This window comes from Sediminimonas sp. (genome assembly GCF_024637375.1).
Lineage (GTDB): Bacteria > Pseudomonadota > Alphaproteobacteria > Rhodobacterales > Rhodobacteraceae > Sediminimonas.
Window position 1 is genome coordinate 1 of record NZ_JAGXFK010000039.1, and the last position, 57,671, is coordinate 57,671.

Genomic DNA, 57,671 nt, shown 5'->3' on the forward strand with positions numbered 1-57,671 from the left:
CCCGAGGACTGGGCGGACAAGCCCGCCAAGCGCAGCCAGAAGGATGTGGATGCGCGCTGGACCAAGAAGCACGGCAAGAGCCATTACGGCTACAAAAACCACGTCAACGTGGACCGCAAGCACAAGCTGGTCCGGCGCTACCATGTCAGCGATGCGGCCGTGCACGACAGCAAGGCGGTCGATCACCTGCTGATGTGGGGCAATACCGGCTCGGGCGTGTGGGCGGATGCCGCCTATCGCTCCGAGGAGATGGAGGCCAAGCTGGACGCGCAAAAGCTGAAAAGCCACATCCACCGCAAGGGGAAGCGGGACAAGTCCCTGACCAAACAGGCGAAGGGCAGCAACCGGACCAAATCCCGCACGCGGGTCCGGGTCGAGCATGTCTTTGGCGCGCAGACCAACGACATGGGCGGCACGTTGGTGCGCAGCATCGGTCTGGCTCGGGCCAAGGCCAGGATCGGGATGAAAAACCTCACCTACAACATGCGCCGCCTGGGGCAGTTACGTCGTATCAACCCGAACCCTGCGTGACCGTCGCATGAACCACGAACTAATCAGGCCGTGAGGCCGAAAACACCAAGCATGAAAGCCCCAGCCACACGACCCTTCGGGCACTGCAGGCCGCCAATCGACGATCTCTCTCCCGCTTCACGCCGCACGCGGCACCGTGCGGCCCAGAAAACGGTTAAAAATCGAGGTGCCCTACAAAAAGATGGACAATAAAGGCCGCAAATATCAACTCGATAATCTGACTGCTGCCAAGGCAGGAGGTGATACAAGATACGAATGGCGCGCGAAACGGCCTTTCGGTGGCGAATGGATCACTGATCGTGACGACGAGTACGTCAACCCAAAAGAGAATTGGGAATATAAGGGCACCACTCCGTACTCAGGACGTATCTGGGCTTACAACAAAGAGAAAATGCTTCGGCTCGATGCTGAAGGACGCATCGGTTATACTTCGACCGGCACACCCAGATATAAGCGATTTCTGGATGAAATGCCCGGAATTCCTGTCCAGAATGATTGGTCTGACATTACTCAAGCTGGAAAAACGGAACGTCTCGGCTACCCCACCCAGAAACCTGTGGCGCTCTTGGAACGCATCGTCGCGGCCTCGTCCAACCCCGGCGACGTAGTGCTCGACCCGTTCTGCGGCTGCGGCACCACCGTCCACGCGGCGGAAAAGCTCGGGCGCAACTGGATCGGCATCGACGTGACGCACCTTGCCATCGGGCTGATCGAGAAGCGCCTGCGCGACGCCTTCCCCAAGGTCGCCTTCACCACCCACGGCGTGCCGCAGGACATTGCCGGCGCGCGCGACCTCGCCAACCGGGGCCGCGAGGACAAGAATTACTATTTCGAGTTCGAGAAATGGGCGCTGTCGCTCATCGCCGCCCAGCCCGGCAACATGGGCAAGAAGGGCGCCGACCGGGGGATCGACGGCAACATCTATTTCGGCAAGACGCATCGCGCCATCGTCAGCGTCAAGGCAGGCGACAATATCGGCGTCGGCATGATCCGCGACCTGCGCGGCGTGATCGAGCGCGAACGCGCGGAAATCGGCATTTTCCTCACCCTGACAGAGCCCAAGAAAACCATGGTGGCCGAGGCCGCGGCGGCCGGCCAGTTCGAGATGGAAGGGTTCGAGCCGGTACCGCGCATCCAGATCGTCACCATCGAGGACGCGCTGCACCTGCGCGACCGCGCCGTGCGCCTGCCCGCGCGGCGCGACGACGCTTTCAAACGCGCCGCCCGCGAAGAAGACACGCGCGCCCAGGGGCAGTTGGATATTTGACATTGCCCGGGTGATCGGGACATTTTCTTGCGGCAAATCCCCAAGGCATCTGCTAATGTGTCGTCAAAACCGTAGCGAAGCGATTTCGAGGCGACCATGAGCAGCAAGCCAGCGATGACCGACCAACTGCGCGAAAAGATCATGTCGCAGCCGGATGTCATCCTCGAAGATCAGGATCTGATGCGCGCGCTGATCGCGGCGAACGAACGCAGTATGGGCGGCAATATCGTCGATCTGCGCGGTATCGCGATGGAGCGGCTGGAAGCGCGGCTGGAACGGCTCGAAGACACCCATCGCAACGTCATCGCCGCCGCCTACGAGAACTTGTCCGGCACCAACCTGGTGCATCGCGCGATCCTGCGGATGCTGGACGCGACCGAGTTCGAAACCTTCCTGCGCGACCTCGACGGCGAGGTGGCCGACATCCTGCGTGTCGACAGCATCCGCCTGGTGCTGGAATCGGGGCAGGACGACGGCGACCCGGCGATCGAACGGCTGGGTAACGTCCTGACGGTCAGGCAGCAGGGGTTCATCGACGCCTATCTCACCGGCGGCCGCGATGCGCCGGTGCGCCAGATCACCCTGCGCCAGGTGCCCGAGGGCCGCGCCGAACTGCACGGCGACGTGTCGGACTGGATTCGCTCGGAGGCGTGTCTGAAACTGGATTTCGGGCCCGGGCGCCTGCCGGGGATGCTGACGCTGGGCGCCGAGGACCCGCACCAGTTCAACCAGAGCCAGGGCACCGACCTGCTGGCGTTTTTCGCGGGCGTTTTCGAGAGGACGATGCGCCGCTGGCTGTCATGACAACCGTGTCCGACGGGGCCGCCGATGCGCTGGCGCGCTGGCTCGACACGATGATGGCATTGCGCGGGGCATCGGAAAACACCCTCGATGCCTACCGCCGCGACGTGTCGGGGTTTTTGTCCTTCATGACCGGCCACCATGGCGGCACGCAGGGGTTGGCGGCGCTGTCGCGGATCACGATATCGGACATGCGTGCCTGGATGGCGCAGGTGCGCGGCACCGGCGCATCGCCGCGCACGCTGGCGCGCAAGCTGTCGGCGGTCAAGAGCTTCTTCCACTGGCTGGCCGAGCGCGAAGGCATCGACGCCACGGCGGTGCTGGCCACCCGCGCGCCGCGCTTCCAGGCCCGCCTGCCGCGCCCGGTGGACGAGGACGGCGCGCGCGCGGTGCTCGACACCGTGGAAAGCCAGGCCCGGCACCCATGGGTGGCAGCGCGCGACCTGGCGGTTGTGACGCTGCTTTACGGCTGCGGGTTGCGGATATCCGAGGCGCTGGCGATCGACGCCGGCGCGCTGCCGCTGGGCGACAGCCTGCGCATTGTCGGCAAGGGCGGGCGCGAGCGCGTGGTGCCGGTGCTGCCGGTGGCGCGCGCGGCGGTGGCCGACTACGCCCGTGCCTGCCCGCATGACCTGAGCCCCGGCAGGCCGTTGTTTCGCGGTGTGCGTGGCGGCGCCCTGGGCCCGCGCGCGGTGCAGAAGGCGACGCAACAGGCACGCATGCAGCTTGGCCTGCCCGCCAGCGTGACGCCGCACGCGATGCGCCACAGCTTCGCCACGCACCTGCTCAACGCGGGCGGCGATCTGCGCGCCATCCAGGATCTGCTGGGCCACGCGTCGCTGTCGACCACGCAGGCCTACACCGCCGTCGATACCGCCCGCCTGACGGAGGTCTACCGAAAGACCCACCCGCGGCAGACCGCCAGCCCGCCCGAGGGCCACGGCCATGACCAGTAAAGCCAAGGCGCTATCGGTTCACCTGCTGACCGCCACCGGCGCGGTCTTCGCGATTCTGGCAATGCTGGCCGCGGTCGAAGGGAAGTGGGACCTGATGTTCCTGTGGCTGGTCGTGGCCTTCGCGGTGGATGGGATCGACGGGCCACTGGCACGCCGCTACGACGTGAGGCGCAACGCGGCGCGGTTCGACGGGGTGTTGATGGACCTCATCATCGACTACCTGACTTACGTGTTCATCCCCGCCTTCGCGCTGTTCCGGTCCGACCTGCTGCCGGGCTGGACGGGCTGGCTGGCGATCATCATGATCACCTATGCCAGCGCCATGTATTTCGCCGACACCAGCATGAAGACGCGGGACAATTCCTTTCACGGCTTTCCCGGCTGTTTCAACATGCTGGTGCTGGTGCTGTTCGCCGTGACGCCGCCCACATGGGTGATCTTGCTGTTGGTGACGGTGCTCTCGGTGGCGATGTTCCTGCCGCTGAAGTTCGTTCACCCCGTGCGCACGGAACGGTGGCGGCTGGTTTCCCTGCCCATGGCACTGGCCTGGACGGGGTTTGCCGGCTGGGCGGCCTGGGTGGATTTCCATCCCCAAAGCTGGGCGCTTTGGGGCTTGGTGACGACCAGCATCTACCTGGTTTTCGCAGGCATCGCGCAGCAGGTCATTCCCGCCCGCGAGGACTGAGCGGCGCACTGGTGCGCCTCCCCCCGCGGGCGCACCGGTCCGCATGCCCGCGGCTACCCCGGACGCTCAGCCCAGCGCCGCGTCGCAGCGCGCGCAGGTGCCGGGGTGGGAATGCGTGCCGACATCGGGAAGGATTTTCCAGCAGCGTTCGCATTTGCCCCCCTCGGCGCGCGCAAACACCACGCCGATCCCGTCCACATCTGGCAGGCGGAAGGCCTCGTCGGGGCGCGGGTCGGCGGTCAGCACGATGTCGGAGGTGATGCATACATCGGCGAAATCCACCGAGCGCAACGCGTCCAGCATCGCCGCCTCGCGCACATGCACCACCGGCGCGGCCTCGAGCGAGGCGCCGATCACCTTGTCGGTGCGGCTCACTTCCAGCGCGGCGGTCACCACGCGGCGGGCCTGCCGCACCCTGGCCCATTTCGCCGCCAGCGGCTCGTTGAGCCAGTCGGCGGGCGTGTCGGGGATATCCACCAGATGCACGCTGCTTTCCTCGCCGGGGAAACGTTCAAGCCAGACCTCTTCCATCGTGAACACCAGCACCGGAGCCAACCAGGTGGTCAGCCGATGGAACAGGATATCCATCACCGTGCGCGCGGCCCGGCGGCGGGCGGTGTCACCGTCGCAATAAAGCGCGTCCTTGCGAATGTCGAAATAGAACGCCGAAAGGTCCACGGTGGCGAAGTTGAACACCGCCTGGAACACGCCCTGGAAATCGTAAGCCGCATACCCGGTGCGCACCTTGTGGTCCAGCTCGGCCAAGCGGTGCAGCACCCATTGTTCCAGCTCGGGCATCTCGGCGGGATCGACGCGGTCGGCCTCATGGAAATGCGCCAGCGCGCCCAGCATGAAGCGCATCGTGTTGCGCAGCCGGCGATAGCCATCGGCCACGCCTTTCAGGATTTCCGGCCCGATGCGCAGATCGCCGGTGTAGTCCGATTGCGCCACCCACAGCCGCAGGATATCGGCGCCGTACTGGTTGGTCACATCCTCGGGCGCGATGGTATTGCCCAGCGACTTGGACATCTTGTTGCCCTTCTCGTCGAGGGTGAAGCCATGCGTCAGCACCCCGCGATAGGGGGCGCGCCCGATGGTGCCGCAGGCCTGCAGCATCGACGAATGGAACCAGCCGCGGTGCTGGTCGGTGCCTTCGAGGTAGAGATCGGCAATGCCGTCCTCGGACCCGTCTTCGCGGTCACGCAGCACGAAGGCGTGGGTCGAGCCGCTGTCGAACCACACGTCGAGGATGTCATCGACCTTGTCCCATTCATCGGGGTCAACGACCCCGTCAAGGAACCGTTCCCTGGCGCCATCCTTGTACCAGGCGTCGGCGCCTTCGGCCTCGAACGCGGCGGTGATGCGGGCGTTGACCGCGTCGTCGCGCAGCAGGAAATCGGGGTCGGTGGGTTTGGCGCCCTTCTTCGTGAAACATGTCAGCGGCACGCCCCATGCGCGCTGGCGCGACAGCACCCAGTCGGGGCGCGCCTCGATCATCGAGTAGAGGCGGTTGCGCCCCGAGGGCGGCGTCCATTGCACCAGCTTGTCGATCGAGGTCAGCGCGCGGCCCCGGATCGTGCCTTGCCCCGTCGCCTCGTCCAGCCCGTCGTCGAGCGGTTTGTCGATGGCGGCGAACCATTGCGGCCGGTTGAGGCGGATCACCGGCGCCTTGGAGCGCCAGCTATGCGCGTCGGAAATGGTGATGCGTTGGCGCGCCAGCAGCGCGCCAAGCGCGGTCAGCTTGTCGATCACCGCCTTGTTGGCGTCGCCGGGCTTGCCGTTTTCGCGGATGACCCGCTCGCCGCCGAAGAACGGCAGATCATCGCGGAACGAGGAATCGTCGCGGATGTTGTGCGTCATCGGCAGGCCGTGTTTCAGGCCGATCTGGTAGTCGTCATCGCCGTGGCTGGGCGCAGTGTGCACGAACCCGGTGCCGGCGTCATCGGTGACGTGATCGCCGGGGTAAAGCGGCACGTCGAAATCCCATACGGCCTGTGCGCCGTCGGCCCCGCGCAGGGGATGGGCGCAAGTCAGCGCCGACAGCTCGTCGGCGGTCACGTCGCGCAGGCGGGTAACCATGCCATCCTCCAGCCGCGCGCGGGTGAAGGTTTCCCCGGCCAGCGCATCGGCAATCAGGTAGGTGTCGCCCACCCTGGCCCAGCATTCGCCGGGCGTGTCCACGACCTTGTAGAGCCCGTAGGAGATATCGGTGCCGAAACAGATCGCGCGGTTCTGCGGGATGGTCCACGGCGTGGTCGTCCAGATGAGGACGTTCACACCTTCGAAACGCTGCCTTAGGCTATTCGCATCTTCACGCAACTGATCTGTTGGCCCCGTGTCCACGGTAGCGGAATCCAAGCTTGCATCTTTAAGAGGAGCGGCTCTTACATATGCGTTTTGGTCAAGTAGCCGTTCAATCGAGGCGTCAACGTCGACCGGGAACTTCACCCACACCGCGTCGGTTTGGCGGTTGTGGTACTCGACCTCGGCCTCGGCCAATGCGGTTTTTTCAACCGGCGACCACATAACTGGTTTCGAGCCCTGGTAGAGCGTGCCATTCATCAGGAACTTCTGGAATTCAGACGCGATCACAGCTTCGGCATGGAAGTCCATGGTAAGATAAGGCTTTTCCCACTTGCCGGTAATGCCGATGCGCTTGAACTCGTCGCGCTGCACGTCGATCCAGCCTTCGGCGAAGCGGCGGCACTCTTGTCGAAAATCAACTATGGGCACCTGATCCTTGTCGCGGCCCTTGGCGCGGTACTGCTCCTCGATCTTCCATTCGATGGGCAGGCCGTGGCAATCCCAGCCGGGGATATAACGCGCATCAAAGCCCATCATCTGCTGGCTGCGCACGACCATGTCCTTGAGGATCTTGTTGAGCGCGTGGCCGATATGCAGGTGCCCGTTGGCGTAGGGAGGCCCGTCATGCAGGGTGAAGGATGTCCGTCCACCCTTCTCGCGCAGGCGGTCGTAGATGCCGATGCGCTCCCACCGCTCCAGCCAGCCGGGTTCGCGTTTCGGCAGGCCGGCGCGCATCGGGAAATCGGTTTGCGGCAGGTTCAGGGTGGCTTTGTAGTCGGGCGTGTCGGTGGACATGGGCGGGGCCCCTTCGTCGGATGTGTCTGTGATGAAATCCCATCGGCGCGCGTGATCGAACGCCTTCGTCCCGGCGGCCTGTTTGCTCAGGTCGCCGGGCAGGTAATTCGAATGATGATCGGGCCGATCCGCGTCATTGGCCGCCTTATAGGCGCCATCGGGGCAAGCGTCCAGAGGCCCGATACCCCTGTCGCCGGGTGGCAAGGCGCGCTATGTCGCGCCCATGAGCGAGACACAGGCACAGCCCCCCCGTTTTGACGTCAGCCGCGCGCAGATCGCCGCGGTGGTGGCGGAATTCTATGCGCTTGTGCGCGCCCATCCCGGCCTTGGCCCGGTGTTTGCCGCGCACGTCACCGACTGGCCCGCGCACGAGGAAAAGATCACCCGTTTCTGGGCCAACGCGATATTGCGCGAGCGCGGCTATGACGGCAATCCGCAGGCGGTGCATGTTGCCGCGCGCGACGTGCGGCCCGAACATTTCGACGTCTGGCTGGCACTGTTCGATCGCGTGCTGCGCCGGCAATTGCCCGCCCCTCAGGCCGCCGCCTGGTCGGTGCTGGCGCATCGCATCGGGCGCGGCTTTCGCGCCGGCGTCGAAGAGGCACGCCGCCCCGCCGGGGCACCGCCCTGCCTGAGATAGGCGCCGAGGCTGGACAGCGCCGCGCGGGACGGTATGAAGGGCGCGATCACGCCGAAATGGGGGGCACATGGCCGACGACATCGATGACCTGGCAGACCGCGTGACCACGGGCGACCGCCGCGCGCTGGCCCGCGCGATCACGCTGGTCGAGAGCGGACGCGACGATCACCGCACCCGCGCCGCCGCGCTGATCGAGGCGCTGCGCACCCGCGACGGGCCACAGGCGCTGCGCATCGGGCTGTCGGGCACGCCGGGGGTGGGCAAATCCACCTTCATCGAAAGTTTCGGCATGATGCTGATCGCGCGCGGCCTGCGTGTTGCGGTGCTGGCGGTCGATCCCAGCTCGGCGCGCTCGGGCGGGTCGATCCTGGGCGACAAGACGCGCATGGAACGGCTCAGCCGCGACCCGAACGCCTTCATTCGCCCTTCGCCCGCGCAAAGCCACCTGGGCGGCGTGGCGCGCCGCACCCGCGAGGCGGTGGCATTGTGCGAGGCGGCGGGGTTCGACGTGGTGCTGATCGAAACCGTGGGCGTCGGCCAGTCGGAAACCGTGGTCGCCGAAATGTCGGACCTGTTCGTTCTGCTGCTGGCGCCGGCGGGCGGCGACGAGTTGCAGGGCGTCAAGCGTGGCATCATGGAAATCGCCGACATCATCCTGGTCAACAAGGCCGATGGCGATCTCAAGGCAGCCGCCGAACGGACCCGCGCCGACTATGCCGGCGCCCTGCGCCTGCTGCGCAAACGCCCGCAGGACCCGGAGGGGTTTCCAAAAGCGGTGTGCATCTCGTCGATCGAAGAGCGGGGCCTCACTGAAGCCTGGGATGACATGTGCCACCTCACCGAATGGCGCCGCGAGACGGGGCATTTCGACGCCCGCCGCGCCGAACAGGCGCGTTACTGGTTCGGCGAGGAGGTCCGCCAGGCGTTGCTGGCGCAGCTCGACAAGGAGCCGGTGCGCGGCATCATGGAGGACTACGGCGCGCGCGTGGCCAGCGGCGAGGTGACGCCGGCCATCGCGGCGCATGAAGTGCTGCGCCTGATCCGCGGCGGCTGAGGGGCGCGCACATCCCGGCAAGCCGCTGTGCGGGCGGCGACGGCCGGAGCCTCCGGCGGGAGTATTTCGGGAAAGATGAAGTACGACCACAATGGGTGCTGTTCAGTGCATCTTCTGGCCAGAAATATCCCGGGGGAGTCGCGCGGCACGCGCGTCGGGGGCAGCGCCCCCAACTGCCCTCAGGACAGCTTCACCGGTTCGCCGTGCGGCGTCGCCAGGTATGCCGCGCGCCAGCGGTCTGCCATGTCGGCCACGGCGTCGGGCCCGGCGAAGCCGCGGGCGCGGGCCATTTCCTCGAGCGCGGCAAGCCATGCCATGTAGTAATCCTCGGACCCGTCGAGAGGACCATCGCCGCCCCGCGCGCGCAGGGTGGCGGCGAAGGTCTCGGTCCATTCGGGCCAGGTGAAGGCGCCCGCCTCGGACAGCGCGACGGTCAGCGCAAAGACTTGCGCGTGCCAGGGCGCGTCGAAGCGCGGCGTGTCCTCGGGCGTGGGGCGCAGCGTCATGACAGCGCCTCCAGGTAGGGCTCGAACGCGTCGAGCGTGACCTCGTCATCGGGGTGCTCGGGGGCGAGCCACAGATCGGCGGCGCGCAGCACGACGGTATAAAGCGGCTGCGGCGCCTCGCCCAGCCCGTGCGCGTTGCTGTCGGGGAAGACATGCGCGCCGTGGCAACGCAGCACCGTGGCCGCCTGCCCGCCGGCATATCCGGGCAGGCGGGTATGGCCGCCGGGAATTTCGGCATGGCGCGCGCGGCGCAGGCGCACGCGGTCGCCGGGGGCGAAGCGCGGGGCCGGGCCGGGACGCGCGGCCGGACCACCGCGGCGCAGAGCGGGGTCGACTGCGGCAGCCTCCAGCCGCCGGGCGCGCAGATCGTGCGGCGCGGCGGCGCGGGCCTCTCCGGCGGCCAGTTCATCGCGGCTGACCACGCCGTTTTCCACCAGCATGTCAGCCAGTGCGGCGATCCATTTCTCGAAATAGCTGAAGCGCATGTAGTCGCGCGGGCTCAGCCGTTCGCGGGAGTGGCGGCTGGCATCGAGGCTCCACTGCCCAAGCGCGCCGGCCGCCAGCGTCACGGCCAGGGCACGGGCGTGCCAGTCGTGTTTGAACACCGGGGCGGTTTCCGGGTCCACCTTGACCGGGCCATCGCCGAAACGCCCGCCCATGTCGTGCACGCGGGTCATGGCGCGGAAACCTCGTCGGCCGCGCGCGGCCGGCCGGTGCCGACCATCGAATCGCGCGTGACGAGGCGGGCGAGATCCGCCTCGTTCCAGCCTTCCGTGCCTGCGGGGCGCATGGGCAGGACGAGGTAGCGCATCTCGGCGGTGCTGTCCCATACGCGCACGGCTTGCTCGGCGGGCAGTTCAAGCCCGAACTCGGCCAGCACCCGGCGCGGTTCACGCACCACGCGGGCGCGGTATTCGTCCGACTTGTACCAGGCCGGCGGGATGCCCAGCAGCGGCCACGGGTAGCACGAACACAGCGTGCAAACGATGACGTTGTGGCGCTCGGGCGTGTTTTCGACGACAGTGACATGCTCGCCCTGGCGCCCGGTCAGCCCCATGTCGTCGAGCACCGGGCCGGCATCGTCCAGCAGCGCGGCGCGGAACGCGGGGTCGGCCCAGGCGCGCGCCACGACGCGGGCGCCTTCCTGCGGGCCGACGCGGTGCGCGTAGGTGTCGATGATCTCGTCCAGCGCGGCGGGATCGACCAGCCCCTTTTGCGTGAGGATGGTTTCCAGCGCCCGCACCCTGAGCGCCGGGTCCGGCGGCAGTACGGCGTGGGCGTGGTCATGGTCGTGGTGGTCATGTTGCATGGGGGCAGTTTGACGCTGTCCGCGCGCCATGTCACGCCCCGATTTTGCTGGCGCCCGGGCGCCGGGCGCGCGAAAGTCGCCGCCGGGCGCTTGACGGGCCTGGCGATTCCGCCTAATGACCGCTGATGAAATTCCGGGCGCTGCCCAACGGCAGTGCCCTTGATCCGTTGCAAGGGGTGACACGCGCCCCGCTGACCCAGACGAGGATACGCCCATGTCGCGCCGCTGCGAACTGACCGGAAAAGGCCCGATGACTGGCAACAACGTCAGCCACGCCCACAACAAGACCCGCCGCCTGTTTCGTCCCAATCTCAACGATGTGACGCTGCAATCCGAAGTTCTGGGCCGCGGCATCAGGCTCAAGATATCGGCGTCGGCGCTGCGCAGCGTGGATCACCGTGGCGGGCTCGACAAGTTCCTGGCCAAGGCCAAGGACGAGGAGTTGTCGGAGACCGCGCGGAAGGTCAAGCGCGAGATCGCGCGCGCCGAAGCGGCCCGCGCCGAGGCCTGAGTCCGCGGCCACCGGCCTGCATCCGAGGTTCGAAAGCAGCCCCACCGGTATCGGTGGGGCTGTTTCCATTTGTCGCTTTCCCTCTGTAGCGGGTGTGCGGTATTTTCGCCCTCATGAAACGCGCAAAACATCCCCTGCAGGCGGTTCTTCTGGCTCTGCTGCTGGTCCTGACGACCCAGTCGATGGCCCAGATGCGGATGATGCCGGGGATCGGCGGCGAGATGGTGCTGTGTACCGGCACCGGACCGATCACCGTTCTCACCGACGAAAACGGCAAGCCCATGGGCCCGCCGCACATCTGCCCCGATTGCGCGATGACGTTCATGGCGGCGGTGCCGATGATGCCACCGATGCCCGCCCGGCCCGCAACGCGCGGCGAGGCGGCGGTATTCCGCGCGCCCGCGTTGCCGGCACAGGTGGCGCAAGTGGCATATGCGGCGCGCGACCCGCCCTTTCTGTCCTGATACCGACACAGTTCTTCAACACCGATTCACGGACAGACAAGGGAGAGACGCAATGTCTTTCAAGACCACCCTCATGGCGGCCGCTGCCGCCTGCGCAATCGCCCTGCCCGCATGGGCCGGCGACATCGCTATCAATGACCCGTATGCGCGGGCGTCGTCGATGATGTCCACTTCCGGCGCGGCCTTCATGATGATCCACAACAATGGCGACAGCGATGACCGGCTGGTCGGCGCCGCGTCGCCGGTGGCGAAGATGGTGCAGTTGCACACCCACGAACAGGACGACAAGGGCGTGATGCGCATGATCCATGTCGAGGAAGGCTTTGCCCTGCCCGCTGGCGGCACGATCGCGATGCAGCGCGGCGGGCATCACGTCATGTTCATGGGCATCACCGACCAGTTCGAGCAGGGTGACATCATCCCGCTGACGCTGACCTTCGAGAAGGCCGGCGAGGTGGCGGTCGAGGTACCCGTCGACCTGGAGCGCAAACCCAGCAAGGGCATGACGAACCAAGGCGATATGAACATGGGCGACAGCGCGGCGCAGGACTGAGCCGCGCCGCCCCTCCGGCATGCCTCGCCACGCCCCGGCCACCTGCTGGCCGGGGCGCTATTCGTTGCGGATACCCCCCCGCCGGCGGGCCCCGGTCAGCTTCCGAGTACCTCTTCGACCCAGGCCGGCACGATCCGCGTCGCCGGGCCGTGGCGGGCGACGTCGAAACCGCGGGAATTGGCTGAGGGTTCAAGGTTCAGCTCCAGCGTCCCGGCGCCCAGGCGCGCGGCGTGCTGGGCATAGGCGGCCGCCGGGTAGACCTGCCCCGAAGTGCCGATGGCGACGAACAGGTCGGCTGCTGCCAGCGCGGCGTCGATGCGCTCCAGCCCGTAGGGAACCTCGCCAAACCACACCACGTCGGGGCGGGTGGCCGCGGCCCCGCAGGCCGGGCAGGCGTCGTCGGGCGCCATCGCCGCGGGCGCCGGCCAGCGATGCCCACAGGCGGCGCAAAGCGCGCGCGCCAGTTCCCCGTGCATATGGATCACGTTGCGGCTGCCGGCGCGTTCGTGCAGGGCATCGACGTTCTGCGTGACGATCGTCACCTCGCCCGGATGACGCGCCTCGAGCCGCGTCAACGCCTCGTGCGCGGCATTGGGTACCGCCGCAGCGGCCTGGGCGCGGCGGTCGTTGTAGAACGCGTGCACGCGGGCGGGGTTGTGGGCAAATCCTTCGGGCGTGGCGACATCCTCGACGGCGTGTTGCGCCCAGACGCCGCCGGCATCGCGAAACGTGCCAAGCCCGCTTTCCGCCGAGATGCCAGCCCCGGTGAGGATCACGATCCGCCCCTGATCCGCCATGCGCCGCCGCCCCCTCAGCCGCAGCTTGCCTCGGCGGCCTCGCTGAACGCGGTGTAGCGTTCCCAGAACCGCTCGTGCCGGGACGAATCGGATTGCCGGATTTCCTGCGCGCGGTGCGGATCGGCGAAGAACGAGGCTGCCAGGTTCTGATCCGAGCGCCCGAGGGAGCGGTCGGCAACCGTCTGGATACACCCGCACAGCTGGCGCGACCGCGGCTTGCGCGGCGACATCATGCAGGCCGAGTTGATCGGCCCCGTCGAGAGGTGCGTCACCTGCCCGCCGCCGGCATGGCGTCTGTCGCCACCGCCACCGCATCCGACCAGAACCAAGGCCAACACGCCCACGAACACCTGCTTCATCACCACACTTCCGCCTTGCCCCGGCGCCGTCGGCGCGACGCCCCGTTCCCCCATACTATGCACGCAGCGCTTGCGCCCTGCAATGCGCGCCGACCGGCCGTGCCACATTCGCGCCGACACGTTCCGGCGCATCTTGCGACGTTCCGCGATCCGGGGCATACGGTGCCCCATGACAGAGCTTTCGCACATCCGCAATTTCTCGATCGTGGCGCATATCGACCACGGCAAATCGACGCTGGCCGACCGGCTGATCCAGTCCACCGGCACGGTGCAGGACCGCGACATGCGCGAGCAGATGCTCGACGCCATGGACATCGAGCGCGAGCGCGGCATCACCATCAAGGCCAACACGGTGCGCATCGACTACAAGGCCGATGACGGGGATACTTACGTGCTGAACCTGATCGACACGCCGGGGCATGTCGATTTCTCGTACGAGGTGTCGCGCTCGATGCGGGCGGTCGAGGGCTCGCTGCTGGTGGTCGATGCCACCCAAGGGGTCGAGGCGCAGACGCTGGCCAATGTCTACCAGGCCATCGACGCCGATCACGAGTTGATCCCGGTGCTCAACAAGATCGACCTGCCGGCGGCCGATTGCGACCGCGTCGCCGAACAGATCGAGGACGTCATCGGCATCGACGCCAGCGGCGCGATCCGGGCCAGTGCCAAAAGCGGCATCGGCATCCACGAGGTGCTGGAGGCCATCGTCAACCAGCTACCGCCCCCCAAGGGCACCCGCGACGCGCCGCTGGTGGCGATGCTGGTCGACAGCTGGTACGACAGCTACCTTGGCGTGATCGTTCTGGTGCGGGTCATGGACGGCGTTCTGAAAAAGGGTGACCGCATCCGCATGATGCAGAACGGCTCGCTCCACAACGTCGAACGCATCGGCGTGTTCCGCCCCAGGATGGAGGCGGTCAATGAGCTGGGCCCCGGCGAGATCGGCTATATCACCGCCTCGATCAAGCAGGTCCGTGACACCCGCGTGGGCGACACCATCACCCACGAAAAGAAGGGCACCGACAAACCCCTGCCCGGCTTCAAACCGGCGCAGCCGGTGGTGTTTTGCGGGCTGTTCCCGATGGATTCGTCCGAGTTCGAAGACCTGCGCGAGGCGATCGAGAAACTGGCGCTCAACGACGCCAGCTTCAGCTACGAGGTCGAAAGCTCGGCGGCACTGGGCTTCGGCTTTCGCTGCGGGTTCCTGGGGCTTTTGCACCTCGAGGTGATCCGCGACCGCATCGAGCGCGAATACGGGATCGAGCTGATCACCACCGCGCCATCGGTGATCTACCACGTCTACATGAAAGACGGGTCGTGCATCGAGTTGCACAACCCCGCCGACATGCCCGACATGGCCAATGTCGAGCACGTCGAGGAGCCGCGCATCAAGGCCACGATCCTGGTGCCCGACGAATTCCTGGGCGACGTGCTCAAGCTGTGCCAGGATCGGCGCGGCATCCAGGCCGACCTGACCTATGCTGGCGCCCGCGCGATGGTGGTCTACGATTTGCCGCTCAACGAGGTGGTGTTCGACTTCTACGACCGGCTGAAATCGGTCACCCGCGGCTATGCCAGCTTTGACTACTACATCACCGGCTACCGCGCCGATAACCTGGTGCGCATGTCGATCCTGGTCAACGACGAACCCGTCGATGCGCTGGCCACCATGGTCCACCGCGACCGGGCCGAGATGCGCGGCCGCGCCATGGTCGAAAAGCTCAAGGAACTGATCCCGCGCCACATGTTCAAGATCCCGATCCAGGCGGCGATCGGCGGCAAGGTCATCGCGCGCGAAACGCTGGCGGCGCTGCGCAAGGACGTGACAGCCAAGTGCTATGGCGGCGACGTGACCCGCAAGCGCAAGCTGCTGGACAAGCAAAAGGCCGGCAAGAAGAAGATGCGCCAGTTCGGCAAGGTGGAGATCCCGCAATCGGCGTTCATCAATGCGCTGAAGATGGACGGGTGAGAGAGCGCGCCTGCGGCCAGTTCATAGTTGAACCGTCGGCAGCAGGCCCCTTCCCCGTCGCGCAGCGACGGGACGCGTCCGCCCGATGGAAGGACGCAGTGTTTCAACCTTTGCTGAAAATACTTGATTGCACTCTTATTGGATTGGATGGTCGCCGCACTTCATGGGGGCGATAGACCCAGAACGTCAACCGCTTGAATTCATTACGATTCACAAGGCAATTGCTAGCTTCTTACATTATGCTACGATGTGATAAGACATAGTCAAAAAGGCAAACGCAAATATGACCGAACAATTTGTTCTGGCACCTCAACCAACTCTCAAGCGAGTTGCTGACTTGGATGGCCCAGATTTCTACCCAACTCCACGCTGGGCCACGCATGCGCTGATTGATAATGAGAGTTTCGCCGGGGATATTTGGGAATGCGCCTGTGGTGATGGCGCTATGTCTGAAGTTCTAGCTTCAACGGGCAACACGGTAATTAGTTCAGACTTGTATGACCGAGGCTACGGTGAAGCAGGCATAGACTTCACCAATGCTCATCAAAAGGCGACAAACGTAATTACGAACCCGCCGTTCCATAGCTCCGAAGATTTTGTCCGAAGCGCTCTGGAGCGCACAGAAAGAAAGTTTGCATTATTGCTGCGGCTGGCCTTTCTGGAAGGCTCCAAGCGCCAACAAAGCATCTTCTCAAAAAATCCTCCAAGTACAGTTTGGGTGTTCAGTGAGCGCATCACATTTTACCCAAAAGGAGCGGCGCGCAAAGGCGGTGGAACCACTGCCTATGCTTGGTTTGTTTGGGATAATGAGCATCTGGGTCCGACGGAGTTGAAATGGCTTCCGGTAGGCTATAAATCACGCTTTAAGACCTAAAACTTTGAACCCTTTTCTTTCCAGATTCAGTTATTTCCCATCCTTCGTAGTCTGAATCGTAGACAGCATATCCGTTGGATTCCAACCCTTGCCCATCATTTCTGTGAGAAACAAGGTTTCTAACTTTTTGAGAAAAGTATGTATCGCTCCGATTATCCGCCAACTCAGCGTCGTGCCCAGTGGGATTCATTTCCTTCTCAAGAATATCAATAAGTTCGGTTGTTGTAAGGCGCCCACTTTTGGAAGCAGACAGTGCGATAAGCGCACCATCCCGAATTTCTTGTTCCGATATTTGCATGTTATTCCTTTCTAACTCAATATTTAGTGCTGGGTCGCGAAGATATAGGAAGCATATATTGTCAATACAAGGTACTGGGAACTAGCATCAAAAGTAAAACGTCGACTGGCGCCAGTTAAATCGCCGCTCACCGTCAAGATAAATCCACTACTCCCACCTTCCCCCTCGGCATCATCCTGCCGATAGGCTCGTCAACCGCGCCGTGCGCACTATGTCCGGGCTATCCACCAATCAAAAAAGGGAGGATCTGACCCATGAAATACCTGGCACTTACCGCTGCACTTGCACTGTTCGCCGGCCCGGCGGTGGCGAACCAGTGTCCGATGGACATGTCCAAGATCGATGCCGCGCTTGAGACGGCCAGCCTGTCGGATGAGCAGATGGCCGAAGTGAAGGCCCTGCGCGCCGAGGGCGAGGAGCTGCACCAGGCGGGCGATCATGCCGCCTCGGTCGAGACACTGGCCGAAGCCAAGGCAATCCTCGGGGTCGAGTGACCCGTCCACGCACAACGCAGGGGGCGTGATCGCGCGGCCCCTGCGGCCCGAGCCTGATCCGGGTGCAACGCGTCTGTCGGGTGGTATGTGACTGAAATGTAATGAGATCGGGCGAAATCCCGCCCGAACGCTGGCATGAAACCCGTGGGGGCCGGGCCCGCCGCGCCGGATACTGCCGGTTTACCGCATTGCGCCCAAGAAACCGGGGCCGATCCTTGGATCAGCCCCGCGCGCCGTTCACTCCACCGCCTTTTCCAGCGATTGCCCGGCGTGCTGAATATCGCGCCCGGCCCCCTGTACCGTTTCGCACGCCGCAAGGCCCGTGCAGGCCATAAGCCCGATCATCACAAATTTCATATCGCGTCTCCTGGTTGATCCGTCATCTTCTTACAGGCACGCTTGGCTTACCGCAAACCCGTAACCACCTGACCCGGGTCAAGGCGCCCCGCCCTGCCCGTATGCCACAAGGGGCACGGCACAACGAAAGGCACCCGCATGGCCCGGCTGACGATCATCCTGCACCTGTTCATCGGCGCCACGCTGTCGGGCGTCGGTATCGTGGCGGTACTGGTGGCGGGGTACGGCTCGGGCGCGCTGATCGCGGGGGCGGCGCTGGCGGGGTTCGTGCTGGCCTTTCCGGTCAGCTACGCCGTCGCCCGCGCGATGACCCACGACGACTGACCCAGCCCCCTGCACGGGGGCGCAAAAATTTGCAGGTTTTCCCGACAACGGTCTTGATCCCCCCGCCGCCCCGGCGTATCACGCCGCCTGCGCGTTGGGGTGTAGCCAAGTGGTAAGGCAGCAGTTTTTGGTACTGTGTATCGTAGGTTCGAATCCTACCACCCCAGCCAATGACCTCCAAAAACCTCATATTTCCCAATGGGATAGCCGTTGATCAAGCGGCCAGCCTCCCGTCTCCACGTCGCGGTGGTTCACAAACTGGTTCACATCGTGCGCGGTGTAGAACGCGGGAACCGTCGAGAAAATGGGGACTTCACCTCGTTCGCAGAAACGGGATCTTCTATTTCCGGCGGCGCTGGCCCGAAAATATCCGGCGTCTCGGCGCACCTGCATTTCTGTCGGTTTCGCTTCGTACGCACGTTCTCGCCGAAGCGGTAAAGCGGTCGGCCGACCTGCTGTCCGCAGTCGAAGCAGGAGAGAGAAACGTGCTCGAGGAACTTCAGGACAGTCCGGTCTGCGAGGCGCGGGTCCAATCGATGCTGCGAGAGATCGTGAGGCAGGCCATGGCCGGCATGATCGCTCGACAGGAGAGCGATGCTCCCGTCGATACTTCCGACGCGAGCCTCTGCCGGATCAATGCAGAGGCAAGCCTGATCCGGGACGCTCAGCAGGCCAGGGACTGGTCGGTTGCCTCCGCGTTCGCTGGAGAAATCGCACGGCAGAATGGCCTCGATCCCGAAGCTGTCGAGGCGCCCGCGGTCGCCCGGCAAGTCCTCTCCCTCATGCGCCGACTGAACGAATTGGGCGCGCGCGTCGAGAGAGAGTTCGATGATCACCTCAATGCCGGGCGGGATCTTCTCATCGACAATGGACTGCCGCCGTCCCGGGACGCCATGAAGCCGCCGATGCGGTTGTCAGACGCAATCGAGAAAGCGTGCGAGGAGGCCCCTCAGGACGTGGAGAGCAAGATCCGCGTTGTCGGCAAACTCGCCGTGGCGTTCTTCGAAGACGTTCCGGTGTCATCGATCGTGCTGGAGCAGTCTTTCGAGTTCCTCTTCACCGTCTGGATGCTGCCGAAGGGTTGGGGCAAGACCCACGGTCGGAATCGTCACGGCCAAGCCGGTCGGAAGCTTTGTCCTCTCGAAGAAATACGCGAAGCCGACGCGAAGGACGCTGAACTTGTCGAGGAGATCATGAGCCTCGACACGCTGTCGGTGCCGGATAAGCGTCGTCGGCTGGTGCAGGAACTGACCCCGCGGCTGACCGATGGATACCTGTTCGTCCAGCGCGACATGCTCAACCGCATTTTCCGCGCAGCACTCGGGAAAAAGCGCGTCGGCCGCGATGTCGATGACGAGGATCGCGTCGTTCCATCTCACTCCCAACTCAAGAACCGGCTGCGGGCCTGGCACAAATCCCAAAAGACCCCCTGCAAACTCCCCACCCGCGTCTCGCGGCCGAAGCGGCGCATGTCCTGGTCGCTCGAACACGTATCACGGCTCCTCCGTTCGCCGATTTATTTGGGCACCTCCTCGCCCAAGCAGCGCAGCCGCAAGGCGACAGTGCGAAAGAGATACATCATCAGGGATGCGATCTATTGGGTTCCGCTCATCATGATTACGATGGGCGTCCGCCCCGAGGAAATCCTCCAGGCTGCCGTGCAGGACGTCGTTCGCCGCGATGGCATTCTCTGCCTCTTGGTCGGAGACGAGGAGGACGCGGTGTTGAAGAACGAACAATCGCGGCGCGTCTTGCCCATCCCGCAGATCCTTCTTGATCTCGGTTTCCGGCAATGGATCGTCGCGAGAAGGAAGTCTGGCGAAACCTGGCTTTTCCCTGAAATCCAGCCTGACAAAAGCCACGGCCGGCGGTCACAGATCTTCGGCGATCGCCTGCGGAATCTCCTCAAGACACTCGAGCTGCAAGACGCGCGCGAAGACATCTATGCCATGCGGCGCACGCTGTCCTCAAAGCTCATGGGCCTGGGCATCGACACCGGCACGCGCCAAAGGATCCTCGGCCACCTCGAGGGAACGACCATCGACCGGCACTATTCGGATCATGGTCTTCTGGAACTGAAGGACCTGCTCGACGCCGTCGACTACGGGATCGAAGTCGGCAGCGACAGACGGTTTGGCTTCCCGATTATTGTCGGCAACCGCACCGCCCTGCAGGCGGTCCTCGATGTCGACGTGGCGTTGACCGATCGCCGGGAAGTCTCCGCCGTTCAACTCCGGGATGCAGAAACAGACGAGATCGTGTTCGAAGCCAGCATCTCCGGCCGCAAGGCCCCATCGGGATATCCCTGGAATGGATGCCGTCAGCTCGAGGAAATGGACGTTGCCGCCCGGATCATCTCGCTCAGCCGGCAATATTCTCTCACCATGCCGGCGAGCGAAGAGGCCATGGGCTTCGCCAGCGAGTATCTCGCCAGCCGCTTCTTCCTTGAGAAACACAAGGAAAGGTATGACGACCGCTGCTGGGTCTCCGAGAACAGGGGCCTTCTTGAGATCGACTGGGAGGGAGGCGACACCCTCGGCTATGATTTCCGCGTCCAGACTGCCGATGTCGAATGGCGCTACGAGGTAAAGTCTAACTTGGACTATGCATTCGAATTCGAGTTTTCGCAGAATGAGATGCGCGTGGCGGCCTGATCTCCTTGTTGACGCGCTCCAGTGGGTTGGCAACCGATATGCAGATCCCGGTGCCAATGTCCGGCCCCGATCCACGGATCAGGGTATATGGTGCGACCATCCGGGACAGAGGCTCGCCGACCTCACGGCGGCAGGCTGCTCGGGAAACTCGACCAATGACTGACGTTGAACGTTCGCCCGAGATCCTCGCCGCAACCGAGCGCACGTCAGCTACCGAGAAGCGCCTTGAAGAAGACGTTGTGCGCATTTCCTGCTGGATCGACGCAAAACACCCGGGATGCCCAACGGCTCTTGAAATCCAGCGTCACTATTGCTGCAAGGGTGGCCGAGTTTTGCACCGCCGTTCTCAAGGTCGCTTGCGGGGTGGCTACTCGCTCCGGCGCGGCATGCGCGCGCCGGTCGTCAGTCTTGGAATGCCCCGAAGCGGTCCTGCAGCTTGCGCATTCGGTTTAACCGGCCCGCGACCGCATCGCCAAGGTGTGTGATAATATCGTCCAACAGGAGCTCTGTCAGGCATGAGAAGGGCGCCTGGCTGTCCCAGAACAACCCCGAATCCGTGCGCAGCGGCAGCACGATGTCGGTGTAATCGCGTGCCCAATAGCAGTGGGAATCGCAGATCAGCACGATCGACACCCCTTCCTCTACCGCCGCTGAGAGAAGCGCGTGGCTGAGCTGCGTGTAGCGGCGCATCTCGAACATCACGATGCAGCGGCGGTACTGGGTGCCGGCGAAGATCTCGGCAAAGGTGCCGTCGCGGCCGTCCTGTTGGTGCACCCCGTCGCGCAGGTAGGACAGGCGCCCGGCGAAGCTGGAAGCGATCCCGCTGATCGTCTGGAACCCCGCGACATGGACCTGGCTCGCGCCCGAAACCGTTTCGACAGCCGAGGTCCATGCGGGAGTGCCGCGCAACTCGTGGGCGCTTTGCAGGCCGTTGACCTCCAGCTCGAAATTGTCCCAGCGGCCCGCCTGTTCCTTGGCGTCCTTGATGCGCTCCAGCCGGTTGGACACCAGCACCGGTGCCGCCTCGATTTCGTTGCGCAGGTCGACCTTCAGTTCGTTGAAGCCCTGATATCCCATCGTCCGCAGGAATCGCCCCACGGTCATCTGGCTGACCCCCACAGTCTCGGCGATCGAGGCTGCGGTCTCGAAGGCCAGCCCATCGAAGTTAATCAGCATGTAGTTCGCGATTGCCTTCTCGGCCTTTGTGAAGCGCGGGAAGTTTCGCGTCAGCCGCTCGTGCAGGCCGGTGCCATTCTGCTGTCCGTTCAATTGCGCCTCCCTGCCAGGCGTTGGAACCATGGCTCCGTCTGCTCGATCTGTCCGGCCAGCCGGAACAAGATATCCTCGCGCCCGAAATCGGCCGAGGCCATTACGCCCACCGGCAGCCCTTCGTCGGTCCAGTGCAGTGGCAGAGACATGCTGGGCTGTCCGGTGACATTGAACATCTGCGTGAAAGGCGAGAAGGTCGCAAGAGCCTCGCGGTAGGTCGCCAGATCGTCGGTATCGGTTCGCTGCGTGCCCAGAAGCGGCGGCGGGTGGCCCAGCGTCGGGCTGAGCACCACGTCGTAGCGCTCATGGAACGCGGCCATGCGGCGGCCCTGCGCGTGAACCTCGGCCAGGGCGCGCGGGTAGTCCTCCACCCGCATGTGGCGGCTCGCCTCGACGGCGCTCCAACTGACGGCATCCACGTGGTCCGGTCCCAGCGTGCGACCCTGCGCCCGCCCGATCGCCGCGATGGTGCGGGAGACGTTACTGGCGACGAGAATCCAGACGGCCTCACCCAGTGGCTCCCAATCGCCGGGCAGCGTTGCCTCCTCGACTTCGTGCCCCAGGGCTTCAAGGAGCTTTGCGGCTTCCAGCGCCGCCTGCTGGCATGCTGGATCCACCAGCCGGCCCGATGGCGGTGTCATTTGCAAAGCAACGCGCAAGCGGCCCGGATCGGTCGCCGCCTCCTCGACATAGGGACGCTCGCGCGGCGGCGCCCAGTAGGGATCGCCCGGCGCAGCGCCCTGTGTCGCGTCCAGCAACGCTGCACTGTCGCGCACCGAGCGTGTCAACACATGCGCCACGGCCAAGCTGCCCCAGCCTTCGCCCACGCTCGGCCCCGAAGGCGTGCGGGCGCGCGTAGGCTTCATCCCGAAAAGTCCGCAGCAGGAGGCAGGGATGCGGATGGAGCCGCCCCCGTCGCTGGCGTGAGCCGCCGGAACGATCCCCGCGGCCACCGCCGCCGCGCTGCCGCCGGATGAGCCGCCCGCGATGCGCGTGGGATCCCAGGGGTTGCGGGTGACACCGGTCAGGCTGGTCTCGGTCGAGGCGGCGAGGGCGAACTCCGGCGTGGTGGTCTTGCCGAAGATGACGAGCCCCGCGGCCTTGTAGCGCTCTACCAGAGTCGAATCCGCGCCCGCGACCTGATCCGCCAGGATACGTGCGCCCAGGGTCGTGGGGGTGCCCGCAAGATCGGCCGACGCATCCTTCAGCAGAAAGGGCACGCCCTTGAAGGGTCCGTCGGGAAGGCCGGCGGACAGGGCGGTGCGACCGTGATCGTAGAGCTTTTGGGACAGCGCGTTGATGCCGGGATTCTCCTGCTCCGCCGCGGCGATGGCGGTTTCCAGAAGTTCCTCCGCCGGGACCTCGCCGTCGGCGACAAGCTGTGCCAGCGCCGTCGCATCGTGCTGTCTGTATGCGTCGAAATTCATCCCTCGCCTTTCTACCGTTATAGGAAATAACTTGTCTTGACTTCATGGGAGACAAATAACATCGTCGTCAACATGTTCCTTGTGAACGCATAAAAAGAACAAACCCGAACACCGACAGAGAGGATTGAAACGATGACATCCCGGAAACTTCTCGGCAGCGTTGCTGCCGCCGCACTCATGGGGCTTGCCGCGCTGCCCCTCCATGCACAAGAGGGCACGCTGACCTGGGGTAAACCGGCCGAGATCACCGGTTTCGACGTTCATGTGGCTGGCACCGTCGCCTCTTGGGAAATGTACCAGATGGTCTATGAAACCCTGCTGTCCGCCGACGACGAATTGGGCCTGCAGGCCGGGCTTGCCGAAAGCTGGGAACAAACCTCGGACACGACCTATACTCTGACCATCCGCGAGGGGGCTGCATTTTCCAACGGGCGCGCGGTGACGACCGATGACGTGATCGGCAGTTTCGAGCGGATCAAGAACCCCGAAACCGCCTCCTATTGGTCGCACCAGCTGGGCGATATCGCCAGCATCGAGGCGGTGGGCGACCGCACGGTGCAGGTGGAACTGGCCAAACCGCACGCGACTTTCCTGCCCGCGCTTGCCCACATAACCGCGGCGATCCTGCCGATGAAGGAACTGCGCGAGGGCAGCTTCGATCCGACGCAGGAGATGATGGGCTCCGGCCCCTTCATGGTGGAAAACCACAACCAGGACGAAAGCTGGACGCTAAAGGCCAACCCCCATTACTGGCGCGACGGTTATCCGCTGGCCGCGACGCTGGAGGTGCCGATCATCCCCGATGAATCCGCCCGCATTGCCGCGATCCGCGACGGTCGGATCGACTTCACGACCTTCGAGAACCCCGACGTGCAGCGGATGCTGGGTACCAACGCACAGGTCGAGATCCAGCCGCAACAGACGACCAACTACTATCGTCTGGACGTGAATGCTCTGAAAGAAGACTCGGCCTTTTTCGACAAGAGGGTGCGCCAGGCGATGAACCTCTCCCTGGACCGCGAGGCGATCAACAACTTTGTCTTCGACGGCTCCAGCGCCGTGGACTATCCGGTGCCCGCGGCCTTCGGCAAGGACGCTTGCCGTGACCTCGACACCTACGCGATGCCCCGCGACGAACGGCTTGAGAAAGCCCGCGGCCTTCTGGAAGAGGCCGGCAATACTTCGCCCGAGGTGGCGCTGACCATCAGCTCCGCGAACCCGGTTCTGGGCCGCATCGGTCAGGTCGTGCAGCAGAACCTTTCGGAGGCGGGCTTCGAGGTGGAGATCAACCAGGTGCCCACCGCGGAATACCTGCAGAAGGTCTTTACCGATGGCGACTTCGACTTCTCCGCCTCGTGGCTGGCCGGCTACACAGACCCGGGCATGGTCATCAAGTGGTGGGACCCGAACTTCGCCGTCTGGAACCTGTCCTTCCAGCAGAACGTGCCGGAGCTGAGCGAGGCGCTGAAAGAGGTCTCCTCCATTGCCGACGAGGCGGTGCGCGACGAGAAGCTGGTCGAGATATGCGAGATGATCGATGACGGCGCGAACCTGCTCGCACTGGTGGGCAAGTCGGATTACGTCGTCTATCGCAACGACCAGGTCGAGGTGGTGGTGGCCGATCGCTCCGGCTCTGCCAACACCTATCAGTACATCGCCGAGTTCGATCCCAAGTAAGAGCCTGCGCCGGCGGGGCGGGCCCGGTGCCTGCCTCGTCAATGCGCCGCTACAAGGTCAGACATGCGACTTCTTCTCTATCTTCTCCCACGGGTGGCGGCCGCGCTGATCACGCTTTTGGGCGTCTCGGTCCTGGTCTTCCTGGCGCTGCGGATGATTCCCGGCGGCTATGCCGATATCCTGCTGGGCCCCTTCGTCACCCCCGAAGCGCGCGAGGCGATCAGCCAGCGCTATGGGCTGGATCAGCCAATGATTGTCCAGTACTGGCGATGGCTGGTGTCGCTCCTGCAGGGGGATTTCGGCATCTCGATGGTGACGCAGAAACCGGTGATCCATGAATTCATCCGCCGTGCGCCGGTGACGCTGGAGTTGGCGTTCATCGCGCTCGGGCTCGCGCTTGCCGTGGGGCTGCCGCTCGGCGTCGCTTCGGGCATCCGCAGGGGCGGGCGCAAGGGACTCGATGCCGCGCGTGTGGTCGGTGCCATAGGGGCCAGCGTGCCGGATTTCGTCGTCGGCTCGGTCCTGATTTTCATCTTCTCGGTCTGGAGCTTGTGGTTTCGCGTCGGTGGCTACGTCCCGTTCACCGACGATCCCGTGGGTAACCTTCAGACGATGCTGTTGCCGGGGCTGACGCTGTCGCTCTTCGGCATCGCGCTGGTGCTTCGAACCACCCGTGACGCCGTGCTGCGGGTGATGACCGAAGGCTACATCACCGCCGCCGTCGCCCGGGGCGAGACGCCGCGCGCCATCATCCGGCTGCATATCCTGCGCAACGCCGCGATCCCGGTGGTGACGGTGGTGACGACATATTTCGGCTTCCTGCTCGGCGGCGCCGTGGTGGTCGAGGTTCTGTTCTCGATCCCCGGTTTTGGGCTGTTTACTTTCAACGGGCTGCTGAACCGCGATTATGCGATCGTACAGGCGGGGGTGCTGCTGGCCGCCGGGGTTTTCGTGGCCATCAACATGACGGCCGATTTTCTCTATGCGGTGATCGACCCGCGCGTGGGGAGTTGAACGATGCGCACCGCGATCTACTGGCTGTCCCGCATCTGGCGCAGTGACGCGCTGTCGGCCTTCGGGTTGGCATCGCTCCTTCTGCTAATTTTCCTCGGCATCTTCGGGCCGTTGCTTCCGCTGGGCGATCCCACGCAGATCGCCGCCGGTCCGCGCCTCGGGCCGCCGACGCCGCAGCATCCCTTCGGCACCGATGAGCTGGGGCGGTCCTTCCTGCCCCGCGTGGTGCAGGGGATTCGGGCGACCTTCCTGCTTTCGGCGATCGCGGTGCTGATCTCGGCCATGATCGGGACATTCCTGGGCATGGCCGCGGGCTATTTCGGCCGCGCGGTGGACATCATGGTGGCGCGTGGGGCCGACATCCTGTTTGCCTTCCCGGCGCTGCTGGTCGGGCTTCTGGTCGCGGCCGTCCTCGGGCCGGGCCAGGTTTCGGCCATCGCGGTGATCGCCATCGCCACGCTGCCGCTGCTGATCCGCGTCGTCCGCTCGGTCACTCTGAGCGTCGCCGGGCGCGGCTTCGTCACCGCGGCCGAGGTCGCCGGCGCCTCGGCCGGGCGCATCCTGCTGCTGCACATCCTGCCCAACGTCATGGGCGCGGTGATGGTGCAACTGACCTACGCCCTTTCCATCGGCATGATCATCGAAAGCGCGCTCAGCTTCCTCGGCCTCGGGGTGCAGCCGCCGGATGCCTCGCTGGGCTCGCTCCTGCGTCAGGGCAGCGCCTATCTGACGATCGCGCCGTGGATGGCGATGAGCTCGGGCGCGGTGCTGTCGCTGGCGATCATGTCGGTCAACCTCGTCGGTGACGCGGTGCGCGACGCGCTGGAACCGCTCAAGGGAAGGGATCTGACATGAGCCCGCTGGCCGAAATCCGCGATCTGGTCATTTCCTACCGCACGGGCAGCGGTGGCCTGCGGGCGCTGGATGGCACCGATCTGATCCTGACCCCGGGCGAGACGGTGGCCGTTGTCGGCGAAAGCGGCTCGGGCAAATCCACGCTTGGCATGGCCATCGGTCGACTGCTGCCGGGCGAGGCCCATTGCGAGGGCGGCACACTGAGCGTCGCCGGCACCGATGTGCTGAACGCCGATGCGGATACGTTGCGCGCCCTGCGCCGCGACAAGCTGGGCTTCGTCTTCCAGAACCCGATGTCAGCGCTCGACCCCACCATGCGCGTGGGCAAGCAGGTCGCGCGCGCCATGGGCGGCAAGCCCGGGCAGAAAGAAATCGAGGCGCTACTGACCCGGGCCGAACTGTCCGAACCCGGGCGGGTGCTGCGCGCCTTTCCGCACGAGCTGTCGGGCGGCATGGCACAGCGGGTGGTGATCGCCATGGCTATCGCCCGGCAGCCCGCGCTGCTGATCGCGGACGAACCGACGGCGTCGCTCGATGCCTCCATCCGCGAGAAGATCATGGCCACGCTCAACAGGCTGCGGGACGAGACCGGCGCCACGCTCGTGGTGCTCAGTCACGACCTGCGCCTGATCGCGCGACACTCGGACCGGGTGGCGGTGATGTATGGCGGTCGCGTGGTGGAGGACGGCGCGGTAGAGACGGTTCTGGACGCGCCCGCGCATCCCTACACCGCAGCGCTGCTCTCCGCCGCCGCGGGCAGCGAGAAACCGGGTGAGCGGCTGGACCCGATCCCCGGTATGCCGCCCAGCCTCTCGGGCCGCTGCGAGGCCTGCGCCTTCGCCCCGCGCTGCACGTTCGCGCGGGAGCAGTGCAGGACCGAGCGCCCGGAGCCGCGTGTGATCGCCAAGCGGCGCGTGATCTGCCACTTCGCCGAGGATGCGCTCGCCGCTCCCGGCGCGGAACGGAGGGCCTGAGATGTCGACCATGCCGGTCATCAACCTCAAGGACATCAACGTCACCTTTCGCCGCCGGCTGATCGGCGGCGACGCGGTTCATGCCGTGCGTGGCGTATCGCTGTCCATCGGGCCCGGCGAGACCTTGGGGCTGGTGGGCGAAAGCGGATCGGGCAAGACCACGCTGGGGCGGGTCTGTCTTGGCCTGCTGCGGCCCACGAGCGGGACGATGCGCTTCGACGGCCAGGATTTCGGCCGCCTGCGGCAACGGCGCGGGCAGTTGTCGGTGGTCCTGCAGCACCCGGAATGGGCGCTGAACCCGCGCCTGCGCTGCGGTGTCTCGGTGGCCGAGCCGCTGAAAATCCTCGGTGCGCCCGCAGCCGCGCGGCGCGAGGCCGTGGCCCGAATGCTGGACCAGGTGGGGCTGACCCCCGATTTCGCCGAGCGCTACCCCGGCCAGCTTTCCGGCGGACAGCGGCAACGGGTGGCGATCGCCCGCGCGCTGATCACCGAGCCGCGCTTCATCCTCTTCGACGAGGCGGTGAGCGCGCTCGATGTCTCGGTGCAGGCGCAGGTGCTGAATCTGATCGTCGATCTGCAGGAAAAGTTGGGCTTCGCGGCGCTCTTTATTTCACACGACATGGCCGCGACACGCTACGTCTGTCACCGCATCGCCGTGATGCTCAAGGGTGAGGTGGTCGAAAGTGCCCCGGCCGAGACCTTCTACGGCACGCCGGAGCATCCCTACAGCCGTGCGTTGATGGAGGCCGTGGCGTGATCCGCCTTCTCTTTCCACTGTTGTTGGCGATCGTCGCCGGGATGGCGACCGCGGAAAGCGATCTTGAGCGGACGTGGCGGCATGCGCAGGTCTGGCTGCCCGGGACTGTCAGCGCCGTCACCCCCGCCGATATCCCGGCAACGACCGAGGCATCCGCGGTGATCCTTTATGCCCATGGCTGCGACGGACCCGGCCGGATCACCACCGCCTCCGCACGCTTCCTTGCCGGTGCCGGGTACCTCGTTGTCGCGCCGGACAGCTTCGCCCGCAGCGACAAGCCGCGTAGCTGCGACCCGGCGATTCCTCGCGGCGGGTTGCACCGCGCGGTGCTGGGCTGGCGGCAGGCAGAGATGCGCCACGCCATGACCCAACTGCGCGACATGCCCGCGACGCGGGTTCTGCCGGTTGCGCTGATGGGCCATTCCGAGGGCGCGATCACCGTGGCCACGATGACGGCCCCTGACGCCGCCCTGCGCATCATCGAAGGTTGGACGTGCCACGCGGGCTGGCCCGCGTATCGCGGTCTCAATGCCCCCACAGACCAGCCCGTGCTGTCGCTCGTCGGGGCGCAGGATCCGTGGTTCCGGCTTCCGGTCCTGCACGGCGATTGCGGTGCCTTCATGACTGACGGGGGGCCGATGCGCTCGGTCGTCTACGATCCGCCGGGCTATCTTGCCGAAAGACACTGGCTCTCCGCCGACCAAAGGGTGCGGGCCACCATTCTCGAATTCCTGTCAGACAACCTTCCTGCCGAAGAGGACGCCAAATGACCGATGACAAGACAAGAACCGCCCTGCTGGAAGCCGTCGATGCCGGGTTCGAGGCGCAGGTCGCGCTGACCGAGGAGCTGACACGCCTTCCCTCGCTGCGCGGGCAGGAGGCCCCGGCGCAGGATTTCATGGCCCGCCAGATGCAGGACCGCGGCCTGGACGTGGATCGTTTCCGCATCGATCTCGACCGCATCCGCCACCTGCCGGGGTTCTCGCCGGTGCATGTGAACTACGACAACGCCTGGAACGTCGTCGGCACCCGCCGGGCGGAGGCGCCCACCGGCAAATCGCTGATCCTCAACGGCCATATCGACGTGGTCCCCGAGGGACCGCTGGAGATGTGGACCAGCCCGCCCTTTGAACCCCGGCGCGAGGGCGACTGGCTTTACGGGCGCGGCGCGGGCGACATGAAGGCCGGTCTGGTCGCCTGCCTTGCCGCGCTGGATGCCATCGACTGGGCCGGTTTCGAACCGGCGGCGGACATCTGCGTGCAGAGCGTGATAGAAGAGGAATGCACTGGCAACGGCGCGCTTTCCTGTCTCGAACGCGGCTATCGCGCGGACGCGGTGCTGATCCCCGAGCCGTTGCACGAATGCCTGATCCGGGCGCAGATCGGCGTGATCTGGTTCCGGGTCAGGGTGCAGGGCATCCCCGTTCACGTGGCCGATGCCGGCGAGGGCGCCAACGCGATCATGGCCGCCTACGAGATCACGAAGGCGCTGCAGGGGCTCGAGGCCGAGTGGAACGCCCGCAAGACCGACGATCCCGACTACCGGGACGTGGACCACCCCATCAACCTGAACGTGGGCAAGATCGCGGGCGGGGACTGGGCGTCTTCGGTCCCGTCCTGGTGCGAATTCGACGTGCGGGTATCGATCTATCCGGGGCAGGAGATCGCCGCGGCCAAGGCCGAAATCGAAGAGACGATCACCCGCGCCGCCCGCGACATCCCCTTCCTGCGCAACAATCCACCCGAGGTCATCTACAACGGCTTCGAGGCGGAGGGATACCGGCTGGAGAACGCCGAGGCGCCAGTGGCGGCGCTTACGGGCGCGCATGAGGCAGTCTTTGGCGGCAAGCTGGACGAGGTCGCCTCCACCGCCACCACCGACGCGCGCTTCTTCGGCCTCTACGGCAAGATGCCGGCCCTTGTGTACGGACCGAAGGCCGACCGGATCCATGGCTTCGACGAACGTGTGGACCTCGTCTCCTTGCGCAAGGTGACCCAATCGATGGTGCTCTTCATCGCGGACTGGTGTGGACTGCGAGCCAAGAGCCCGTAGCGCATGGGGGGCGATGACCTGGCTAAAAATTCTCCGACAGGCAGAGTCCAACGTCAGATCCTGTGGGACAGATTTGATGCTTTCGTAACGGAGTGTGTGCTGGCCACCCGCGAGATCAAGATCAGCATGGACGGAAAGGGCGCCTGGCGGGACAACGTCTCCTCGAGCGTCTGTGGCGGACCATCAAATACGAGGAAGTCTACCTGCGGGCCTATGCCAGCGTGTCCGAAGCCCGCGACGGGATCGGCCGCTATCTCGGCTTCTACAACAGCCGCCGGCCGCATTCATCGCTTGACGGCCGGACGCCCGATCAGGCTTACTTCAACCAGCCGATGCCCGAAGCAGTGGCGGCGTAACCGAGGCGGGAAGCCACTTAGAAAACGCACGGATGGGCGCATTTCATCAGGCGAGCGGACCGCTCAGCCTGTCCGAAATCGCCACTCGGGCCGGCATCGACCGATCTGCGGCGCAGCGACTGATCCACACCCTGCTCATGCTCGACTATATCCGCCGCAGCGCGGATGATCGCGGCTATCTGCCCGGTATCCGAATTCTGGATCACACATGGGATCTACTGCGTCTGGATCCGGTTGTGCAGAAGGCGACGCCGGTCCTGCTCGAACTGCGCAAGACTGTCCGCGAACGTGTTGATTTCAGTCTCTATGACGAGACGCGTATGATCTACGCACTCCGAATGCAGAGCAAGCGCGAAACCTTTTATGCCAGCCTCGTTGGCCACAGTGTTCCGGCCTATTGTACAGCGGGGGGGCGCGCGGCTCTGTCAGCCCTGCCCGAAGCTGAAGCGCGGGACATTGTGACACGCACCGCGCTTCACAAATACACCGCAAAGACCGAAACGGACCCCGACACGATCATGACATTGGTCGGGAAGGCCCGTAGCGACGGCTATGCGGTTGTCGTCGACGAATTGGTGCAAGGCGAGGTTGCCATTGGTGTTGCGGTTTCCCGCGACGAAGGTATCCCGCTTGGGGCGATCCATGTCGCGGGTTCATTGTCGGAATGGACGCCGGAGAGCTTTGTGCGTAAGGTATCTCCCCTCGTGACCGAGGCCGCAGGTGCCATCGTGGGAAGCCTTTGATTCCGGATATCGTCACCTGCGTGCCAATGAGCGTTCAAACTCGAGGATGGTACAGAGATACAGCTAAAGGCCACTGACTCCTTGAGCTACGTGACTGGTGCGATGCAAGAGGATCCCGAGATTACCTTTGCCGTTACGTCCGAAGTTGCCGCCCAGGTTGGTTCGGGAATCGTCTTCGATACAGGCATCGAAAACACCAACTTGGAAAACGCGATCACGGATACATTGTTCGAGCTTGGCGGATGGATTTCAGGGTGGCAGGTAACAGTCACAAAGGCATCTGCGCGCGCCGTCCGGGATATTTAGGAAATATTTCCCCCAAGCCGCCCCACTTGTGCCAGCCCGGAGGATTGATCAGGGTATGTGGGATAACCGAAATGACCGTATGGGCCGAGCGCACACTCCGGCCCGGATCAGGAAAGAGCCCATGAGATACCACACACCCGACAACTTTGACGAGGCCTCCGCGCTGGCCGCGCAGGCCAGCGGCACGACGCGCTTTCTCGCTGGCGGCACCGACGTGCTCGTGCAGCTTCGCTCCGACATCGTGACCCCCGACGACCTCATCGACATCAAGCATATCCCCGGTGTGCGCGAGATCACGAACGAGGATCACGGTGGCTGGCGGATCGGCGTGGCAGTCTCCGGCGCGGAGATGACCGAACATCCCCGCCTCGAACTGGACTGGCCGGGCGTGGTCGAGGCCATGGATCTCATCGGCTCCACGCAGGTGCAGGGACGCGCCACGCTTGTCGGCAACCTCTGCAACGGCTCGCCCGCCGCCGACGCAGTGCCCGCGCTGGCCGCCGCCGGCGCGCATGTCACCGTCGTCGGCCCCAACGGCAGCCGCGAGATCGCGGTCGAGGATGTGCCCACCGGCCCCGGCAAGACCTGCCTGGAAAAGGGCGAAGTCATCAGCGCCCTGCACCTGCCCCGGCGCGGACATGCCGCCGGGGACGCCTACCTGCGCTTCATCCCCCGCACCGAAATGGACATCGCTGTGGTCGGCGCGGCGATCAACCTGCGCCTCGACGGCGACACGATCACCGAGGCGCGCGTCGCCCTTGGCGCCGTTGCCCCGACAGTGCGCCTCGTGCCCAAGGCGGGCGCGGCGCTGATCGGCTCCACGCTGGATGAGGCGGCACTGGACAAACTCGCCCGGGCGGCCCGCGCCGCCTGCAACCCCATCGACGACAGGCGTGGTACCATCAAGTTCCGCACCAAGGTGGCCGGCGTGCTGGCCCAGCGCGCCGCCAAGATCGCCTATGCCCGCGCCAAGGGAGACCGGAAATGAGCATGATCCACGTCAACACCAAAGTGAACGGCGACGAGGCCGAATTCCTCTGCGACCCGCGCGAGACGCTTCTCGATGTGCTGCGCGACCAACTCAACCTCACCGGCTCCAAGGAAGGCTGCGGAACAGGCGACTGCGGCGCCTGTTCAGTCACGCTCGACGGGCGGCTCGTCTGCTCCTGCCTCGTGCTCGCCGTAGAGGCCGAGGGCCATGAGATCGGCACCGTCGAGGGCATCGCCGAAGGCGAAACCCTGCATCCGCTGCAACAGAAATTCATCGAATACGCCGCGCTGCAATGCGGGATCTGCACGCCGGGCATCCTCGTCGCGGCCAAATCCCTGCTGGAGAAAAATCCCGACCCCACCGAATCCGAGGTGCGCTACTGGCTGGCGGGTAATCTCTGCCGCTGCACGGGATACGACAAGATCATTCGCGCCGTGATGGACACGGCCAAAGACATGCGGGAGGCGTCATAATGGCACTGGACGATCAAAAAGGCGGCTTCAAGTTTATCGGCACCCGCCCCAATCGGCCCGACGGCCTGGACAAGGTGACTGGACGCGCGCGGTTTGGCGCGGACGCGCATGCCTCGGGCATGCTGCATGCTGCAATCCTGCGCAGCCCGCACGCCCATGCCCGCATCAAGAAGATAGATACATCGAGGGCAGAGGCGGCAAAGGGCGTGAAGGCCATCGTAACCCGCGCCGACTTCACGCAATCGCTACAGCCCGCCCCCGGCATGAAGGGCGAGAATTGGAACATCCTCGAGAATGTCATGGCCGGCGACACCGCCCTCTATGACGGGCACGCCGTCGCTGCGGTCGCCGCCACATCCGCGCTGGCAGCAAAGGACGCACTCAAGCTTATCGAGGTGGAGTATGAGCCCCTCCCCCATGTGACGGACGTTGACAAGGCCATGCAAGCGGATGCCCCGGTCATCCGCGAAGGCGTCGCCGCCGGAACCGTGCCCAAGGGACTTCATCCTAACGTGGCGGGCTATCACGAAAGTGGCCACGGCGACGTGGAGGCCGGCTTTGCCGAGGCCGATCTGGTGGTCGAGGATCATTTCGTCACCGAGGCGACCCATCAGGGTTATATCGAACCCCATGCCTGCCTTGCCCAACTCGGCGCAGACGGCAAAGGAGAGCTGTGGTGCTGCACGCAGGGCCATTGGAACGTGCAGAAGGTTTGTGCCGCCTTGCTTGATCTGGAAACCAGCCAGCTTCGCGTCACCGCCTCCGAGATCGGCGGCGGCTTTGGCGGCAAGACGGCAGTTTTCATCGAACCCGTCGCCCTCGCCCTGTCGCGCAAGGCCAACCGCCCGGTGAAATTGGTGATGAGCCGCGCAGAGGTGTTTCGCGCCACCGGCCCGACCTCTTCGACCTCGATGGACGTGAAGATCGGGATGAAGAAGGACGGCACCATCACTGCTGCGCAGGGCGTGTTCCGCCTTCAGGGCGGCGCCTTTCCCGGCGCGCCCGCCGACATGACCGCCATGTGCGCCTTTGCGCCCTATGCGCTCAAGAACGTGCATCAGATCGGCTATGATGTGATGACCAACCGGCCCAAGCAGGCCGCCTATCGCGCGCCCGGCTCTCCGATGGCGGCCTTCGGGGTGGAATCGGTGATCGACGAGCTGTGCAACCAGCTTGGCCTCGATCCCCTCGACACGCGGCTCAAGAATGCCTCGCACGAAGGCACGAAGGCCAGCTACGGCCCGAAATTCCAGCGCATCGGCCTTGTCGAAACGCTGGAGGCCGCAAAGGCCCATCCACATTACACCGCCCCCCTGAAACCGGGGCAGGGCCGCGGCATCTCCTGCGGCTTCTGGTTCAACCACGGCGGCGAAACCGCCGTCTCGCTGGCTCTATCAGAGGATGGTACCGTGCAGCTTGCCGTGGGCACCCCCGACATCGGCGGTTCGCGCGCCTCGATGGCGCTCATGGCGGCCGAGGTGCTGGGCGTGCCCTACGACAATATCCGGGTGATCATCGCCGACACCGCCTCGCTGGGCTATAACGAGATCTCGCACGGCAGCCGCGTGACCTATGCCTCGGGGCTGGCGACGATCAAGGCCGCCGAGGACGCGGTGAAAAAGCTCTGCGCACGCGCGGCGGCCAAATGGGGCATCCCTGAGGACGCGGTGAAATGGGAAGACGGCTGCGCCGTGCCGTCGGGGCCCAACGCTGGCGAATTCCCCCCCATGCCGATTGCCGAGATCACGCGCAAGATGGGCGCCACCGGCGGGCCGATTTGCGGCCACTTCGAGGCCACCCCCGAAGGCGCGGGCGTCAGCTTCGCCACCCATATCGTCGATTCCGAGGTGGACCCCGAGACTGGCAAGACCTCCGTGGTGCGCTATACCGTGGTGCAGGACGCCGGCAAGGCGATCCACCCCACCTATGTGGAGGGGCAGTTTCAGGGCGGCGCGGCACAGGGCATCGGCTGGGCCCTGAATGAGGAATACATCTACGGAGAGGACGGGCGCCTTCAGAATCCGCTCTTTCTCGATTACCGCATTCCCGTGGCGTCCGACCTGCCGATGATCGACACCGTGATCGTAGAAGTTCCCAACCCTGGCCACCCCTACGGCGTCCGCGGCGTTGGGGAGACCTCGATCTGCCCGCCGCTGGCGGCCATCGCCAACGCGGTCTCGGCGGCGGCGGGCGTGCGCATGCGGCAACTGCCCATGTCGCCCCCGCGAATCCTCGAGGCGCTGGAAAAGCAGGCGGGCGATGGTTGAGGTCAACCTCTGGTCCGGGCTTCGCCCTCTGGCGAATGGCGAGGAGATGGTAGAGGTGGAGGCAGACACCGTCGGCGGCCTCCTCGACGCGCTGGTAGAGCAGCACCCCGGCCTGCAAGAGGCGATCGACGCGGGCGTGTCGGTCGCCGTCGATGGCCGCATCATCGCCAGCGCCCTCGATGAGCCGATCAGGCCCGACAGCGAGGTGTTCCTGATGCAACGCCTCAAGGGCGGCTGAGGCGGCACGGGGCGGCCGTCCGCCGCGCTCTGCACGACTGTCCGAGACGCCGGACGGAGCATGGGTAATCGGGCGGCCCTGCACAGAAGGTCAAGCTCAGCACATGACGATGTTGGTGGTAACCCACGAAATCCAGTTCGCGCGTGAAGTGGCGAGCAACGTCTTCTTTCTCGACAACGGACTCATCGCCGAACAGGGCACGGCCGAGGAGGTGCTGACAAGGCCGCAGAACGCGCGAACCAAGGACTTTGTTCGTCGCGTCACCGACGGCCAGAAGGTCTTGCTATCCATACGAAACATGGGCGGTGAGAGCACGGCCGCGTGGTCCAGCTTTCTCGGCGATCTCAATGCCCGCGGTCTGGGCCGCCCCGAGTTCGTGATCGTGGACGGGGCCCCCGGGCTTGAGGCGGCCCTTGCCCAGCTCTGGGGCGAGGACCTGCCGATCCAGCGTTGCACGGTTCATAAGCATCGCAACCTGCTGGCGCACGCCCCGAAGCATCTTCACGAGGAGATCGGCGCCGACTATCGCGACATGATCTACGCCGAGACGGCACGGGAGGTGATGAAGCGGCGCCAAGGCCCCACGGTTCACCTGCAACGTGGCGCGGGCGGCATCCAGTTCCGGGCGTCGCGCCAGGTGATCCTGCTTGTGCAGTGCTCGTGCCGCGTCATAAGCGGGGCACCACCATCCAGAATGCGGGCGCTGTGCAGATCACGACAGAAATGGGCGGCGCCCGCCACTTGAAGATACAGTTGCTAGGCAGGAGGGGGCAACCAGCGCGCGGTGGGAATCAGCGCCGCAGGCGCGCGGTGGCGCGGCGTTCCATCCCGCCTGTCGGGATGGCAATACAATCGCCGTCCAGCGGTTGACCATCCACCACAAGCTCAACGCGGCCGGAGCCGATCCGGTCGGGGTCTTCGATGGTAATGATCAATATCCCGTCCGGGCCCTTTACCCTGACCTCTGCACCGCCCCAGTTCCTGGGGAGCCGCGGGGCGATCCTGACAGCACCGCGCTGAAGGCTGAGGCCGACAATGCCCTCGACGGCGAGTTGCCACGCCCACCCCGCGGCTCCCGTGTACCACGTCCAGCCGGCCTGACCACACCCGGGCTCGGCGCCGCGCACGTCGGCCGGCACAACATAGGGTTCCCCCCGGTAGAGTTCGGCCTTGATGGGGTCGTCGGTGCGGCGGATGGGGTTGATGAAATCGAAAATGCGATGGGCCTCATCGCCATTGGCCAGCCGCGAATGGGCCAGACCCAGCCAGGCCGCCGCATGCGTATACTGGCCGCCATTTTCCCGCACTCCCGGCGGATAGGCGCGGATGTAACCCGGATCGCGCGGTGTCCGGTCGAAGGGCGGCGTCAACAGACGCACCAGCCGCGCATCATCATCGACGAGGCGCCCGGTCGCGGCAGCGACGGCCATGGCGGTTCGATCCGAAGAGGGGCCGCCGGCGAGTGCTGCCCAGGACTGGGATATGCTGTCGATCTGGCATTCGTCGGACGTCTTCGAGCCCCATGGCAGGCCGTCATCGGCAAACGCCCGGGCGTACCATTCGCCATCCCAACCCGCTGCGTCGGCAGTCCGGCGCAGATCATCGGCGCGTGCCTTCCAGATGTCATGGAGGTCGTTGCGTCCGGTTTCCGAGGCAAGGCCAGCGAAGGTGTCGGCGCAGACAGCCGCGAACCATCCGAGCCACACGCTTTCGCCACGCCCTTCGCTGCCTACCCTGTCCATGCCATCGTTCCAGTCCCCGGTGCCGATCAGTGGCAGTCCATGAGCGCCCTTCGTGACGCCACGATCCATTGCCCGCCGGCAATGCTCGAAGAGCGAGGCGCGCTCCGCACCCACCTCGAACAGGGCGTAGCGGTCTTCCTCGTCAATCCCCAGCGGCGGGGCGGACAGAAACGGGATTTCTGCGGCGAGGATGGAGGTGTCCCCGGTGGCCGTCACATATCGGCCGGTTGCATAGACCAGCCACAGCAGATCGTCCGAGCAGTGCGTTCGCACACCTCGGCCCAGAGGGGGATGCCACCAATGCAGCACATCGCCCTCCTCGAACTGCCGCGATGCACAATCCAGAATATGCGCCCGCACGCGTTGCGGCTCGGAAAACAGCAGCGCCATCATGTCCTGAAGTTGGTCACGGAAACCGAAGGCGCCCCCGGCCTGCTGGAACCCGGCGCGCGCGAAGATGCGCGATGCAAAGGTCTGGTTGAGGAGCCAGCGATTGACCATGAGGTCGAAAGCCGGGTCGGGGGTGGTAACCCTGACGGCGCCGAGCCGGCGCTGCCAGGCGGCATCGTTTTCGACAAGTGCCTGTTTGGCCGTCTCGACGTCATTCCAATGCACCGCGAGGCGCGCCGCTTCGGCGGGATCGCTTCCGTCTCCAAGCACGAAGACGACCTCCTCTGTCGCACCGGCGGCCAGGTCGATATGGACTTGGAATGCTGCGCAGGGGTCGGCGACATCGCTGAGCGCTCCGTCGAGTCCCCAGGCCGTGAGGCCGGTCGGTCGGGCTGGATCACCCTGCCGACCGAGGAACGCCCCGCGGTCACAGGTCAGGCTGTGCGGTGGCCGGCTGGCGGCAAGAAACGCCGTGCGGTCGCCGAACTCGGGATTCCAGCCATTGCGTGCGATCAGCGCCCGACTTTCGAAATCGAAACCGCAAACCACATGTGGCCGCGCGGTACTGGGCATCGACCCAAGCATCCATTCGGCATAGTAGGTGACCGTGAACCGGCGGCCGCGATTGTCGGGATTGGTTAGGGTCAGCAGCGCCAGCTTCACAGGAGCATCGGGCGGGACGAAGACAGTGAGGCGCTGTTCGAGACCTTCGTCGTGGCACTGCCAGGTCGTCGCGCCCGCGCGGTGGCGGACCTGGCAGGTCGCAGCGCCGCCGGCAGGCAGCGGGGTCGGTGTCCAGATATGCGCTGTTTCCTCATCGCGCAGATAGAGCGCCTCGGACTGCGGTTCGACAACCGGGTCGTTCGACCATGGTGTAAGGCGATGCTCGCCGCTGTTGATGGACCAGCTAAAGCCCAGTCCCGCTTCCGAGACGATGGTGCCGAAGCTCTCATTGCCCAGCACGTTGCACCACGGCGCTGGCGTCACCTGCCCACCCTCCAGGTGGATTGCATAGTCGCCCTCTGTCGGGGTGAACCCACCGAGAGAATTGTCGAAGGCGAGGTTTTCGGGGCGCATGAGGGGCGGCGCAGGTACAGGATCAGACGGTGGCGGGCCGACCGGCTGGAAACGTGGCGGCGCGGTGCGTCCCGATCGCGGCTGTGTCACCGCCTGGGTCAGTGATATGGCCGCTCCGTCGAGAGATACCCGGGCCGTGGCCTCGAGCGTCCGGCGCTCGGCTGCACCGAACCGGTCCGCCGGCAGAAGATGTATGCCCCCCGGCCCGCCCAGACCCTCGGGGACGTTCGCGTCGCGAAGAGCGGCAAACAGCCGGTCGCGGATTGGGTCCTGATAGCCTGAAGCGCCTTCGCAAAGGATCACCAGATCCGCACGAAGGCCATGCCTCAGCCACCACTGATGCGCCCGGATGATGATCGGCAGCAGCTGCGCATGCGCGTCGTCGACAACCCGCACAAGGATGATTGGCAGATCGCCGGACAGCCCCATGCTCCAGAGCAGCGGCTGGGCCGGAAGATCAGTCTCCGACGCCGCCGCCAATGCGAGCGGGGGCGGTCGTGGGAAGACGAGATCGTGGCACAGGGCCTGTGCCTCGGCCAGCGCGGGGGGATCGAGCCCGAGGCGTCGCGCTTCGAGCGCGGCAGATCGCAGCGCGTCTTCCATGACCCAGTCGAGTGCCGGCGGGGATGCGTAGCGTTCGGCGATCTCGAGCGCCGTCTCGCGTGAGCCGGCCGCAATCGTCACGAAATCAACCCGCGCGCGTGCCCCGGGCGCCAGGACAACGCGCGCCCGCAGGGCCATGACCGGATCGAGTGTCCATCCGGCGGCGCCATCCAGCGGGTCGATCGCGCCCGGTGGCCGTTCGGGGTCGCCGTGCCTGGCGAGAAACCTTCTGCGGTCTGTCTCGAAACCTGCTGGTGTCACCGCGGAATCGCTCGGCAGAAGGCTATGAATGAGGACCGGCGGCTGATCGGTGGGTCGTCTTGGGCGTCGCTTGAATATCAGCGAGTTCTGGCCATGGAGGCGCTCGCTGTGGACGAAGAGCTTGCTGAAGGCAGGGTGCCGCTCATGGGCGTGCGCAGGCGCAAGCACGACCTCCGCATAGCTCGTCACATCGATCTCGCGTGTCCTGTCGCTTTCGTTGGAGAGCGTAACGCGACGGATTTCCACGTCATCGCCCGGCGCAATCGCGATCTCGAGGTTCGTCGACAAACCTTCTGCGTGCTCGTGGAACTCAATCTTATGGGCATGGAACGTCGTCTCCGACGTCCCGCCCGCTCCGCGACCGCCGAGCGAGCGGACCGTCCCTCTGTCGCGCTCGCTGACATAGATGCGCGAGTCTCCGCCACGGCTGACATCGTCGCCCGTCCATCGTGTGAGCGATTGGCCGTGCCACCAGAGCGCTCCGCCTCCGGCATCGGTCATCCAGGATGCGAGGCTTCCGTTGCCGATGGCATGGAGCTGAGGGCCCGCCTGGTTGCGTGCCGTCCAACCATGCAGCGCCGGTGTCGGCGTGCGGGCGAGGTCGGGGGCGGTCGTTTCGGCTTCGGTCGCCTGCTCGGGCGTAAACTCCCACGGAACACGCTCCTGCAGCAGCAGCTCGGTGGTGCGCATGCGCGGCTCGCGGCCGAAACGCCTGATCAGTATGTTATCGTTCAGTGCGTTGCCAATGGCAGCGGAAATCATACCTTGGTGGTGGGCAAAATAGGCGCGGACAGGCATGAAACCGCCTTTCTTTGGCCGCCGGTCCGGTGTGAAATCGGCAGCCTCAAAGAATCCGTATCGGTCACGCAGGCCGAGCTTGTCCAGCCGACGAAGGTTGGACGTGGCAAGCCTCGGCGCGACGGCCAGCGCCAGCGCGCTCGCATAGGGCGCAACCACATAGTCCTCTGCCAGTCCGCGCTTGAGACCAAGGCCCGGCACCCCGAATGCCCGATACTGGTAGCGATGCGAGGCATCACGGGCAGCATAGCCGGATTCCGAGACACCCCAAGGCAGGCCGAGCTTGTCGCCATAGCGCTGTTGCGCGGCAACAGCGGCACGTTCGCTCTGACCCAGAAGCCGCCCCTCGTCGCTTGGCAACAGCAGGGTTGGCATGAGATACTCGAACATCGACCCATTCCACGACAGCGTCAACAATGCGCCGGCCGCCCTGGTGATCGGGCGGCCCAGATGATACCAGTGTTCCACGGGCACGTCGCGCTTGGCGATCGCGAAATAGCTGGCCAGCCGGGCTTCACTTGCCAACAGGTCGTAGTGATGCTGCTCCAGCCGGTTGGAGTCGAGATTGTAGCCGATGAAGAAGTTTTTTGTTTCCGCGTCATAGAGCGGCCGGAAATCCATGCCGAAGGCACGAGCCTCCGCGCGGGCCGCGCATTGCTGGAGGCTGTCGGAGAGATCGCGGCAAGCGGCATTTCCCCGGTCGAGTGCCGCAATCACCTCCGCAACCCAGCGTCGGCTCTCGGGATCGGTTGGTGCAAGCTCGGAAAACGCGTCGCGCGCCCGGCCGATCCTGTCGGTCATTTGGTCAATCGGAGTATCTGGTGGCGGCAGCGCCTTCAGCAGCTCCGCCAGCCCGTCAAGCCCGGCCGGCGGCGTATCGGTCAGCGCCCTCCATGGTTCCAGTGCGTCGAGATCCCGCCGCATGCTCAGCAGGTGGTGATCGGAGCGTTCCAGCCACAGATGAATCTCATGTTGATCGGCTTTGACGTTCGACTCCAGGGCCTTGGCGACGAGCTCCTGAATCTGTGGCCAGTCTTCCGAGCCGATCTCATCCAGCGCTGACCGCCAATTGCTCGGCATGCTTCGGATTGCCGGAAGCTTGCCGACAATGCTGTCGAGCCAACTGCAGATCGCCCGTCGATCGGCCTCGGGCAGTGCGGACAGAGCCTCACGCAGCAGGTGAAGTGCATCGTCAAATCCGTCCCAAAGCGTCGGCGACAGCATCGGACTCTTTGCGGCCTCCCTGCAGCCTTCGCGCAGCGTCAGCAGGCTGACTGCCAGATTGCCGCTGTCCACCGTCGAGACATAACGCGGCATAAGCGACTTGAGTGTCTTCGTGTCGAACCAGTTGAGTGTGTGGCCGGCATGGCTCTCCAGCCGATCGAGTGTGCCCAAGGCGGCGGTCATCCGCGCGGCAAGATCACGAAGACCTATGTGACCCAGATCCCACGCCGTCAGCGCCGACAGGAAGAGCATCCCGACATCGGTCGGGGAGGAGCGGTGTGCGATCTCCTCGTGTGGGTCCGCCTGATAGTTGTCGGGCGGTAGCCAGTTGTCGTCTGGACCGCTAAACGTCTCGAAGTAGAGCCAGGTGCGGCGCGCGATCAGGCGCAGGTAGAGCCGGTCATCGGAGCTCAGGTTCTCCGGCACCCTGTGCCGCTTCCTGCTGATAAGCCGCGCGATCTCGGGCGAGGCGAACCACAGCAGGAGCAGCGGCGCAGCACCGGGCAGGGCGGCGAGATTGAGTTCGGCAAGCAGGAGGGCGATCGTGGTCGCGATCAGAGGGGCTGCGGCCATCTCTCGCCAGATCCCGAGCCGGGTTTGCGAAACCTCCGCCGCGGAATGGGCGGCTGACGTCCACTCCAGCAGCCGGCGTCGCGAGACGTAGACGCGTTGGAGCGTTCGCGCGATCGCCTCAATCGCCGTCGCAGCCTCATAGGCCAGGAAGACGATCAGCAGCAGCCAGCGTCCGGCGTGATCCGCCAACTGGCGCAGAGTGCTTTGCGTGGCGCCCCGCCTGCGCCCGCGCGCCAGGTTGGTACTGAGGTCGGTGAAGAGGTGTGCGCCCGGCGCGGCAACCGTCAGCACCGTCCAGATCAGGGCCTGTCCCGGCAGCGCCAGCCATCCCGCAACCGCGAAGGCGACAAGTGCCGGGGGGATGAGACTGCGGCGCAGATTGTCGAATATCTTCCAGCGGTCGAGCGCCGAAAGCCGGTTGGGCACCTGCGTGCCGCCGCGGCCTGGTGCGGTTCTGCCCAGCCAGGGAGTCAGTTGCCAGTCACCCCGGATCCAGCGAAAGGCGCGGCGGCTATAGGCGAGATAGTTGGCGGGGAAGTCCTCGTAGAAGACGATGTCGCTGGCAAGTGCGGCACGGCCGTGAAGCCCCTCGAACAGATCGTGGCTGACGATCGCGTTCTCCGGTACGCAGCCATGCAGGCATCTGTGGAACGCGGCGACGTCGAAGACGCCCTTGCCGGTGAATATCCCCTCACCGAACAGGTCCTGATAGACGTCCGAAACCGCCCGGCTGTAGATGTCGATCGCGGTATCGCCGGTATAGAGGCGGGTGAACAGCGACCGGTTGCCGGCATCGGGAGAAATCTCGACCCGGGGCTGGATGAAGGTGTAGCCGCGGCGCGGTCTTCCTGTCGCCGGGTCGAACTCTACGCGGTTCAGCGGATGGGCCAGCGCACCCAGGAGCCGGTTGATGCCGTCCGGCGGCGCCTTGGTGTCGGCGTCGAGGGTAACGACGAAACGCGCCCGGCGCAGCGTGTCGACATCGCCTTCACGCAAGACAAAGGCATCAGGCAGGTGGCCCAGAATGAGGCCGGTAAGTTCCTCGAGCTTGCCGCGCTTGCGTTCCCAGCCCATCCAGCAGCCTTCGGCGGCATTCCAGCGGCGCCCCCGGTGCAGAAGCACGAACGGCGCATGGTCGGCATAACGTGCGTTGAGGCGACGCACGCCAGCGACCAGAGCCGCCTCGATCACCGCATCTTCCGGCATATGCTCCGCATCGGCGTCCGCGAGGTCGCTCAATAGCGCCACGCGGATCAGCGGATCGGGATTCGACAGCCAATGTGTTTCTAGCCGTTCGATGAGCGGGGCGACTTCGGCCTCTTTGCGCAGGATCACCGGCATCGCCAGCGCCGCGTCGCAGCCGGCACCCAGGCCGCGCTCAACGTCGAGCTTCGGCAGCACCCGGGGCGGGACGAACCGGGTGACGATCCAGTGCGTGAAAGTAGTGCTGATGATCATGGCGGGCGTGAGAGACAGCACAAGCCCGATTACCCACGCCACCGCACCGGCGTCGAACATGGCGAGCAGAAGTGCAGGCACGACCATCGCCGCAATGGCGAAGCCTGCCAGAACTCCGGCATAGCTCCTGCCGGGATGAGCCATGATCCAGCGGCGCAGTGTGGTCCCCCATTTGGCGCGAAAGCCGACCTTCCGCTCAAGTTCCGGTCGGCCCTCCGCGACCAGCCAGCATCCGACATGCCCGAGGCGAGGCGCGCCGGCATGGGCGCGCGTCAGCGTCAGCACGGCCTCTGCGACGTCCCACTCGGACACCTGTGCGCCGTCCGCGATCTCCTCGACGGCCTTGCGGTATCGGTCCCGCGTGTCGAAATCCATGGTCGAATAGACGCCGGCAGGATCATCCCGCAGGATCGCTTCGATATGGCTGACCTGATCGAAGAACGACTTCCAGGAGGTGTTCGACACCGCCACGAGGGCCGAAATCGCGCGCGAGACGCCTTCAGTCGGGTCGAGCGCCTCGCGACGCGTCATTCGCGGCGTCGGTTCGAATGGTGGGGCAAGTTCCGGCAAAAGCTCGGAAAACGAATGAACGAGCGTCTCCAGGCAGGCGAGGCGCAGCATCGTCGGAAACGCCCAGAGCTCGGCGGTCGTTAGCGGCCCGTCCTGCTGATAGGCCCTGACGAACTCCACCGTGCCCGCAAGGCTGACCTGCATATGCGCGACATCGAGCATGCCTTGCGCCAGCCCCATGATGCGCGGAATTCCGTGATACTCGGGCGCGGCAAGCCGGGGCAACCGGCGGTAGAAGCCGGGCGGGAGATCCTCGCGAACCTGCCGAATGGCGCGCCGCACCTGAAACTCGTTGTCGAGCAGCCACTCCGAGGCCTTGGTGGCATGCGGCGAGGCCTCGAGGCAATGGCGGCGCGCGCGATCCAGCCAGGGAAGGATGACAGAGAGTTTCTGCCAGACCAGAGTCGGCTCGGGCCGGCCCCTCTCGATATCATGCCGCGCTCGGATCGCTACGGCGGCAAGCCCAAAATCGCTGTCCGACGCGACGCGGCGTTTTTCCAGGGGCGCCGCCGCCGGTGTCACAACAGCGCCCGACTCGGCAGCCTTGCGGTCATGGCCTCGCCTGATTTCCCGTAAACCGCTGTCGGGCTTCCCTCGGGTCTCCGGACGAGCAGGATCGGGATGTTTATGTGGTTGATCAGATAATCGGCGACGCTGCCCACCGACATGTCCGGATGTCCACTCTGGCCGGTGCAGGAAAGCACCATGAGATCGGCATCCTCTTCTACCACCGCGCGCGCGAGCGCATGGCGGGGATCGCCGCTTGGCAATACCCGTGTTCTCGTCGCTGGGACTGCGGGCAACCAGAATCGGACTCGTTTCAAATAGTGCTCACCGGTACGCTCGTTGTGGCGGCGCAGCCGGTCGCGCAAAGTGATGGTCTCCGCTTCAGGCGGGCCCGCCTCGGTGAGATCGACACCCGGGGCCGCATGGATGAGCACGATCTCGGCGTCGTGGGCGGCCGCGATCCGCAAGCCAAGCGGCAAGGCCGATTCCGATCGCGACGAGCCGTCGAGCGGTATTAGCACCCTGCGATACCGTATCGGCGCGTCAGCGACCTGCGACGGCGGGACGATCAGCACCGAACCGTTGACGACCTCGGCTACCCGACGCACGGTGCCGCCCAACCCGGCGAAGGATCCGTTGTTTTCGCCACTCCGACCCAGCACGGTCAGTTCTACCGCATTGTCACGCGCCCAGGCGCAGATGCGCTCGGCGGCCGGTCCGTCTACGACCACCGTATCGGTTTGCAGGTGACCAAAGTGCGACGCGCGCTCGCGCAAGTCAGCCTCCACATCGCGGTGGCGCATTGTCCACTCCACCGGATCCATCGGCCACTGTTCCGCCGACGCCTCGAAAACGCGCAGGACGGTCATTCGTGACTTGACCGCCACGGCCACCGCAGCGGCGTGCGCCAACACAGCATTCGCAAAGGATGACGCATCGACACAGGCCAGGACATGGCGAAGAGCCTGATGATCGGCATGCGGGCAAAGTGGCAGAGCCCCCGTCATGTTATGCTCCAGGGTTTCACGCTCAGTTATGGTGCCCTCCTGCCAAAATAATGCAGCAATCCAAATGATGCCGCAACCCACGATCGAGTGAATGCCTCGACCTCACCCTCCGCATGCATTGCTCGGAGGCCGATTGTGTTGCGCCGCTCAGTAAAGAGCGGCGCTGCCTAGGTGTCACATCCCGGCAGGTAGCAAGGCCTTTTCTTGAACAACTCCGAGTTGAGTTTATGCTAGGTCATGAATGTCAGCCCGCGTGGATTGCGGGCTTTCCGCAGCCGCCCGGCTAGTCGGAGGCAGCGCATGGACATGGTTGTTCTGGCGCATATCAAAGAACAGTCGCGCCTGAGCCTGGGCAGTTATGGTCGTCCACGAATGACCGAAGAACTGAAGGAAGCCGGCATCGATGTTGGCCATCGCCGGGTTGGGCGACTGATGCGCGAAAACGGGATCACCGTTGAAAGAACACGCAAGTTCAAGGCAACCACTGACAGCGACCACACGTTCAACATTGCGCCGAACCTGCTGGACCGCGACTTTACGGCGGATCGGCCCAATCAGAAATGGGCTGGCGACATCAGCTACATCTGGACCAGAGAGGGCTGGTTATATCTGGCGGTCATCCTCGACCTGCATTCGCGGCGCGTCATCGGCTGGGCCGTCAGCAACCGGATGAAGCGCGATCTGGCGATCCGGGCACTGAAAATGGCCATCGCCTTCCGGGCGCCACCCAAAGGCTGCATCCATCACACCGACAGGGGTAGCCAATATTGTTCGCACGACTATCAGAAGATCCTGCGCGAACACGATTTCCAGGTCTTGATGAGCGGAAAAGGCAACTGCTACGACAACGCTGCGGTCGAGACGTTCTTCAAGACCATCAAGACCGAGCTGATCTGGCGAGGGTCTTGGGCAACCCGGCGGCAAGCTGAGATGGCAATCTTCGAATACATCAACGGCTTCTACAATCCACGCCGCCGACACTCAGCACTGGGCTGGAAAAGCCCTGTCGCTTTCGAACGGAAGGTGGTTTAAACGAGCGCTCGGGGCCGCACAAATACGGGACAGGTCCACTTCTACAACGCAGAACTCACGGCTAAGATCGCCGCTGAGTGACAAACTCCAACCTCTCCGGTAAATTCGGTCTGGTTCATACAGTATCATTATTTTTTTGCAGGAGTTGGTGGAGTGACAAGTAAATTCATGGCCCATACGCGCATTCTTGCCGGTGCGCTGATCGTGATCCTGGCCACAGGGGCAGTGGCGCCGGCACGGGCCCTCGATCAGGATGCGCTGAAATCGGCTGCCGCGGCAGGAGACACCGCAGCCCAGCGCGAGCTGGGGGAAGCGTTGGTCTTCGGCAGCGAAGGTGTGGCGCAGGACGTCGCGCAGGGCCTGAAGCTTCTGGGCGAGGCCGCCGCGGCGGGGGATGTGCAGGCCGGGGCCAGCCTCGGGAAAATCCTGATCGACGGTTATTACACCGAAGCCGAGCCGGAGCGCGCGCAGCGACTTCTGGAGCAGGCGGCGAATGCCGGAAACCGGTTGGCGCAGATGACCCTTGGCGAGGCGTTGCTGTGGGGACAGAACCTGACGCCTGATCCGCTGCGCGCCAAGACCCTGCTGCAGGCCGCAGCCGAGGCCGGTGATCCCGAGGCCCGGCGGATTCTGGGCGAACAGTTGGTGGGCGGCTGGATTCTGGAACCCGACGTCGAGGCGGGCCTCGCGCTGCTTGAACAGGCGGTCGCTGCGGGGGACGACAAGGCGATGGTCTCGCTTGGCGGGTTATTGTTGAACGGCACGGGCGTGAAGCCGGACGTGTCGCGGGCGCAGGCGCTGTTCGAGGAGGCCGCGAAGGCTGGAAATGGCGAGGGGCTCGAGCGCTACGGCACCCATCTGTTGTGGAGCAACCGCAGCCCGGCGCAGGCCGAAGACTATCTTCGCCGTGCCGGCGAATTGGGGCGTGGTTCCGCCTGGAGCACTCTGGCCGAGGGAGCGATGTACGGCTATCTCGGCGGCGGCTCCCGGTCCAAGTTCGACGGCTATGCCGAGAAAGCGCGCGCCGCCGGCGAGGAAGTGGTCGCGGTTTTGGAGGCCGAGCGGCTGATGTGGGGCATCAGCATGCGCGCCAGCGGGCCCGAGGCCATCGCGGTGTTGGAAAAGGCGGCAGACGACGGCAACGCGACGGCGGCCAGCCATCTGATCGCGCTGGTGCGCGACGGCAACGACTACAATGTACGCAAGCAGCCAGAGCAGGCCCGAGCCTATCTCGAGCGCTACGCGCCGCTGCTGGGCCCCGACAGGAGCGCTCAGTTCGCCTATACGATTGATGCGGCCAGCACGCGGCAGTTCGCGGATTTTCCAGAGTTGAAGGCGGTCTACGACAGCCATCCGGAATGGCGCTCGCTCTGGTTCGGCAAACAGATCTACGCCGCCAACGCGAACCTCGCGATCTATATCGTGCAATTGCAGATGAAAGACGATGGGCTCTACACCGGCACGGTCAACGCCTTCGCCACCGAGACGACGCTGCTTGCGATGTGGCACGCCTGCCACCGCTTGCCCGATGCCACGCGCTGCGACGACAGCGTGATGCATCCGGACGTCGTCGGAGCGTTGCTGGCCCGTTAGGCAAGGCATTGAACTGCAGGCAGTGAGCGATGCGATGTGGCCCCAGGAGCGCCCGCCCTCGTCATGCCCTGCTCGAAGAGCGCGTTTTGCCGACTCGCGGTCATGTTGGCGGTTGCGATGAGCCTGAAATCCTCCCCCGGGAAATCACGCTGATCTGTTTCTCTGGCGCTGACGGGTTACCGGACATGGCCTCCATTCTTGCCTCGTCGTCGGCGGCAAAGGCATGGAGAGCCGCCTTGCAGACCAGGGCATGGAGGTCGTCCGCGCTGAGATTGCTGATCGGCGCGACGGTGGGAAGCTGGGTCAATGTAGGTGTCGCCTCGGGCGGCGGCAGGTCCGACAGCTCGATCGACAACAAGACCTGCTGGACAATCCGGGATTGCCCGGATGCCCATCCCTCACGGATCATGTCGATGCGTTCGAAGCGGCTCTCATCAAGGGCGCGGTAGATTGCCTTGGCGATAGCCTCAGCCATCTTGGGAATGCCGGGTGTGTGCGAGGGCAGCTGTGCAATCGCCCCAAGCGCCTTGACCGCGGCCTGACGGGCGTTCGAGGCCGCAAGCAGGCCATCATGGGTGCCGCAATCGTAGCGGCTGCCCGAAAACCGAAACGCCGTCAGGGCCACGGACCGGGCTGCAATGGCAATCGCATCAGTCAACTGAAACTCGCCCCCGGCGCCTTTCGGCGTCCGGTCCAGAATGTCGAAGATCTCCGGCTCCAGAATATAGCGCCCGACCGCGGCGATGGACGAAGGCGCCTGGCCAATCGGCGGCTTCTCCACCATGCCTGTCACGGGAATGCAGTTGCCCGTCATGGAGCCGTGCAACTTGAATATCCCATAGTGGCAAGCATTCTGCTCCGACACTTTCATCGCGGCGATCATTTGCCCCCCTTGATAGTGATCGATCATTTCGGAAATACAGTTGCGCCCCATGATGACGTCGTCCGGCAGTATGATGCCGAACGGTCCTGGCAAGGTCAGTCCCTTGCAACACAGGACCGCATGGCCAAGACCCAGCGGTTGGTACTGGCTCACATAGAGGATCTCAGGGGACCTTTGGGCAGTGCCCGTGCCGGCCAGCCCTGCGGTGGACGCCACAGCGGCTTGACCAAGATATTCGCGGATCGCCGGTTTTTCGGGACTGACAACCACGATAATCCGGTCAGCACCAGCTTCGATCGCCTCGTCGATAGCAAACTGGATGACCGGTCGGTCATAGACTGGCAGAAGCTCTTTTGCGGTTACCCGGGTTGCTGGCAGCATCCGCGTGCCCATGCCCGCCGCGGGAATGATAATCGTCTTGAGTTCACTGGTTGGATGGGCCATGGGTGGCCCCCTTGGGCGTCTATGGTTTCGAATAGGAAACGTGGCTCCGTCGGATGTGGTTCCGGGAGCGGCGCTCGGAATGCACAGGGGGAAAATTAAAATATATAGCAAACAAAGACTTATTCTTCGCTTCAGTGTGTCCGTTAGTGTGTCCGTTTAGTGTGTCCGTTGAGCGGATCATTGGCCCGCGATGGCGGCCCTTCGCCGTCCCCCTCGCGACGCTGCGACCAACGTGATCCCCCGACAGTGTGGCATTGCTGCAGGAGCACCGGGGCGGTCCGGAGCGTACGCGAGATATAACACCTATCGCGCAGCGAAGATAGTCACCAGAAACCCTGGGAGCCCAGGACGACGAGTGTTCCTCACCTGACACGGAATTCCCTTCCCCGGATCAGGTGTCTCCTTGTCGGGACATGAGACGCGATGACATTTGCCTTTACGTGAACCCCGACGACCGTGCGTAGCTTCAAGCTCGTGTGTCCGAATTTCCGAGACCACTTCATTCTGCGCTCCGGCGCGCATCGCCTGATCGAGCAGGCGGTGGAAGCCGAGCGGTCAGTTCTGCTTGCCGCCCATGCCGATGACAAGACCGAAGATGGCCGATCGCGGGTTGTGCGCCATGGCTATCTGCCGGGGCGCGAGGTCATGACCGGGATCGGCCCGGTGCCGGTGAAGGAGCCCAGGGGATTTCCTTCAAGGACGGGATCAAGCAACTTCAAACCGCCGCCTGATCACGCCATCACCAACTTTCGGGCATAGCTCGCCGCAAGCTGATTTAGATCAGCCTGCCGCTGATGGATCTGCGGCAGTATGAAGAGAGTTGCGGTTGCGCGCTGCGAAGTCACATGCGGTCACCGCAATCGGGTAGGAGAGTCGAATGAAGATTGCCATGATCGGGACCGGATATGTCGGCTTGGTATCGGGCGCCGGCTTTGCGGAATCGGGCCACTACGTGGTATGTGTCGACAAGAACGCGAACAAGGTTGCGTTGCTGGCCGATGGTATCATGCCGATTTATGAACTGGGCTTGGACGCACTCGTCGCGCGCAACGTCCAGGCGGGACGGCTCTCTTTCACGACAGATCTGAGCGCGGCGGTTCGGGATGCCGATGCCGTATTCATCGCGGTCGGGACACCGAGCCACGGCAACGATGGCCACGCCGATCTTTCCGACGTTTTCGATACCGCAGCAGAGATCGCCCATGCGCTGACGGGGTATGCGGTCATCGTAACCAAATCGACAGTTCCCGTGGGCACAAGCCGCAAGATCGAGGAGATCATACGGTCCACCCTGCCTGACGGAGAATTCGACGTCGCGTCCAATCCCGAGTTCCTGCGCGAAGGTACTGCCATTGTGGATTTTCGTCACCCCGACCGGGTTGTGGTGGGTTGCGATACCGAGCGGGCGCGTAAAGTGCTGCTCGAAATATATCAACCACACCACCACGCGCGCGAAACGCCGATGATCTTTACTACACGAGAGACGTCAGAACTGATCAAGTACGCGGCCAACGCTTTTCTTGCGACCAAGATCACCTTCATCAACGAGATGGCGGACATCTGTGAGAAAGTTGGTGGCGATGTGAAGGAGGTCGCGCGAGGCATGGGCCTTGATCGTCGCATTGGGCGAGCGTTCTTGAATGCGGGACCCGGGTTCGGAGGGTCGTGCTTTCCGAAGGACACGCTGGCGCTGCTCAAGACATCTCAGGACGTAGGCGCGCCGACGCACATCGTCGAAACCGTCGTGAACGTTAATGCGGCCCGCAAGCATGCAATGGCAAAACGGATCGAAGCGGCGTTCGGCGGCGTGAAAGACAAGACCGTCGCCGTGCTCGGCCTGACCTTCAAACCCGACACCGACGACATGCGCGACGCACCGAGTCTCGTGATCATTCCGTATCTCCAATCCTGCGGCGCGCGAATTCAGGCCTATGATCCGCAAGGCGGCAAGGAAGCGCGCTCGCGCCTCGATCTGGACATCTGCAAGACCGCAGACGACGCCCTCAGCGGCGCTGATGGCGTGGTGATCCTAACAGAATGGAAGGAGTTTCAAGCGATTGACCTGGCGAATATGAAGACGCTGCTGAAGCGTGCGTTGATGGTGGATCTGCGAAACATCTACCCCCCCGAGAAGATGGCGGCCGCCGGGTTTACCTACTGGAGCATCGGGCGGCCCTCTATTTCAAACACCCCGGATCTGGCGTCTCAATCTGGCACAAACGGAAAGCAAGGTAGTTGAAAAAGGAAAGAGCTCGGCGCGGCACATCCAAGCGCAGAATCCTGATTACTGGCGGAGCCGGGTTCATCGGCTCGCATCTTTGCGATCGCATGGTGCGCGAAGGCCATGACGTGATCTGTGTCGACAACTACTTCACCGGCGCAAAAAGCAATGTCGCCCATCTTCTGGGCTTTCCCAATTTCGAAATCCTACGTTTCGATGTGCGTGATCCTCTCCGGCTGGAAGTCGACGAGATTTACAATCTCGCCTGCCCGGCTTCGCCTCAGCACTATCAGCTGCAACCCGTTCGTACGATCGAGACAAGCGTGATGGGCACCGTCAATCTCCTGCGCCTCGCGCGAGAGACCGGGGCCACCTTTCTGCAGGCCTCGACCAGTGAAATCTATGGAGACGCGCAGGTTCAGCCACAAAGCGAAACCTACTACGGTCACGTCAATCCGATTGGACCGCGCTCCTGTTATGACGAAGGCAAGCGCTGCGCTGAAACCATCTGCTTCGACTATCATCGGCAGTATGGCGTCCGCGTAAAGGTCGTCAGAATTTTCAATACCTATGGCCCGCGACTGTCGCCCGCCGACGGACGGGTTGCCTCGAATTTCATCCTGGAGGCGTTGCGCGATAAGCCCATCACAATCTACGGCGATGGCTTACAGACGCGCTCGCTTTGCTACGTGGACGATATGGTCGGCGGCCTCGCCGCGATGATGGATTCGAACGACGATGTGACCGGCCCCATCAATCTCGGCAACCCTGACGAGCACACGATCCGCGAGATTGCGGATCTGATCATGTCGATCACCGAGTCCAAATCAAAGATCACATTCGGCCCCGTGCCGGAGGATGATCCTCAAAAACGACGGCCCGACATTTCGCTTGCGATCGAGAAGCTGAACTGGCGCCCCACTGTTGAACTCGAGACCGGACTGGCGCGCACGATCGGCTATTTCCGGCGCCAGTTCTCAATGGACATGCCTGGCTGAAGGAGCAAATACATGAATGCGCGTTGTCGGAACAAACCGGCATGTGGTGGGCAGGGGCCCTCGCCGCGTTTGGCATGACCGGACCCGGCCCATTCGGGCACTTCAGGACGCGCCCCGAGATCACCCATGCGGGCGAATTGCCGGGCTGGCAGCCCAGGGTGCGCTCGGCGAGGGGCCGGACCGGACGATCGCCTGTTTCCGCAACGAAATCAGCACGGCTACCGGGATGATGTCCGAGTTGGATACCTGATGCTTGAAGGTCTGCCCGTTTTGGTTACTGGCGGCGCAGGGTACATCGGGTCGCATGCCTGCAAGGCGCTGGCAGCGGCGGGCGCCCGGCCGGTGGTGTTCGACGACCTCTCGACCGGGCATCGCGATGCGGTGCGCTGGGGGGCTCTCGTCCGCGGCGACGTGCGCGACCGGGGCGCGGTGGCTGAGGCGCTGATGCGCCACGAAATTTCCCATGTTCTGCATTTCGCCGGCAAGGCCTATGTCGGCGAGTCGATGCAGGATCCGGGCAAGTATTACGACAACAATGTCGGCGGCATGATCGGCCTTCTTGCCGGCTGCACCGAGGCGGGGGTGGGGCGCGTCGTGTTTTCGTCGAGCTGCGCCACCTACGGTCTGCCCGACCGTCTGCCGATCACCGAGGACACGCCCCAGCGCCCGATCAACCCATATGGCCGCACCAAGCTGATCTGCGAGCAAATGCTGCGCGACCACGGCAGCGCCCATGGGCTGCACCATGTCAGCCTGCGCTATTTCAACGCCGCCGGCGCCGACCCGGATGGCGAGATCGGCGAGCGGCATGACCCCGAAACCCACTTGATCCCGTTGGCGCTGATGGCCGCCTCGGAGCAGGGGCCGGCGCTGAAGGTCTTCGGTACCGACTATCCCACGCCCGACGGCACCTGCGTGCGCGACTATATCCATGTTGCCGATCTTGCCCGCGCCCATGTGCGCGCGGTCGAACACCTGATGGCGGGGGGCGAGAGCCTGGCGCTGAATCTCGGCTCGGGGCGCGGGTTTTCGGTCCGCGAGATCACTGCCGCGATCGAAGCGGCGACCGGCCGTGCAGTCCCGGTCGAGGATGCGCCGCGTCGGCCGGGAGACCCGCCGGAACTGACGGCCGATGCCGGCCTGGCGGCGCGGCTGTGGGGCTTTCGCGCCGAGCGGTCTGACATCGCCGATATCGTGCGCGATGCGGCCCCCTGGTTCGGGTTGGGAGGCGGCGATGGGGACAAGGTCTGACCGCCCCGGCCAGCGTCTTCTGAAACCGCTTCTGAGCCGGCGGCAAAAGTGGATCTACCGCGGCTATACCCTTGCCTGGGTGCTGGCCGCGCTCTTCTTCTGGGGATGGTGGCTGCAGCCCGATCATATCCTCGATCCGTGGCTTTACGGCATGGCGACCGGGCCGCTGATCTGGATCTACGGGCTGCAGGTCTATTTTCTCTGGGTGGTGCACAAGGCGAGCGTCAGTTCCGCGCCCGATCCCTTGCCCGGAGAATACCGGGTCGCGATGATCACGACAAGGACCCCGGCCGAGCCCTTCGCCGTGGTGCGCCCGACGCTCGAGGCGATGCTGGCGCAGGACTATCCGCACGACACCTGGCTGGCCGACGAGGATCCGACGCCCGAGGTCCTGGAATGGTGTGCCGAACACGGTGTTCGCGTCTCGACCCGCAAGGGCCGGGACGACTACCACCGCGCGGAATGGCCTCGGCGCACCCGTTGCAAGGAGGGTAATCTCGCCTTCTTCTACGACCACTGGGGCTATGACGACTACGACCTCGTCTCGCAGCTCGATGCCGATCATGTGCCGCGGCCCGGTTACCTGCGCGAGATGATCCGTCCCTTCGCCGATCCCGCCGTCGGCTATGTCAGCGCCCCCAGCATCTGCTCGGCGAACGCCAAGGAAAGCTGGGCCGCCCGGACCCGCCTCTATGCCGAGGCAGGTTTCCACGGCATCCTGCAAACCGGCTACACCGGAGCGCTCGCGCCGATGTGCATCGGTTCGCATTACGCGGTGCGGACGTCGGCACTGAAAGAGGTCGGCGGCCTCGGCCCCGAACTGGCCGAGGACCATTCGACGACGATGCTGATGAACGCCGGCGGCTGGCGCGGCGTCCATGCCATCGACGCGATCGCCGTCGGTGACGGTCCGGCCAGCATCACCGATCTCGCTACCCAGGAATTTCAGTGGTCGCGCAGCCTGCTCAGCCTGCTCCTGTACCATACGCCGCGCTATCTCGGCCGCCTCACGCCGCGGCTCAGGGCGCTCTTCGTCTTCTGCCAGGTCTGGTATCCGCTGTTCGCGCTGACCTTCGCGGGGATGTATTTGCTGCCGATCGTTGCGCTCGTGCTCGACCGGCGCTTTGCCGAGGTGACCTATCCGGCCTTCCTGGGCCACAGCCTGCCCACCGTCGTGGCGATGACACTCTTTGCCTTTCGCCTGCGCCGCGATGGGTTCCTGCGGCCGCAGTATTCCCCGGTCATTTCCTGGGAAAAGGGGCTTTTCGTACTGGCGCAATGGCCCTGGGTGGTCTGGGGCGTGGTGATGGCGCTGGCGGACCGTCTCAGCGGCCGCTTCGTCGACTTCCGGGTCACGCCGAAGGGTGGCGCGCAAAACCCGCCGCTGCCGGGACGCGTGCTGGCGGTCTATGCCATTCTTGCGCTCGGCTGCGTCGTGCCGGTTCTCGCGGTGTCGGACATCACGCAGGCGCGCGGCTTCTACCTGCTGGCGGTGTTCAATGCGTTAGCCTATTCGGCCCTGTTGGCGGTGATCGTCGTGCACCATTGGCGCGAAACCGGCTGGCCCGGGCCATTGGGCGCCGCATTGCAAATCGGGGCAACCGCCGGGGTTTTCGCCGCAGTCGGTTTCGCTCTCTTCCTGCGGGGCGCCGAAAGCCTCTATGCCCTCGAGGCGGGGCTCGGACCTATCCACCTGACCCGTGTCGAATATCGCGCATCCGGTGCAGAAAGTAATGAGCGCGGTACCGTCGTCTACCGCATTGATCCGGGATGGAACTAACCTGGCGACATTAAACTAGTATGGAGATAAAATAATGACTTGTGTAAAATATGAGCTCGACTGCGTTTGCCGGAATTTCCGAGCCCTCTTGATCGCGCTGCTTTTCGGGGCCGCTGGGTCGGTGCCGGTTCTGGCCGCGCCGCCGGGCGATCTGCCTTTCGGGGTCTACGATCCCGGCGGAGATTTCGAAAATGACACGAACGTGCAGATAGAGCATCTCTTCTTGCCCTGGGAAGACCTCTATCTGCGATCTCTGTACGAGGCCGATACCTATGCACTCGAGCGCAAGCGCGCCCTTCTGGTGACGATCGAGCCCTGGACCTGGTCGCGGTCCGAACGGAACACGCCCCAGCACCTGCGCCAGGGGATCTTCGACGGCAGCTACGACGAGAACATGCGCACGATCTGCGAGGTTCTGAACACGCTGCAAAGCCCGGTGACGGTGCGTTGGGGGCATGAGATGGACGATAACAACGGCCAGTTCATCTGGGCCGGCTGGGACCCGAAAACCTATATTGCCGCCTATCACCGGATGATCGACGTCTGTCGCGAGGTGGCGCCGCAGGCGCGCTACATGTGGTCGCCGACCGGGTTGGAAGGGATGGAGGACTACTATCCGGGCGACGACTACGCCGATGTCGTCGGCATCTCTGTCTTCGGCTACCAGCCCTGGGACCAGGATCATTACGACCGTGACCGCACCTTCGAGGATATCATGGCCCCGCGGTACGAACGCGCCGCCATCTTCGGAAAGCCGGTCGTGGTGGGCGAGCTCGGCTACTCGGGAAAACAGGCCTATGTCGACATGTGGGAAAACGCGGTTCGCAATGTTGGCGACCGATATCCCCAACTCGTCGGGGTGGTCTATTTCAACTTTCCCGAGGTCTATAACTGGCCCGAAGGGTACGGTCGTCCGGACTGGCGGGTGAATCGCCGCGTCCTCGAGTAACCGGTCCGACCGGCGGAATTCGGCAATAAACGGCGCCCTGTAAAGGGGCGCCGTTGTCCTACCATGATACAGCCAATACCATGACACATTCATGTGATCAGTTCTGATCACAGGAAGTGGTCTTCATTCCGCTCGAACCGGGCCTTGCCCCGGAGGAGGGGGGGAGGCAGGCCGAATTTTGTTGGACCGGGCGCGCCTTGGAAGGCCGCAGCAGGCAAGAACACAAGACGAGGGACACATCATGAGCAAAATAGCCAGGATTTTCGGGGGCGCCGTCGCGGTGGCCGTTTTGGTATCGGCGCAGGTCGGTCCGGTGCTGGCGCACGACGAGACAGCACAGGCCCAGGTCGTACGGGTGAAGGCGACGCAGGGCTTTAGCTGGTTCAGCAACGGCCGGACCGCCGCCGA

48 protein-coding genes, 1 tRNA gene and 5 pseudogenes (1 of these 54 running past the window's edge) are annotated in these 57,671 nt (G+C 64.5%); 41 read left to right on the plus strand and 13 right to left on the minus strand.

All coding sequences use genetic code 11. The features are described 5' to 3' along the window. The 5 genes from Q0L89_RS05575 to Q0L89_RS05595 form a co-directional block, all read left to right on the plus strand. The coding region (locus Q0L89_RS05575; RefSeq protein ID WP_296763167.1) for an IS5 family transposase at positions 1-531 on the plus strand (531 nt) is incomplete at its 5' end. Positions 532-697: 166 nt separating this feature from the next. Then, positions 698-1,798: a DNA methyltransferase gene (locus Q0L89_RS05580; RefSeq protein WP_296763168.1), complete on the plus strand. Its 1,101-nt coding sequence runs from the start codon at positions 698-700 to the stop codon at positions 1,796-1,798. A 96-nt stretch (positions 1,799-1,894) separates the two neighbouring features. Continuing rightward, on the plus strand, positions 1,895-2,602 hold the full coding sequence (locus Q0L89_RS05585) for a DUF484 family protein (RefSeq protein WP_296763169.1): 708 nt from the start codon (positions 1,895-1,897) through the stop codon (positions 2,600-2,602). After that, complete coding sequence (locus Q0L89_RS05590; RefSeq protein WP_296763170.1) at positions 2,599-3,555, plus strand: tyrosine recombinase XerC; 957 nt, start codon at positions 2,599-2,601, stop codon at positions 3,553-3,555. Before Q0L89_RS05585 ends, Q0L89_RS05590 begins: the two co-directional genes overlap by 4 nt. Beyond that, complete coding sequence (locus Q0L89_RS05595) at positions 3,545-4,240, plus strand: CDP-alcohol phosphatidyltransferase family protein (RefSeq protein WP_296763171.1); 696 nt, start codon at positions 3,545-3,547, stop codon at positions 4,238-4,240. The genes Q0L89_RS05590 and Q0L89_RS05595 overlap by 11 nt, the downstream gene beginning before the upstream one ends. Positions 4,241-4,306: 66 nt before the next feature. Here Q0L89_RS05595 and ileS read toward each other — a convergent pair whose 3' ends face one another. After that, the gene (gene ileS, locus Q0L89_RS05600) at positions 4,307-7,339 is read right to left on the minus strand and encodes an isoleucine--tRNA ligase (RefSeq protein ID WP_296763172.1); all 3,033 of its coding nucleotides are present in this window, start codon (positions 7,337-7,339) and stop codon (positions 4,307-4,309) included. A 223-nt stretch (positions 7,340-7,562) separates the two neighbouring features. Here ileS and Q0L89_RS05605 point away from each other — a divergent pair, with 223 nt between their 5' ends. Continuing rightward, the gene (locus Q0L89_RS05605) at positions 7,563-7,979 is read left to right on the plus strand and encodes a group III truncated hemoglobin (RefSeq protein ID WP_296763173.1); all 417 of its coding nucleotides are present in this window, start codon (positions 7,563-7,565) and stop codon (positions 7,977-7,979) included. Between the two features lie 67 nt (positions 7,980-8,046). Beyond that, entirely contained in the window at positions 8,047-9,033 is a 987-nt protein-coding gene (gene meaB, locus Q0L89_RS05610; RefSeq protein WP_296763174.1) for a methylmalonyl Co-A mutase-associated GTPase MeaB, read from the plus strand. Positions 9,034-9,212: 179 nt separating this feature from the next. Here meaB and Q0L89_RS05615 read toward each other — a convergent pair whose 3' ends face one another. The 3 genes from Q0L89_RS05615 to nthA are packed head-to-tail and all read right to left on the minus strand — an operon-like array spanning position 9,213 to position 10,848. Continuing rightward, positions 9,213-9,539, minus strand: coding sequence for a nitrile hydratase accessory protein (locus tag Q0L89_RS05615; protein ID WP_296763175.1), 327 nt, complete (start codon positions 9,537-9,539; stop codon positions 9,213-9,215). After that, entirely contained in the window at positions 9,536-10,216 is a 681-nt protein-coding gene (nthB, locus tag Q0L89_RS05620; RefSeq protein ID WP_296763176.1) for a nitrile hydratase subunit beta, read from the minus strand. Before nthB ends, Q0L89_RS05615 begins: the two co-directional genes overlap by 4 nt. Beyond that, the gene (gene nthA / locus Q0L89_RS05625) at positions 10,213-10,848 is read right to left on the minus strand and encodes a nitrile hydratase subunit alpha (protein WP_296763177.1); all 636 of its coding nucleotides are present in this window, start codon (positions 10,846-10,848) and stop codon (positions 10,213-10,215) included. Before nthA ends, nthB begins: the two co-directional genes overlap by 4 nt. 214 nt (positions 10,849-11,062) lie before the next feature. Between nthA and rpmB the strand changes: the two genes are divergently transcribed. The 3 genes from rpmB to Q0L89_RS05640 all read left to right on the plus strand — a co-directional run bounded on the left by rpmB (position 11,063) and on the right by Q0L89_RS05640 (position 12,376). Next, entirely contained in the window at positions 11,063-11,359 is a 297-nt protein-coding gene (rpmB, locus tag Q0L89_RS05630; RefSeq protein WP_296763178.1) for a 50S ribosomal protein L28, read from the plus strand. 113 nt (positions 11,360-11,472) lie between these two features. Beyond that, the gene (locus tag Q0L89_RS05635) at positions 11,473-11,823 is read left to right on the plus strand and encodes a hypothetical protein (protein ID WP_296763179.1); all 351 of its coding nucleotides are present in this window, start codon (positions 11,473-11,475) and stop codon (positions 11,821-11,823) included. 52 nt (positions 11,824-11,875) lie between these two features. Next, a complete protein-coding gene (locus Q0L89_RS05640) occupies positions 11,876-12,376 on the plus strand; it encodes a copper chaperone PCu(A)C (RefSeq protein WP_296763180.1) in 501 nt (166 codons plus the stop codon). Positions 12,377-12,471: 95 nt separating this feature from the next. On the opposite strand, the gene Q0L89_RS05645 is transcribed toward Q0L89_RS05640, so the two are convergent. Together Q0L89_RS05645 and Q0L89_RS05650 are read right to left on the minus strand one after the other, a co-directional pair. Further along, positions 12,472-13,173: an NAD-dependent deacylase gene (locus tag Q0L89_RS05645; RefSeq protein WP_296763181.1), complete on the minus strand. Its 702-nt coding sequence runs from the start codon at positions 13,171-13,173 to the stop codon at positions 12,472-12,474. A gap of 14 nt (positions 13,174-13,187) precedes the next feature. Then, positions 13,188-13,532 (minus strand): arginine transporter, encoded by a 345-nt coding sequence (locus Q0L89_RS05650; RefSeq protein WP_296763236.1) that lies wholly within the window; start codon positions 13,530-13,532, stop codon positions 13,188-13,190. A gap of 169 nt (positions 13,533-13,701) precedes the next feature. On the opposite strand from Q0L89_RS05650, the gene lepA reads away from it, so the two are divergent. Both lepA and Q0L89_RS05660 read left to right on the plus strand, forming a co-directional pair. After that, positions 13,702-15,501 carry a translation elongation factor 4 gene (lepA, locus tag Q0L89_RS05655; protein ID WP_296763182.1) on the plus strand — a complete coding sequence of 600 codons (1,800 nt, stop codon included), beginning with the start codon at positions 13,702-13,704 and terminating at the stop codon, positions 15,499-15,501. Between the two features lie 283 nt (positions 15,502-15,784). Then, entirely contained in the window at positions 15,785-16,375 is a 591-nt protein-coding gene (locus Q0L89_RS05660) for a hypothetical protein (protein ID WP_296763183.1), read from the plus strand. On the opposite strand, the gene Q0L89_RS05665 is transcribed toward Q0L89_RS05660, so the two are convergent. Continuing rightward, positions 16,365-16,673 (minus strand): hypothetical protein, encoded by a 309-nt coding sequence (locus Q0L89_RS05665; RefSeq protein ID WP_296763184.1) that lies wholly within the window; start codon positions 16,671-16,673, stop codon positions 16,365-16,367. The genes Q0L89_RS05660 and Q0L89_RS05665 overlap by 11 nt on opposite strands. A 254-nt stretch (positions 16,674-16,927) precedes the next feature. Here Q0L89_RS05665 and Q0L89_RS05670 point away from each other — a divergent pair, with 254 nt between their 5' ends. Further along, positions 16,928-17,167, plus strand: coding sequence for a hypothetical protein (locus Q0L89_RS05670; protein WP_296763185.1), 240 nt, complete (start codon positions 16,928-16,930; stop codon positions 17,165-17,167). Positions 17,168-17,404: 237 nt separating this feature from the next. Here Q0L89_RS05670 and Q0L89_RS05675 read toward each other — a convergent pair whose 3' ends face one another. Next, positions 17,405-17,524 carry an entericidin A/B family lipoprotein gene (locus Q0L89_RS05675; RefSeq protein WP_296763186.1) on the minus strand — a complete coding sequence of 40 codons (120 nt, stop codon included), beginning with the start codon at positions 17,522-17,524 and terminating at the stop codon, positions 17,405-17,407. Between the two features lie 138 nt (positions 17,525-17,662). Between Q0L89_RS05675 and Q0L89_RS05680 the strand changes: the two genes are divergently transcribed. The 4 genes and pseudogenes from Q0L89_RS05680 (at position 17,663) to Q0L89_RS05690 (ending at position 20,502) form a co-directional block, all read left to right on the plus strand. After that, positions 17,663-17,848: a CTP synthetase gene (locus Q0L89_RS05680; RefSeq protein WP_296763187.1), complete on the plus strand. Its 186-nt coding sequence runs from the start codon at positions 17,663-17,665 to the stop codon at positions 17,846-17,848. A 95-nt stretch (positions 17,849-17,943) separates the two neighbouring features. Next, positions 17,944-18,018 (plus strand) — tRNA-Gln (locus Q0L89_RS05685). Further along, a pseudogene (locus Q0L89_RS15170) lies at positions 18,019-18,306 on the plus strand (DUF6538 domain-containing protein); the annotation flags it as partial. Positions 18,307-18,333: 27 nt separating this feature from the next. Further along, positions 18,334-20,502 carry a tyrosine-type recombinase/integrase gene (locus Q0L89_RS05690; RefSeq protein ID WP_296763188.1) on the plus strand — a complete coding sequence of 723 codons (2,169 nt, stop codon included), beginning with the start codon at positions 18,334-18,336 and terminating at the stop codon, positions 20,500-20,502. A gap of 402 nt (positions 20,503-20,904) precedes the next feature. On the opposite strand, the gene Q0L89_RS05695 is transcribed toward Q0L89_RS05690, so the two are convergent. Both Q0L89_RS05695 and Q0L89_RS05700 read right to left on the minus strand, forming a co-directional pair. Then, positions 20,905-21,771, minus strand: a complete 867-nt coding sequence (locus tag Q0L89_RS05695) for a MurR/RpiR family transcriptional regulator (protein ID WP_296763189.1) — start codon at positions 21,769-21,771, stop codon at positions 20,905-20,907. Beyond that, on the minus strand, positions 21,768-23,198 hold the full coding sequence (locus tag Q0L89_RS05700) for an amidase (RefSeq protein ID WP_296763190.1): 1,431 nt from the start codon (positions 23,196-23,198) through the stop codon (positions 21,768-21,770). The genes Q0L89_RS05695 and Q0L89_RS05700 overlap by 4 nt, the downstream gene beginning before the upstream one ends. A gap of 132 nt (positions 23,199-23,330) precedes the next feature. Here Q0L89_RS05700 and Q0L89_RS05705 point away from each other — a divergent pair, with 132 nt between their 5' ends. The 15 genes and pseudogenes from Q0L89_RS05705 to Q0L89_RS05775 all read left to right on the plus strand — a co-directional run. After that, positions 23,331-24,875 (plus strand): ABC transporter substrate-binding protein, encoded by a 1,545-nt coding sequence (locus Q0L89_RS05705; RefSeq protein WP_296763191.1) that lies wholly within the window; start codon positions 23,331-23,333, stop codon positions 24,873-24,875. Positions 24,876-24,938: 63 nt separating this feature from the next. Further along, the gene (locus Q0L89_RS05710) at positions 24,939-25,889 is read left to right on the plus strand and encodes an ABC transporter permease (RefSeq protein WP_296763192.1); all 951 of its coding nucleotides are present in this window, start codon (positions 24,939-24,941) and stop codon (positions 25,887-25,889) included. Between the two features lie 3 nt (positions 25,890-25,892). Further along, positions 25,893-26,744: an ABC transporter permease gene (locus Q0L89_RS05715; RefSeq protein ID WP_296763193.1), complete on the plus strand. Its 852-nt coding sequence runs from the start codon at positions 25,893-25,895 to the stop codon at positions 26,742-26,744. Further along, positions 26,741-27,718: an ABC transporter ATP-binding protein gene (locus tag Q0L89_RS05720; RefSeq protein ID WP_296763194.1), complete on the plus strand. Its 978-nt coding sequence runs from the start codon at positions 26,741-26,743 to the stop codon at positions 27,716-27,718. The genes Q0L89_RS05715 and Q0L89_RS05720 overlap by 4 nt, the downstream gene beginning before the upstream one ends. A gap of 1 nt (position 27,719) precedes the next feature. Further along, entirely contained in the window at positions 27,720-28,475 is a 756-nt protein-coding gene (locus Q0L89_RS05725) for an ATP-binding cassette domain-containing protein (protein ID WP_296763195.1), read from the plus strand. Continuing rightward, positions 28,472-29,245 (plus strand): hypothetical protein, encoded by a 774-nt coding sequence (locus Q0L89_RS05730; protein WP_296763196.1) that lies wholly within the window; start codon positions 28,472-28,474, stop codon positions 29,243-29,245. The genes Q0L89_RS05725 and Q0L89_RS05730 overlap by 4 nt, the downstream gene beginning before the upstream one ends. Then, positions 29,242-30,528 (plus strand): ArgE/DapE family deacylase, encoded by a 1,287-nt coding sequence (locus Q0L89_RS05735; protein WP_296763197.1) that lies wholly within the window; start codon positions 29,242-29,244, stop codon positions 30,526-30,528. The genes Q0L89_RS05730 and Q0L89_RS05735 overlap by 4 nt, the downstream gene beginning before the upstream one ends. 111 nt (positions 30,529-30,639) lie before the next feature. Beyond that, positions 30,640-30,884: pseudogene (locus Q0L89_RS05740) on the plus strand (integrase core domain-containing protein); the annotation flags it as partial. A gap of 32 nt (positions 30,885-30,916) precedes the next feature. Further along, entirely contained in the window at positions 30,917-31,627 is a 711-nt protein-coding gene (locus Q0L89_RS05745; RefSeq protein WP_296763198.1) for an IclR family transcriptional regulator, read from the plus strand. An 81-nt stretch (positions 31,628-31,708) separates the two neighbouring features. Beyond that, entirely contained in the window at positions 31,709-31,933 is a 225-nt protein-coding gene (locus Q0L89_RS05750) for a hypothetical protein (protein WP_296763199.1), read from the plus strand. 121 nt (positions 31,934-32,054) lie between these two features. Next, entirely contained in the window at positions 32,055-32,921 is an 867-nt protein-coding gene (locus Q0L89_RS05755; protein WP_296763200.1) for a xanthine dehydrogenase family protein subunit M, read from the plus strand. Then, positions 32,918-33,397, plus strand: a complete 480-nt coding sequence (locus Q0L89_RS05760; RefSeq protein WP_093117604.1) for a (2Fe-2S)-binding protein — start codon at positions 32,918-32,920, stop codon at positions 33,395-33,397. Before Q0L89_RS05755 ends, Q0L89_RS05760 begins: the two co-directional genes overlap by 4 nt. Then, a complete protein-coding gene (locus Q0L89_RS05765) occupies positions 33,397-35,664 on the plus strand; it encodes a xanthine dehydrogenase family protein molybdopterin-binding subunit (RefSeq protein ID WP_296763201.1) in 2,268 nt (755 codons plus the stop codon). Before Q0L89_RS05760 ends, Q0L89_RS05765 begins: the two co-directional genes overlap by 1 nt. Then, positions 35,657-35,902, plus strand: a complete 246-nt coding sequence (locus Q0L89_RS05770) for a MoaD/ThiS family protein (protein WP_296763202.1) — start codon at positions 35,657-35,659, stop codon at positions 35,900-35,902. Before Q0L89_RS05765 ends, Q0L89_RS05770 begins: the two co-directional genes overlap by 8 nt. A 265-nt stretch (positions 35,903-36,167) precedes the next feature. Beyond that, positions 36,168-36,476, plus strand: a pseudogene (locus Q0L89_RS05775) (transposase); the annotation flags it as partial. Positions 36,477-36,693: 217 nt separating this feature from the next. On the opposite strand, the gene Q0L89_RS05780 reads toward Q0L89_RS05775, so the two are convergent. Continuing rightward, the gene (locus Q0L89_RS05780; protein ID WP_296763203.1) at positions 36,694-45,120 is read right to left on the minus strand and encodes a glucoamylase family protein; all 8,427 of its coding nucleotides are present in this window, start codon (positions 45,118-45,120) and stop codon (positions 36,694-36,696) included. Further along, positions 45,117-46,112, minus strand: a complete 996-nt coding sequence (locus Q0L89_RS05785) for a universal stress protein (protein ID WP_296763204.1) — start codon at positions 46,110-46,112, stop codon at positions 45,117-45,119. Before Q0L89_RS05785 ends, Q0L89_RS05780 begins: the two co-directional genes overlap by 4 nt. A gap of 225 nt (positions 46,113-46,337) precedes the next feature. Between Q0L89_RS05785 and Q0L89_RS05790 the strand changes: the two are divergent. Together Q0L89_RS05790 and Q0L89_RS05795 are read left to right on the plus strand one after the other, a co-directional pair. Continuing rightward, positions 46,338-47,144: pseudogene (locus tag Q0L89_RS05790) on the plus strand (IS3 family transposase); the annotation flags it as partial. A gap of 153 nt (positions 47,145-47,297) precedes the next feature. After that, positions 47,298-48,737 carry a tetratricopeptide repeat protein gene (locus Q0L89_RS05795; RefSeq protein ID WP_296763205.1) on the plus strand — a complete coding sequence of 480 codons (1,440 nt, stop codon included), beginning with the start codon at positions 47,298-47,300 and terminating at the stop codon, positions 48,735-48,737. 100 nt (positions 48,738-48,837) lie between these two features. On the opposite strand, the gene Q0L89_RS05800 is transcribed toward Q0L89_RS05795, so the two are convergent. Beyond that, a complete protein-coding gene (locus tag Q0L89_RS05800) occupies positions 48,838-50,064 on the minus strand; it encodes a UTP--glucose-1-phosphate uridylyltransferase (protein WP_296763206.1) in 1,227 nt (408 codons plus the stop codon). A gap of 501 nt (positions 50,065-50,565) precedes the next feature. On the opposite strand from Q0L89_RS05800, the pseudogene Q0L89_RS05805 reads away from it, so the two are divergent. From Q0L89_RS05805 to Q0L89_RS05835, 7 genes and pseudogenes are all read left to right on the plus strand, one after another. Then, a pseudogene (locus Q0L89_RS05805) lies at positions 50,566-50,748 on the plus strand (IS256 family transposase); the annotation flags it as partial. Between the two features lie 193 nt (positions 50,749-50,941). Next, positions 50,942-52,303: a UDP-glucose/GDP-mannose dehydrogenase family protein gene (locus Q0L89_RS05810; protein WP_296763207.1), complete on the plus strand. Its 1,362-nt coding sequence runs from the start codon at positions 50,942-50,944 to the stop codon at positions 52,301-52,303. Continuing rightward, positions 52,300-53,283: a UDP-glucuronic acid decarboxylase family protein gene (locus Q0L89_RS05815; protein WP_296763208.1), complete on the plus strand. Its 984-nt coding sequence runs from the start codon at positions 52,300-52,302 to the stop codon at positions 53,281-53,283. Before Q0L89_RS05810 ends, Q0L89_RS05815 begins: the two co-directional genes overlap by 4 nt. A gap of 261 nt (positions 53,284-53,544) precedes the next feature. Beyond that, on the plus strand, positions 53,545-54,534 hold the full coding sequence (galE, locus tag Q0L89_RS05820) for a UDP-glucose 4-epimerase GalE (protein WP_296763237.1): 990 nt from the start codon (positions 53,545-53,547) through the stop codon (positions 54,532-54,534). 79 nt (positions 54,535-54,613) lie between these two features. Beyond that, a complete protein-coding gene (locus Q0L89_RS05825) occupies positions 54,614-56,314 on the plus strand; it encodes a glycosyltransferase family 2 protein (RefSeq protein WP_296763209.1) in 1,701 nt (566 codons plus the stop codon). A gap of 88 nt (positions 56,315-56,402) precedes the next feature. Next, the gene (locus Q0L89_RS05830) at positions 56,403-57,263 is read left to right on the plus strand and encodes a glycoside hydrolase family 26 protein (protein ID WP_296763210.1); all 861 of its coding nucleotides are present in this window, start codon (positions 56,403-56,405) and stop codon (positions 57,261-57,263) included. Between the two features lie 241 nt (positions 57,264-57,504). Next, a protein-coding gene (locus Q0L89_RS05835; RefSeq protein ID WP_296763211.1) for a hypothetical protein crosses the window boundary here: on the plus strand, positions 57,505-57,671 show its 5' portion. 118 nt of this gene lie beyond the right edge of the window; only the first 167 of its 285 coding nucleotides appear in the window; its start codon is at positions 57,505-57,507; its stop codon lies beyond the right edge, outside the window.

What these genes read in the sequence shown, in the direction of transcription:
- nthA (WP_296763177.1), bottom strand. Translation starts at nt 10,848, where the DNA reads ATGCAACATGACCACCACGACCATGACCACGCCCACGCCGTACTGCCG.
- Q0L89_RS05595 (WP_296763171.1), top strand. Translation starts at nt 3,545, where the DNA reads ATGACCAGTAAAGCCAAGGCGCTATCGGTTCACCTGCTGACCGCCACC.
- Q0L89_RS05720 (WP_296763194.1), top strand. Translation starts at nt 26,741, where the DNA reads ATGAGCCCGCTGGCCGAAATCCGCGATCTGGTCATTTCCTACCGCACG.
- lepA (WP_296763182.1), top strand. Translation starts at nt 13,702, where the DNA reads ATGACAGAGCTTTCGCACATCCGCAATTTCTCGATCGTGGCGCATATC.
- Q0L89_RS05725 (WP_296763195.1), top strand. Translation starts at nt 27,720, where the DNA reads ATGTCGACCATGCCGGTCATCAACCTCAAGGACATCAACGTCACCTTT.
- Q0L89_RS05635 (WP_296763179.1), top strand. Translation starts at nt 11,473, where the DNA reads ATGAAACGCGCAAAACATCCCCTGCAGGCGGTTCTTCTGGCTCTGCTG.
- Q0L89_RS05810 (WP_296763207.1), top strand. Translation starts at nt 50,942, where the DNA reads ATGAAGATTGCCATGATCGGGACCGGATATGTCGGCTTGGTATCGGGC.
- Q0L89_RS05700 (WP_296763190.1), bottom strand. Translation starts at nt 23,198, where the DNA reads ATGAATTTCGACGCATACAGACAGCACGATGCGACGGCGCTGGCACAG.
- ileS (WP_296763172.1), bottom strand. Translation starts at nt 7,339, where the DNA reads ATGTCCACCGACACGCCCGACTACAAAGCCACCCTGAACCTGCCGCAA.
- Q0L89_RS05650 (WP_296763236.1), bottom strand. Translation starts at nt 13,532, where the DNA reads ATGAAGCAGGTGTTCGTGGGCGTGTTGGCCTTGGTTCTGGTCGGATGC.
- nthB (WP_296763176.1), bottom strand. Translation starts at nt 10,216, where the DNA reads ATGACCCGCGTGCACGACATGGGCGGGCGTTTCGGCGATGGCCCGGTC.
- Q0L89_RS05705 (WP_296763191.1), top strand. Translation starts at nt 23,331, where the DNA reads ATGACATCCCGGAAACTTCTCGGCAGCGTTGCTGCCGCCGCACTCATG.
- Q0L89_RS05585 (WP_296763169.1), top strand. Translation starts at nt 1,895, where the DNA reads ATGAGCAGCAAGCCAGCGATGACCGACCAACTGCGCGAAAAGATCATG.
- Q0L89_RS05670 (WP_296763185.1), top strand. Translation starts at nt 16,928, where the DNA reads ATGAAATACCTGGCACTTACCGCTGCACTTGCACTGTTCGCCGGCCCG.
- Q0L89_RS05665 (WP_296763184.1), bottom strand. Translation starts at nt 16,673, where the DNA reads ATGCAAATATCGGAACAAGAAATTCGGGATGGTGCGCTTATCGCACTG.
- Q0L89_RS05785 (WP_296763204.1), bottom strand. Translation starts at nt 46,112, where the DNA reads ATGACGGGGGCTCTGCCACTTTGCCCGCATGCCGATCATCAGGCTCTT.
- Q0L89_RS05745 (WP_296763198.1), top strand. Translation starts at nt 30,917, where the DNA reads ATGGGCGCATTTCATCAGGCGAGCGGACCGCTCAGCCTGTCCGAAATC.
- Q0L89_RS05640 (WP_296763180.1), top strand. Translation starts at nt 11,876, where the DNA reads ATGTCTTTCAAGACCACCCTCATGGCGGCCGCTGCCGCCTGCGCAATC.
- Q0L89_RS05605 (WP_296763173.1), top strand. Translation starts at nt 7,563, where the DNA reads ATGAGCGAGACACAGGCACAGCCCCCCCGTTTTGACGTCAGCCGCGCG.
- Q0L89_RS05680 (WP_296763187.1), top strand. Translation starts at nt 17,663, where the DNA reads ATGGCCCGGCTGACGATCATCCTGCACCTGTTCATCGGCGCCACGCTG.
- Q0L89_RS05765 (WP_296763201.1), top strand. Translation starts at nt 33,397, where the DNA reads ATGGCACTGGACGATCAAAAAGGCGGCTTCAAGTTTATCGGCACCCGC.
- Q0L89_RS05760 (WP_093117604.1), top strand. Translation starts at nt 32,918, where the DNA reads ATGAGCATGATCCACGTCAACACCAAAGTGAACGGCGACGAGGCCGAA.
- Q0L89_RS05755 (WP_296763200.1), top strand. Translation starts at nt 32,055, where the DNA reads ATGAGATACCACACACCCGACAACTTTGACGAGGCCTCCGCGCTGGCC.
- Q0L89_RS05590 (WP_296763170.1), top strand. Translation starts at nt 2,599, where the DNA reads ATGACAACCGTGTCCGACGGGGCCGCCGATGCGCTGGCGCGCTGGCTC.
- Q0L89_RS05675 (WP_296763186.1), bottom strand. Translation starts at nt 17,524, where the DNA reads ATGAAATTTGTGATGATCGGGCTTATGGCCTGCACGGGCCTTGCGGCG.
- Q0L89_RS05645 (WP_296763181.1), bottom strand. Translation starts at nt 13,173, where the DNA reads ATGGCGGATCAGGGGCGGATCGTGATCCTCACCGGGGCTGGCATCTCG.
- Q0L89_RS05735 (WP_296763197.1), top strand. Translation starts at nt 29,242, where the DNA reads ATGACCGATGACAAGACAAGAACCGCCCTGCTGGAAGCCGTCGATGCC.
- Q0L89_RS05770 (WP_296763202.1), top strand. Translation starts at nt 35,657, where the DNA reads ATGGTTGAGGTCAACCTCTGGTCCGGGCTTCGCCCTCTGGCGAATGGC.
- Q0L89_RS05715 (WP_296763193.1), top strand. Translation starts at nt 25,893, where the DNA reads ATGCGCACCGCGATCTACTGGCTGTCCCGCATCTGGCGCAGTGACGCG.
- Q0L89_RS05710 (WP_296763192.1), top strand. Translation starts at nt 24,939, where the DNA reads ATGCGACTTCTTCTCTATCTTCTCCCACGGGTGGCGGCCGCGCTGATC.
- rpmB (WP_296763178.1), top strand. Translation starts at nt 11,063, where the DNA reads ATGTCGCGCCGCTGCGAACTGACCGGAAAAGGCCCGATGACTGGCAAC.
- Q0L89_RS05615 (WP_296763175.1), bottom strand. Translation starts at nt 9,539, where the DNA reads ATGACGCTGCGCCCCACGCCCGAGGACACGCCGCGCTTCGACGCGCCC.
- meaB (WP_296763174.1), top strand. Translation starts at nt 8,047, where the DNA reads ATGGCCGACGACATCGATGACCTGGCAGACCGCGTGACCACGGGCGAC.
- Q0L89_RS05660 (WP_296763183.1), top strand. Translation starts at nt 15,785, where the DNA reads ATGACCGAACAATTTGTTCTGGCACCTCAACCAACTCTCAAGCGAGTT.
- Q0L89_RS05800 (WP_296763206.1), bottom strand. Translation starts at nt 50,064, where the DNA reads ATGGCCCATCCAACCAGTGAACTCAAGACGATTATCATTCCCGCGGCG.